The sequence below is a fragment of the Hydrogenophaga sp. genome, from assembly GCF_014773545.1.
GTDB lineage: Bacteria > Pseudomonadota > Gammaproteobacteria > Burkholderiales > Burkholderiaceae_C > Hydrogenophaga.
In genome coordinates this window covers 1-55175 of the sequence record NZ_SDDV01000002.1, presented here as the reverse complement: position 1 = coordinate 55175, position 55175 = coordinate 1, and the positions used below count along the sequence as shown (strand labels likewise).

Here is a 55175-nt window from a genome sequence, read left to right as displayed (position 1 = left end):
CAACGCCCTGCGGGCGGTTGTCGAGAATGATCTGTTGATTCGCGGGCATGCTGTGTCTGCGGGTTGAGGGCGACCGACAGCTCAGTCGGTCTTCAAGGTATTGAGCGCGTTGGTGAACGTGCCCACCGGCAGGCGTGGCACGAACTTGAAGGTGCCGGTGGCGTGGGCGCAAAGCTTGCCCGTGGCATCGAAGATGCTGCCTTCGGTGAAGGCCATGGTGGCGCTGCGGTGCAGCAGTTTTCCCTTCGCCTGCAGCGGCCCTTGGGCGGCGCGCATGAAGCTGGTCTTCATCTCGATGGTGACGCAGCCCATGGCCGGTTCCACCGAACGCGCCGCGTGCGCCATCACCACATCGAGCAGCGTCATGCTGGCGCCACCGTGCACCACGTTGAACGAGTTCTCGTGTTCGCGCCTGGGCGCGAAGGCGATCTCTGCCTCGCCGCCTTCGAACTTTTGCAGTTTAAAGCCGAGCAGCTCGACGAAAGGGATGTGGACAGAAAACTCCATGGGGCCTGTCAAAATATCCGTTCGTCCTGAGCCTGTCGAAGGACTTGCGAGGTGTTCGTGTACGAGGGCTTCGACAAGCTCAGCCCGAACGGGGTGGAATGCGCTCAACGAAAAGGACTCGTTCAGCCGCCAGTGATCGCGCTCACGCCACCATCCACCGCCAGCCACTGCCCCGTGATGTGTTTGCCCGCATCCGATGCGTACAGCACGGTGATGCCCTTCAGGTCTTCGACAAGACCTCGAACACACCCGCCGCGCCCATGCCGCCGCCAATGCACATGGTCACGCACACCCGCTTGGCGCCACGGCGCTGGCCTTCGATCAGCGCGTGGCCGGTCAGGCGCTGGCCCGACACGCCGTAGGGGTGGCCCACCGCAATCGCGCCGCCGTTGACGTTCAGCCGCTCGGGCGGAATGCCCAGCTTGTCGCGGCAGTACAGCACCTGCACCGCGAAGGCCTCGTTGAGTTCCCACAGGTCGATGTCGCTCACCTTCAGACCCAGGCGCGCGAGCACCTTGGGGATGGCGAACACCGGGCCGATGCCCATCTCATCCGGCTCACAACCGGCGACGGCAAAGCCCAGGAAACGGCCGAGCGGCTGCAGGCCACGCTTCTGCGCCAGGGTTTCGTCCATCAGCACGCAGGCACCTGCGCCGTCTGAAAACTGGCTGGCGTTACCGGCAGAAATGAGTCCGCCCGGCAGCGCCGAGCGCAGGCCGTGGATACCTTCAAATGTGGTGCCGGCGCGGATGCCTTCGTCGTTTTCGACCGTGACCTGTTGGGTCATCAGGCCCAGACCCAAGTCGACGACACCGGCGGTGACGGTGATGGGCGCGATCTCGGCCTTGAACAACCCGGCTTGCAGCGCGGCCGTGGCACGCTGCTGGCTGGCCGCGCCGTACTCGTCCATGGCGTCGCGGCTGATGTTGTAGCGCTTGGCCACCTGTTCGGCGGTCTGCAGCATGTTCCAGTAAATCTCGGGCTTGATCTTCTCCAGCGCCAGGTCCTTGAGCATGTGCACATTCATTTCCTGCTGCACGCAGGAGATGCTTTCCACGCCACCGGCCACGTACACCGAGCCCTCGCCCGCGATGATGCGTTGCGCGGCCAAGGCAATGGTCTGCAGGCCCGAGGAACAGAAACGGTTGACGGTCATGCCCGAGACCGTGATGGGCAGGCCGGCCTTGAGCGCGATCTGGCGCGCGATGTTGGCACCGGTCGCGCCCTCGGGGTTGGCGCAGCCCATGATCACGTCTTCGACTGCTGCGGCTTCGATACCGGCGCGCGCAACAGCGTGCTGCACGGCGTGGCCGCCGAGCGTGGCGCCGTGGGTCATGTTGAAAGCGCCCTTCCAGCTCTTGGCCAGGGGCGTGCGGGCGGTGGAGACGATGACGGCCTTGGTCATGAGGGTGTCCTTGTGGCTTTAGAAGGTTTCACCGGCGGCGGCCAGCTTGGCCAGCAAAGGCGCCGGCTCCCAGAACTTCGCATCGTCCAGCGGGTTCTTCGCGAAGCGCTTCATGGCCTGCACCACGTTGAACAGGCCCACTTCGTTGGCGTAGTTCAGCGGGCCGCCGCGGTGCACCGGGAAGCCGTAACCGAAGATGTAGACCACGTCGATGTCGCTGGCCTTGTTGGCGATGCCCTCTTCCAGAATGCGCGCGGCCTCGTTGACCAGCGAGAACACCAGGCGCTGCACGATTTCTTCGTCCGAAATCTTGCGCGGCGTGATGCCGGCAGCGGCGCGGTGGTCTTCAATCATCTGCACCACTTCCGCGTTCGGGATGGCGTCGCGCTTGCCCGGCAGGTAGTCGTACCAGCCGGCGCCGGTCTTCTGGCCGAAGCGGCCCTGCTCGCACAGCAGGTCGGCGGTCTTGCTGTACTTCATGTCCGGCTTTTCCTGGTAGCGGCGCTTGCGGATCGCCCAGCCGATGTCGTTGCCGGCCAGGTCGCCCATGCGGAACGGCCCCATGGCCATGCCGAACGTCTCCATCGCCTTGTCCACCTGCTCGGGCGTGCAGCCTTCGTCGAGCAAAAAGCCAGCCTGGCGGCCGTACTGCTCGATCATGCGGTTGCCAATGAAGCCGTCGCACACGCCAGACACCACCGCCGTCTTCCCGATCTTTTTGGCCACCGCCATCACCGTGGCCAGCACGTCCTGGGCGGTGGCGTCACCGCGCACCACTTCCAGCAGTTTCATCACGTTGGCCGGGCTGAAGAAGTGCAGGCCCACCACGTCCTGCGGGCGCTGGGTGAAGTTCGCAATTCTGTTCACGTCCAGCGTCGAGGTGTTGGATGCCAGGATGGCACCGGGCTTCATCACGCGGTCGAGTTCCTTGAACACCGCTTGCTTGACGCCGATCTCTTCGAACACGGCTTCGATCACCAGGTCGGCCGAGCCGATCTCGTCGTAGCTCAGCGTGGTGGACAGCAGGCCCATGCGCTGCTCGTACTTGTCTGCTTTGAGCTTGCCCTTCTTGACCTGGGCTTCGTAGTTCTTGCGGATGGTGGCCACGCCGCGCTCCAGCGCTTCCTGCTTCATCTCCAGCATCTTCACCGGGATGCCGGCGTTGAGGAAGTTCATGGCAATGCCGCCGCCCATGGTGCCGGCGCCGATCACGGCCACCGATTCGATGGCGCGTTTGGGCGTGCCTTCGGGCACGTCGGGGATTTTGCTGGCGGCACGCTCGGCGGTGAACAGGTGGCGCAGCGACTTGCTCTGCGGCGTCCACATCAGGTTAATGAAAATCTCGCGTTCGAAGGCCATGCCGTCAGCAAATTTCTTCTGGGTCGCGGCTTCCACCGCGTCCACGCACTTGGGCGGCGCCGGGAAGTTCTTGGCCATGCCTTTGACCATGTTGCGGGCGAACTGGAAGTAGGCGTCGCCGTCCTTGTGCTTGCACGGCAGGTTGCGCACCAGCGGGAAGGCGGAGCCGTCCGCGTGTTGGGCGGCCATCTCGCGGGCGAAGGCCAGGGCTTCTTCGGCCAGCGTTTCGATTGATCCGGCCAGCCTGTCGAACAGCTTCTGGCCCGGTAGCTGCGCCAGCAACTCGCTCTTGACCGGTTCGCCGCTGACGATCATGTTCAGCGCGGCTTCCACGCCCAGCACGCGCGGCAGGCGCTGCGTGCCGCCAGCGCCGGGGATCAGACCCAGCTTCACTTCAGGCAGTGCCACGCTGCAGCCCGGCGCGGCGATGCGGTAATGCGCGCCCAGCGCCAGCTCCAGGCCGCCGCCCATGCACACGCTGTGCAGCGCCGCGATCACCGGCTTGCTGCTGTTCTCCACGCGGCTGATGACCGACAGCAGGTGGGGCTCTTGAATGGCTTTGGGTGAACCGAACTCGCGGATGTCGGCGCCGCCCGAAAACGCCTTGCCAGCGCCGGTCAACACGATGGCCTTGACCGCCGCATCGTTCTCGGCCTGCTCCAGCCTCTGGACGATGGCCTGGCGGGTGGACAAGCCCAGGCCATTGACCGGCGGGTTGTTCAGCGTGATGACGGCCACATCGCCGTGAACCTGGTACCCAGCGGTCATGGAATCTCCTCTGTGGGGTGCGGGGAAAAACAAAAACGAACGGTCGTGCGATTCTAGGGAATTTGTGCGGTGCGGCAAGCGCCGCTTGTCAAAGACGCGGACGGGTTTGTGCGCTCAGCCTCTCAGCGCTGGCGCAGCGTGCGGCTGAGCAAAATCACCGGCAGCAGGCCGACCAAAACCAGCGTCAGCGCGGGCAGTGCGGCCTCGCCCAGACGCTCGTCGCGCGCGAGCTGAAACGTCACCACCGCCAGCGTGTCGCTGTTGAAAGGGCGCAGCACCAGGGTGACGGGCAGCTCTTTGAGCACGTCGACAAACACCAGCAGCGCGGCGGCGGCGCTCGAGCGCAGCAACAGCGGCCAATGCACGCGCCAGGCCAGCGCCAGGCCGGTGCTGCCCAACATGCGGGCCGATTCGTCCAGGCTGGGCGCAATGCGCGCATAACCGCTTTGCACTGACTGCAAAGCGACCGCCGTGAAGCGCACCAGGTAGGCCCAGATAATGCCGAGCGCGCTGGCCGTGATCCAATAACCGACCGCGCTTTGCGGGTGCAGTTGCTGCACCCAGCCGACCGGCAGCAAAATGCCGACCACGATCACCGCCCCCGGCACCGCGTAGCCCAGACTGGTGATTTGCACCGCGCTGCGGGTGACGCCGCCCGGTCGCACCCGCAGCGCAAACGACAGCAGCAGCGCCAGCGCGGTGGCCAGCACGGCGCTCAGGCCAGCCAGCCAGAAGCTGTTGCGCGACCAGAGCAAAAACCGGTCCCAGGGCAAGACATCCCAGCCGCCAATCAGCGGGCGCAGCATGAACAACACCGGCAGCACGAAACCGAACAGAATCGGCAAGCCGCACACCAGCACCGCCAGCGCGGCACGCCGGCCGCGCAATCGCACCGGCTGCGCATCGGCGCTGCCGCCGTGCAGGCCGCGCGCGGCGGCAAAGCGCATGCGCGCCTGGGCGCGCTGCTCCAGCCACAGCAGCAAGGCCACCGTGACCAGCAGCATGGTGGAGAGCTGGGCGGCGGCGGTGGGCATGTCCATCACCAGCCAGGCCTTGAGGATGCCGGTGCTGAAGGTGTGGATGCCGAAGTAACTCGAGACACCGTAGTCGGCCAAGGTTTCCATCAAGGCCAGCGCCACGCCGGCGGCCACCGCCGGGCGCGCCAGCGGCAGCGCCACTTCGACGATGCGCCGCCGCAGCGGCGCACCCAGCAACCGCGCCGCCTCCATCAGTTGCGCGCCGCGCTCGGCCAATGCGGTGCGCGCCAACAGATAAACGTAGGGGTAGAGGGTGAAGATGAACACCCAGGCCGCCCCGGGTGTGCTGCGGATTTCGGGCAACAAGCGGCCGCGCAGCTCGAAGGTCTCGCGCAGCCAGACCTGCAGCGGGCCACCGAACTGCAAAAAATCAGTGTAGGCAAAGGCCACCACGTAAGCCGGCATCGCCAGCGGCAGCAGCAGCGCCCACTCAAATACGCGCCGGCCAGGAAAGTCGAACAGCGTGACCGCGCTGGCGGTCACTATGCCGACCAGCGCCACCCCCAGCGCCACCGCCAGGCAGAGCAAGAAGGTGGTCAGCACGTAGCCTGGCAACACGGTTTGCGCCATGTGCAGCAGCACGTCGCGCGCGGCGGCGTCGAACTGCAACCAGGAGGCCCCCAGCGCCAGCAGCGGCAGCGTCAGCGCCAGTACCAGCAGAATAAAAAGGGCCAAGAATAAGCGGCGCAGCATGGGCAAAGCGATGGGAAGTGGAGCAGACAAGAGCGCCCCGACGGCGTCACGAATGAGAATTGTAGTCATCTACAATCACGCACCATGTTCCTGAACCTGTCCCAACTCAGCGTGCGCTACCCCGGCCAGACGCAGGCGGCGGTCAACGGCGTCAGCCTGGGCCTGAGCGCAGGGCAAATCGGCGTGCTGATCGGGCCTTCGGGCTGCGGCAAGACCACGCTGCTGCGCGCCGTCGCCGGGCTCGAGCGCGCCAGCGCCGGCAGCATCAAGCTCGACGGCGAGACCGTCGGCGACAGCCAGCACCACATACCGCCCGAGCAGCGCCGCATCGGCATGGTGTTCCAAGACTATGCCTTGTTCCCGCACCTGGACGTAGGGCGCAACGTGGCGTTTGGCCTGGCCCGGCTGCCGCGCGCCGCACGCGCCGCGCGCGTGGCCGAGGTGTTGGCGCTGGTCGGGCTCGAAGACATGCAGACGCGCTACGCGCACGAACTCTCGGGCGGACAGCAACAGCGCGTGGCGCTGGCGCGCGCGCTCGCGCCCAAGCCGCGCCTGCTGCTGCTGGATGAACCGTTTTCCAACCTCGACGTCGAACTGCGCGAGCGGCTGGCGCACGAGGTGCGCGCCATTTTAAAAAGCGCCGGTGCCACCGCGCTGTTCGTCACGCACGACCAACTGGAAGCCTTTGCCGTCGGCGACCTGATCGGCGTCATGCACGAGGGCCAGTTGCACCAATGGGACGAGGCGTACGCGCTCTACCACCGCCCGGCCACGCGCTTCGTGGCCGAATTCATCGGCCACAGCGTCTTCCTGCCGGCGCAGTTGCAACAGCAAGAACAAAAGGTGGTGGTGCAGACCCCGCTCGGCGCGCTGCAAGACATTGACGAATGCCCGCTGCCCAGCGCCTACGCAGACGGTCTGTGCGACGTGCTGCTGCGCGCCGACGACATCGTGCACGACGACTCGGCGCCCGTGCAGGCACAGATTGTGCGCAAGGCGTTTCGCGGCGCCGAATTCCTCTACACCCTGCGCCTGGGCAGCGGCGAAACGCTGGTCGCGCACGTGCCCTCGCACCACAACCACGAGCTGGGCGAGTGGATAGGCATACGTGTCGAAGTCGAGCACGTGGTCACGTTTGCGCGCGGCGCCAGCGCCAGTGCGGCGCCGGCGCCGGCGCCGCGTCTTGGGTCGTTCTCTCACAACCAAACGGGCATGACTTTGAAAGGCGCCCTAAAAAATGAAAGTCCTGCCCGTTCTCCCTCACCCCCAACCCCTCTCCCGCACGCGGGACAGGGGAGCGAAGTGAGTCGCGGCCCGACTTTCACGTTAATCAGCGCCTTCAGCGGGGCTTGACAAGCACGGAGGATGGCCCCTTCGGGCCGATTTCAGCAAGGAACGGGCAAGCGCAGCCTCAGCGACTAAACCGTGCCGCGACAACCGCCACGCGCTCACCAAACAAACGCGCGGTCTCCAAGTCGCCCGGCAACATTTCGTTGGCGCCGGCGTCTGACGGGCTCTGGGCCATGGCGCCGCTGAACGAGCCCAGGTAATTGATGTCGTTGCGCTGCGCGGCCTTGCTGTTGCTGGGCATCGTGCCGCTGCCAACCCACACGCCACTGTGCTGCATGGCCAGGGTGAACAGGTAATGCAGCGTGGACAGTTTGTCGCCGTTCATGGTGGCGCTGTTGGTGAAGCCGGCGAACAGCTTGTCTTTCCATTGCTGACTGAACCAGGGCTTGCTGCTGGCATCGGCAAACTTCTTGAACTGCCAGCTCACGCTGCCCATGTAGGTGGGCGAGCCCATGACGATGGCGTCGGCCGCGGCCAGCGCCTCCCAGCCGCCAGCGGGCAGGTTGCCATCGGCGTCGATCGCCAGCAACTCCGCGCCCGCGCCATCGGCCACCGATTGCGCCATGCGCTGGGTGTGACCGTAACCCGAGTGATACACCACAACTACTTTGACCATGAAAAACTCCTGTTGTAAAACGCCGAAGCGCGATAGAAAAAATGCTCAGGCAGCGAGATCGAAAACCAGCACCTCGGCGTCTTCGCCGTGGCGCAACTGAAGCAGCGCCTCACCCTCGAGCAAGGCGGCATCGCCGGCGTGCAAGGCCTGGCCGTTCACGTCCAGCGTGCCGCGCACCAGGTGCACGTAGGCCTTGCGCGCGGGGTCCAATGCCAGCTCGGCGGTTTCGCTGTCGTCCAGCAGACCAGCATACAGCGCCGCGTCGGCGTGCAGGCTCACCGAGCCTTGCGCGCCATCGGGCGCGGCCACCAGCTTGAGCCGACCGCGCTTGTCGGCTGCGGCAAATGTTCTCTGTTCGTAGCCGGGCTCGGTGCCCTTCAGCTTGGGCTCGATCCATATCTGCAGGAAGTGCGTGGTCTGGTCTGGCGCATGGTTGAACTCGCTGTGCGTCACGCCTGTGCCCGCGCTCATGCGCTGCACGTCACCGGGCGGAATGCCTTTCACGTTGCCCATGCTGTCCTTGTGCGCCAGGTTGCCCTGCAACACATAGCTGATGATTTCCATGTCGCGGTGACCGTGCGTGCCAAAGCCGGCGCCAGGCGCGATGCGGTCCTCGTTGATCACACGCAGATTGCCCCAGCCCATCCAGGCCGGGTCGAAGTAGCCCGCGAATGAAAACGAGTGCCAGCTCTTGATCCAGCCGTGGTCGGCGTAACCGCGTTCCTGGGAGCGTCGAATCTGCATCATGGTCGGTCCCCGTAAGGGTCAGCACACGTCGCTGGCCTGCCCTGCATTGTGGCCCGTGCGGGACCCAGGCAGGCACCAGCCATTTGATGGCATCATTCAATTCAATTGAATTGATGAATGCCTGACGAATCAAACTTAGAGTGACATCCCACATGGCCATCCCCAACCAGCGCGCCGCCCTCTCGCCCGAAAATCTGGGCCTGATCGAAGCTGTGGCGCGCCAAGGCAGCATGGCCGCAGCGGCGCGCGAGCTGGGCCTGGTGCCCAGTGCGCTGACCTACCGCGTGCGCCAGATCGAGGACGCGCTCGATGTGCTGCTGTTCGACCGCAGCGCGCGCCGTGCCCAGCTCACACCCGCCGGCGCCGAGCTGCTGCGTGCTGGCCAATACCTGCTGGACGAGATCGATGCCGTGGCCCAGCGCGTCAAGCGCGTGGCCACCGGCTGGGAGCCGCAGCTCAGCATCGCGGCCGACGCCACCATTGCCCGTTCCACCCTGTTCGAGCTGTGCGAGGCCTTTTACGCCACCGGCGCTCCCACGCGGCTCAAGCTGCGCGCCGAGACGCTATCCGGCACGCTCGAAGCGCTGAAAAGTGGCCAGGCTGATCTGGCGCTCGGTGTCGCGGCCGAGCTCTCGCTGGCCGAAATCCAGACCGAGCCGCTGGGCCAGCTGCGCTTCGTCTACGCCGTGGCACCACAGCACCCGCTGGCAGCGGCCAGCCACAGCCTGTGCGACGAAGAGCTGCGCGAGCACCGCGCCGTGGCCGTGGCCGACAGCTCACGCCGCGGCAACGGCCAGACGCACAACCTGCTGCCCGGGCAGGACGTGTTCACCGTGCCCACCATGCAGCACAAGCTGGAGGCGCAGTTGCGCGGCCTGGGCTGCGGCTTCCTGCCACTTCCCATGGCCCAGCCCTACATCAGCGCCGGGCGGCTGGTGGTCAAGGCGGTACAAAGGCACAACCCGCCGATCCGCCTGGCCTACGCCTGGCGCCGCCCGCGCTCAGAAGCCGAGACCGGCCAAGCCATGCGCTGGTGGCTCGACCAACTACAACACGCCAACACCCGCCGCGCCCTGCTGGAGAAGCATCACCTGAGCTGACACCTGCGCGCAGCGTCATTGTCCCCGGATGAGCCATGCAAAAAAACACCGCACCACTGCCAGCCTGGGAACGCGCGCCCCGCGCGCAAAAACAATAGGCGAGCTGCGGCCAAGCCAAGCCCCGTCGGCCAAGAACGGGCGCCGCTCAGGCCGCCACGTCGTGCAACTCGAAGCTGGTGCTGATGGTGGCGGTTTTGCCCAGCATGATGCTGGCAGAACAGTATTTTTCTTGGCTCAGGGCAATGGCGCGCTCGACCGCCTGGGCCGGGATGGCGCGGCCGCTGACGCGAAAGTGCAGATGGATTTGGGTGAAGACTTTCGGGTCGGTGGCGGCACGTTCGGCGCTGAGCTTGACGCTGCAGCCGCGCACATCGTGGCGACCGCGCTTGAGCACCAGCACCACGTCGTAGGCGCTGCAAGCGCCCGCGCCCGCCAGCACGGCCTCCATGGGGCGCGGCGCCAGATTGGCACCCCCTTGGTCGGGTTTGTCGGCGTGCGGCGCGCCGTCCATGTGCAGCACATGGCCGCTGCCGGTCTCAGCCATAAAGCCCATGTTCGAGCGGGTACCGGCAGCGCCAGTCCAGGAAACGGTGCATTCCATGCTAAATCCAGTGGTGTGAGCGACGCTCTAAGAATGACAAAGCGGCGCCATCTTTGAACTTTGCTCACAAAAAGAAGCAAAATAAAGTGCCCGCTATGTTGCAATGCAGCATGGCGGGCGCTACACTGGCGCCATCGCATTGTAGGTTGTCTCCTCTGCCCTCACGGGTGGATTCAAACCCGGTTCGGCACTGTCGAGCCGGGTTTTTTTTTGGCCACCCGCCTCGCTATCATCGGCAGCGAGGAAACACGATGCCTGACCGCCCTGCCCACACCGCCTTTTGCAGCGCCGCGCCGCCTGCTGCCCTCAGTCCAGCCGACTACCTGAAAAAAATTCTGAACGCCCGCGTCTATGACGTGGCGATCGAGTCGGCGCTGGAGCCGGCCAAAAACCTGAGCCAGCGGCTGGGCCACACGGTGCTGCTCAAACGCGAAGACCAGCAGCCGGTGTTCAGCTTCAAGCTGCGCGGGGCCTACAACAAAATGGCGCATCTGAGCGCTGCGCAACTGCAAAAAGGCGTGATCTGCGCCTCGGCCGGCAACCACGCGCAAGGCGTCGCGCTGGGCGCGCGCAAGCTAGGCACGCGCGCGATGGTGGTGATGCCGACCACCACGCCGCAGCTCAAGGTCGACGCGGTGCGCGCGCTCGGCGCCTCGGTGCTGCTGCACGGCGACAGCTACTCCGACGCCTACAGTCACGCCGTGGCCTTGCAACAAAGCCAAGACCTGTGCTTTGTGCACCCGTTCGACGACCCGGACGTGATTGCCGGCCAGGGAACGATTGCGATGGAAATTCTGCGCCAGGTGCAGAGCCTGAGCTCGGACCGTCTGGACGCGGTGTTCGTCGCCGTCGGCGGCGGCGGCCTGATTGCCGGCGTGGCCAATTACATCAAAGCGGTGCGCCCACAGATCAAGGTGATCGGGGTGCAAATGAACGACTCGAACGCCATGCAGCGCTCGGTCGACGCCGGCCGGCGCGTCACGCTGTCCGAAGTCGGTCTGTTCTCCGACGGCACGGCGGTGAAACTGGTGGGCGAGGAAACCTTTCGCATCGCGCGCGAACTGGTGGACGAATTCGTGCTGGTCGACACCGACGCGGTGTGCGCGGCGATCAAGGACATTTTTGTCGACACGCGCAGCATCGTCGAGCCCGCGGGCGCGCTGGCCGTGGCGGGTATCAAGCAATACGTGGAACGGCATCAGCCCCAGGGCCAGACCTACGCCGCCATCTTGTCCGGTGCCAACATGAACTTCGACCGCTTGCGCTTCGTGGCCGAACGAGCCGAACTCGGCGAAGAGCGCGAGGCCTTGTTTGCCGTCACGATTCCCGAGCAGCGCGGCAGCCTGCGCCGCTTTTGCGAGCTGCTGGGCCAACTGCCGGGCGAGCCGCGCAACGTCACCGAGTTCAGCTACCGCATTCACGACAGCACGCAAGCGCATGTATTCATGGGCCTGAGCACACACGGCAAGGGCGAATCCAGCCAACTGGCCGCCCTCTTGCGCCGGCACGGTTTCCAGACGCTGGAGCTGACGCACGACGAGCTGGCGCAAGACCATCTGCGCCACCTGGTGGGCGGGCATTCGCCGCTGGCGCACGACGAACGCCTGCTGCGCTTTGTGTTTCCCGAACGCCCGGGCGCGTTGCTGAAATTCCTCAGCCTGATGCGCCCGGGCTGGAACATCAGCCTGTTCCACTACCGCAACCAGGGCGCCGACTACGGACGCATTCTGGTCGGCCTGCAGGTGCCGCCACAGGACGGTCTGGCATTTGACGAATTCCTGAGCACACTGGGCTATCCTTTCATCGAAGAAAGCGACAACCCGGTGTATCGGCTGTTTCTCAAGAGCTAAGATCGCTTAGCCCAGATGCCGATCATGTCTGCCCAGCCAGGTATGGCCAGCGTCAAGCCCGCCGACAGCGCCCGCCCGCCGGCGGGCTTGACGCTGCCCAGGCTGCTGCCGACGACAGATGCCGGGCTCGGTGCAGCGCTGGCGCAACGTCTGGCGCTGCCCACGCAGCCAACCCAGGCGTTGGGCCGGCTGCAGACGCTGCTGCTGCAACTGGTGCGGATTCAAAGCACCAAGCCGCCGGCTTTCGACCGGCTGGCGCTGGATGCGCCACAACTGCTGGTGTTTGCCGCCGACCACGGCATTGCCGATGCAGGCGTATCGGCGTTTACGCAAGCCGACAGCTTGCAGCGCGTGCTGCACCTGCTGCGCGGCCAGGCGGCGGTGAATGCACTGGCCGCCCTGCACGGCTTTGATCTGACGCTGGTTGACGCCGGCTTGGCCGCGCAACTGAGCCGGCCGCACGACGCGCTGGCGCAGGTGTCGCTGTTGAGCCGGAAAATCGGCCACGGCAGCCGCAACATGCTGCTGAGTCCGGCCATGTCGCCGCAACAGGCCGTCGCCGCACTGCATGCCGGCATGGACGTGGTGCGCCACCTGCCGGGCCAGGTGCTGGCGCTGGGCAGCATCGGCGTCGGCGGCAGCTCGTGCGCTGCCTTGCTGCTGTCGCGGCTGTGTGGCGTGCCGCTGGCCGACGCCAGCAACGACTGCACCGACGCCCCGGCGGCTCACGCTTTGGCCGCCGAGGTGCAGCGCAAACACAAGCTCAAGCAACTGCTCAAAGTCGCGCGTCGGCACTACCACGCCGTCACAGCCTTCGATGCCCTGGCGGCCATGGGTGGCTTCGAAATCGCCATGATGGCCGGCGCCATGTTACAAGCCGGCGCCGAACGCCGCGTGGTGCTGGTCGACGGTTTTGTCGCCGGTGCGGCCGCGCTGGTCGCACACGGCCTGTGCCCGGCCGTGTGCGACTATCTGGTATTTGCCCAGCGCTCGGTCGCGCCGGGGCACCGCCTGCTGCTGCTGCACCTGCAGGCGCGACCGCTGCTGGATCTGGAGCTGCACCTGGGCCAGGGCGAAGGGGCGTTGCTGGCTTGGCCGCTGCTGCAAGCGGCGCAGCGGCTGCTGGCGCAGCAGACCCCGGCCGGATGATCCCGGCGCGCAAACCCTGAGCGAATGTCCTGATCCGGTCGCAGAAGAAGCATCAACCGTTCGCCCTGAGCTTGTCGAAGGGCTTCCTACGGCAAGCCTATCCTGAGCCTGCCGAAGTGGGGAAATTGGAATCTGACCCCGATTTCTGTGAAGTAGCAACCGTTCGCCCTGAGCCTGTCGAAGGGCCTGTCCTGAGCCTGTCGAAGGAAGCCTGTCGAAGGAAGCCTGTCGAAGGGCTCTGTCCGTACAGACGTACAGAACTCAAGACCGCGCAGGGCCGAATCACTCCGGCGCGGCCAGTTCGGGCAGGCGCAGCTCGACCGTGCTGGGTCCGTTCAGTGCTGGGCCCAGCCGCACCACGCGCGGCTGCACCGCCTGCAGCACCAGACCGCCTTCGAGCACGGCACCCACGCGGTAAGGGCGCGGCGGCTGGGCATCGACTGCTATCAGCGCTGCACCCCGGTCGCCGCCACTGGCCACCACGCCAAACAGCACATAACGCGCAGCCACCGCCTGCGCCAGCACGCCGGCGGTGGCCGGCGCAGGCGTTGCGGCAACACCCAGCACACGCGCCAGCTCGGCCACATCGACACTGAGCGCGGCCGGTGCGGGCGCCGGCTGCAGCGTCAGCGCCGGTTGGCCCCAGATCGACAACAACCAGTACCCGGCGCTCAGACCAGCGCCGAGCCAGAGCAGCGCCGCCGCCAAGGCAGGCGTCCAGCCTGCGCGCGCGCTACCCAGGGCGACCGCATGCGCCAGAGATGCCGACTTGTTCATCGCCCCATTATCTGAGATTGTCCGGCATCGGACCGGCGCAAGCCCGGTGCCGGGCCGAGCAGGCACGAGACGGCTGCCAGCGGCGCGGATTAAGATCAGGCCTGCCGCACCCGGGTCTGCCGGACCCGCCAACGTAGCCGCACGCCGGAGAAAACAATGCCACGCCCCGACCGCCCAGACCGCCCTGACACCTTGGCAGCCGCCCGCAGCGCCATGCGCGCGCGCGGCTTCACCCTGATCGAGCTGATGGTGGTGCTGGTCATCATCGGCGTGCTGGCCGCGCTGATCGTGCCCAACGTGCTCGACCGCGCCGACGACGCGCGCAGCACCGCCGCCCGCACCGACGTCAACAACATCCAACAGGCACTCAAGCTGTACCGGCTGGACAATCAACGTTTTCCCAGCGCCGAGCAAGGGCTGGCGGCGCTGGTCAGCCGGCCAACGGCCAACCCGGTGCCGCCGAACTGGCGCCGCTACCTGGAAAAGCTGCCCACCGATCCCTGGGGCCGCCCCTACCAGTATCTGAACCCAGGCCTGCACGGCGAGGTAGACGTGCTTTCGCTCGGCGCCGACGGTCAACCCGGCGGCGAAGGCCGCGACGCCGACATTGGCAGTTGGCAGTGAGTCTTCCATGCCCAGGCGCTCGCACGGCTTTACGCTGCTGGAACTGCTGCTGGTACTGAGCATCGTGGCGCTGGCAACGGCCGGCGCCACACTAAGCCTGCGCGACGCCAGCGCGACCCGGCTCGAACGCGAAGCGCTGCGCCTGAGCGCGCTGCTGGAGGCGGCGCGCGCGCAGTCACGCACCAGCGGCGCCCCGGTGATCTGGCGCGCCTTGCCGCAGGGGTTTGAATTCGTCGGCCTGCCGACCCGTGCGCAAGCGCCAGACGCGCTGCGCGGGCCGCGCACCTGGCTCGACCCCGATACCCGCGCCGAGGTGGTCCAGCCCACCGGCGCCCAGACCTTGCTGCTCGGGCCCGAGCCGCTGATCGGCGCCCAAAGCCTGGAGCTGCGCCTGGGCGAACGCCGCCTGCGCCTGGCCAGCGACGGCCTGGGGCCGTTTGCCGTCGTCAACACAGACGCGCCATGAACCGCTCGTCTGGCTTCACCCTGATCGAGGTACTGGTAGCGCTGGCGGTGGTGGCCATCACCCTGGCAACCGGTTTGCAGGCCATGGGCGCGCTCACCCGCGCCACCGAGCGCCAGAGCCAGCAGTGGCTGGCCCAGCTCTGCGCCGAAAACGAGCTCACCCGGCTGCGCCTGGCGCGCCAATTGCCCAGCGTGGGCGACAGCAGCAACACCTGCGAGCAGGCCGGGCGCACGCTCAGCGTCAGACTGTCGGTGCAAGCCACGCCGAACCCGAATTTCCGCCGCATCGACGCCCGGGTGCAGGCCCAGGTAGACGGCCAGGAGCTGGTGTTGCTAACCCTCTCGACCGTGCAAGGTCGCTACTGAGAGCGCCAAGCGTCTCGATTGCCATGCCAACGCGCCCCACCACCAAAGCCGCCCTGGGCTTCACACTGATCGAGTTGTTGGTGGCACTGGTGCTGATGTCGCTGCTGGCCTTGCTGAGCTGGCGCTCGATCGACGGCATGGTACGCAGCCAGCAACAGACCGAACAGCACGCCAACGACCTGCTGCGGCTGCAAGCGGCCCTGGGACAGTGGGCGGCCGACCTGGACGCGCTGATTGAAACCGGCGAGGTGCAAGCACTCGACTTCGACGGCCAATTGCTGCGCCTGACGCGCCGCGACAGCAGCGAATCCGCCCTGCACAGTCCCGGCCTGCGCGTGGTCGCCTGGCGCCAGCGCGGCGCGCGGGCCGGCCACGCTGGCCAATGGGTGCGCTGGCAGTCCGAGCCGATACGCCAGCGCGAGCAACTCGCCCACGCCTGGCAGCGCGCCGCGCACTGGAGCCAGGCCGGCGCAGCGGTGCCGGCCCCGAGCGGTGGCGACAGCAGCGTGGCGCTGATCGGCCTGCTGCAGTGGCAGTTGTTTTACCACCGGGGCGACAGTTGGACCCACCCGCTGTCGGCGGTCGGCCTGGACCCCGGCACAGCAGCGACCGACGTCCGCCGCCCTGGCCAGCGACCGGCCGCGCCGCCCGACGGCGTGCGGCTGTTGCTCGAGCTGCCCGCTGGCCAGCGCCTGAGCGGCTCGCTGGTGCGCGACTGGGTACGTCCGACGCTGGGAGCTGCGCCATGACGACGCCCTCCACGCGCCAGCGCGGCGCCGCCCTGCTGCTGGCCATGCTGGTGCTCACGCTGGTCGCCACCTTGGCCAGCGCCGCCCAATGGCAGCAGTGGCGCGCGGGCGAAATCGAAGCCGCCGACCGCCAGCGCGCCCAGGCCGGCTGGGTTCTGATCGGCGCGCTCGACTGGGCGCGCCTGATCCTGATCGAAGACGCACGCGGCAACCAGCGCGGCAACGCCGACCACCTGGGCGAGCCCTGGGCCATGCCGCTGGAAGAAGCCCGCTTGTCGAGCTTTCTGGCCGCCGACCGCAGCGCGCGCAGCGATGACACCCTGCAAGCCTTTTTGTCGGGTGAAATCAGCGACCAGCAAGCGCGCCTGAACTTCCTGAACCTGGTGCGCGTCAGCGGCAGCGGCGCCGCCGCCAAGGTCACCATTTCCGCCCTCGATCTGCAAGCCTTTACGCGGCTGTACGAGCAGCTCGATCTGCCGCAGACCGAACTCGACGCCGCAGTGGCCGAACTGCAGCGCAGCACCCAGCGCGGCCTGCAAGACCTGGTGCCCGGACCCGATGCCCTGGCGCCCGGAAAACTGGCGCACCTGAGCTGGCTGGGCATCAGCGCGACCAGCCTGGCCGCGCTGCAAGCGCACGTGACGCTGCTGCCCGAGCCCACCCGCCTCAACCTCAACACCGCCAGCGCAACGGCGCTCATGGCCAGCGCACCTGGCCTGGAGCAGGCGCAGGCGCAGCGCCTGATACAAGCGCGCGCACGCGAACCGTTCCTGAGCGTGGCCGACGCCAACCGGCTGCTGGGCACCCAGCCGCCGCCCTTTTCCGACCCACTGCACGGCACACGCAGCCAGTACTTTGAAGTGCGCGGCCGCCTGCGGCTGGACGATACGGTGATCGAAGAACGCTCGCTGGTGCGGCGCGACGGCCTGCAAGTGCGGGTGCTCTGGCGCGAACGGCTGGCTGGTTCGTGACTGGCCCAAACCCTGGCGCGAGGCAGCCAGCAGCGGGTTTGCAGCGGCGTCACGCGGGTTCAATAAAATGCCAGCCAAGCGGCGCCTGCCGCCACCACCACCCCAAGAGCCCCAAGCGTGCTGATTGTCGCCCCACCTGACTTCTGCCTGAGCAACGCACCCGTGTCTGGCGCCGTGCTCGACTGGGCGCGCTCGAACGACGCCCGGCAGGTACACGAACACGGCCAATGCGCCGCCGCTTTGCTGCCGCGCGACGACGAGGTGGTGCTGGTGCTGCCGCCGCGTGCACTGTCCTGGCACCGCCTGCATCTGCCCAAGGTGGCCCAGGCCAAGCTGCGCGCACTGCTCGAAGGCGCGCTCGAAGACCGCCTGCTGCAAGACTGCGGCGAACTGCACTTTGCACTCGAAACGGGCGCCAAAAGTGGCCAGCCGGTGTGGGTGGCGGCCTGCCGCAGCGACTGGTTGCGCGGCTGGCTGCAGGCCCTGGAAGCCGCCGGGCGGCCAGTCACACGCATCGTCCCGTCGATCTGGCCGCTCAAACCAGACGCCGACCCCCCCAGCCTGCACTGGGCGCACAGCGCCGACGCCACCGCCTGGCTGGCCAGCGCCAGCCCGCTGGGCGTGAGCTGCACGCCACTGCGCGCGCCCAGCGTGGCCACAGCGCGTGCGGCCGACCCCGGCCCAGCCCGCTGGCTGGCCGACCCGGCGCAAGCGGAGCTGGCCGAACAACTGCTGCCGCAGCGCTTCGAGCTGCTCACACGCCATGCCCGGCTGCTGCAATGCGCCCAGTCCGACTGGAACCTGGCGCAATTCAACTTCAGCCTTTCGGCCGCGGCGCGGCGCGGCCAGCGGTTGCGCCAAAACCTGCGGCACTGGCGCAACGCAGTGGCCTGGCGGCCCGCGCGCTGGGGCCTGGCCACACTGCTGGCGCTGCAACTGGTCGGACTCAACGCCGCCGCCTGGACCGAGCGCGCCAGCTTGCAAGCCAAGCAGCAGGCACTGCAACAAACGCTGCAAGACAGCTTTCCCCACGTCACGCTGGTGCTAGACGCGCCGCTGCAAATGCAGCGCGAACTGGCCCGGCTGCAACAAGCCGGCGGCCACCTGGCGGCAGACGACCTCGAAACCCTGCTAAGCGCGCTGGCGCGGGCCATGCCGGTTGAGCTGACGCCGCCCAGCACCATAGACTACGAAAATGGCGTAGGCCGTTTTGGCGGCTGGCAAGCCCATGCGCCAGCATTGGACGCGCTCGTGGCCACGCTGCAACAAAACGGCTGGGACGCCCGCCTCGACGGTCAGCAACTCTTGTTGCGTCCCGATCAGCCACCCCCACCTTGAGCGGCTGCGAGAAGCGAATCTTTCCCACCCACCCCCCCCAGCCCAGCCCACCCGGGGCACTGGTGAATACAGCCCATGTCTGACAGCACATCCTTCTCTGACCTGCGCACAGCGCTGACAGCAGCACTGACCCGACTGGCCCCGCGCGAGCGGCGCGCCGTACTCGCAGCCGCCGCGCTGCTGGGCCTGGCCCTGCTGTGGTGGCTGGCACTCGCGCCCGCCCTGAGCACGCTGCGCGCAGCACCCGAGCGCCACGCCCGGCTCGACGTCCAGCTCAGCCAGATGAGCACCATGGCCGCCGCTGCCGCCGCCCTGCGCGCGCAGCCGCCGCTGCAAGCGCCAGACCGCAACGCCGTGCTGCAAGCACTCGAACAAGCCAGCGCAGCGCTGGGCGCGAGCGCCCAGCTCAGCGTGCTGGGCGAGCGCGCCAGCGTGACGCTGACCAACGCCTCGCCCCAGGCACTGGCCGAATGGCTGCTGCAGGTGCGCGTCAACGCCCGGCTGCTGCCGCTGCAAGCCCAGCTCAGCCGCAGCGGCGAGCCGCCCGCCTGGAGCGGCACCCTGGTGCTGAGCGGCCCCGGCCTGCGCGGTGCTGACTGACCCGAATGCAAACCTGCTTATTGCCCCGGCGTGCCGCCTGGCTCGGCGCCACGCTGGGCCTGTTGCTGGCGCTGCTGCTGTTTGCACCGGCGCGCTGGCTGGCGCTGGCCCTGAGCAGCGCCAGCGCCAATCAGGTGCAATTGGTCAACGCGCGCGGCACGGTCTGGTCTGGCCAGGCCGACTTGCTGCTCACCGGCGGCGCGGCCAGCCGCAGCCAGACCGCGCTGCCACAAGGCCTGCGCTGGCAACTCAGGCCACGCTGGCTGGCGCGCACGCCTGCGCTGGGGCTGCGTCTGCACGCACCCTGCTGCACCCACACGCCGATGGACTTGAGCCTGCGGCCGCACTGGGGCGGCGTCGAACTGCGCCTGGGCGCCACCAGCAGCCGCTGGCCGGCCGAACTGCTCAGCGGCCTGGGCACGCCCTGGAACACCTTGCGCATCGAGGGCTGGCTGACACTGCAAACCGATGGCTTGACGCTGCGCTGGGACCAGGGCCGGCCCCAGTTGCAAGGCGCGCTGGCGCTGCAGGCAATCGACCTGAGTTCGCGCCTGTCCACCCTGCGCCCGCTCGGCAGCTACCGGCTGGACTTGCGCGCCGCCGCCGACGGCCACACCGCCACGCTGGCGCTGCACACCTTGCGCGGCGAGCTGGACCTGCAAGGCTCGGGCCAATGGGTCGGCGGCCGGCTGCGTTTTACCGGCGCCGCGCAGGCCGCCCCGGGCCGACAGGCCGCGTTGGAAAACCTGCTCAACATCATGGGACGGCGCGAAGGTGCGCGCTCGGTCCTGACCATCGGCTGACGACAGCGCCTGCCACCGCACTCACACTGGGAAAGCACGACCTATGAATTGGAAACTCCCCCGCCACCGCGCAGTGGCGCTGACCCTGGGCGCTGCGCTGGCCTTTGCCCTTGCACCGGTACAGATGGCCTGGGCCCAGAGCCGCAGCGGCGAACCGGTGCTGCTCAACTTCGTCGGCGCCAACATCGAGGCCGTGGCGCGCACCATGGCCACCATCAGCGGGCGCAACGTGGTGGTCGACCCGCGCGTCCAGGGCAACATCAACCTCTTGACCGAGCGGCCGGTCTCGCCCGCGGCCGCGCTCAACCTGTTCGCCGCCACGCTGCGGCTGCAAGGTTTTGCCCTGGTCGAGACCGCTGGCCTGTACAAAATCGTCCCCGAGGCCGACGCCAAGCTGCAAGGCCAGGTGGTTCGAATCGACGACGGCGCCGCGCAGCCGCCGTCAAACCAAATCGTGACGCAGATTTTCCGCCTCAACCACGAGGCCGCCAACCATCTGGTGCCCATCCTGCGTCCGCTGATCAGCCCCAACAACACCATCAACGTCAACCCCGGCAACAACTCGCTGGTCATCACCGACTATGCCGGCAATCTGCAGCGCCTCGGGCGCATCATCAGCGCGCTCGACGTGGCCGGCGCCACCGACGTGGAAGTGATTGCGCTGCAATACGCGGTGGCCAGCGACCTGGCGGCGCTGCTGGTTCGCCTGATCGAACCCGGCGCCGGTGGCGGCGCAGCGGCTGCGGCCGACCAATCGTTTCGCACCACCTTGCTGGCCGAGCCGCGCAGCAACAGCCTGGTGCTGCGCGCGGCCAACCCGGCGCGGCTGGCGCTGGTGCGCTCACTGGTGGCGCGGCTGGACCGGCCCAGCTCGGAACACATGAGCGGCAACATCCACGTGGTCTACCTGAAAAACGCCAACGCGGTGGCGCTGGCGGCCACGCTGCGCGCCGCGCTGGCGGCCGATACGGGTGCGGGTGCTGGCGCGCCAGCGCCGGGCGGCGGCATAGCGCGTGCTGGGGCCGCCGCAGCCAGCCCGGCCACGGCGCCGCTGACCGCCAGCGCCGCGCCCTCCACCGGCGGCCAGATTCAGGCCGACCCGGCCACCAACGCGCTCATCATCAGCGCGCCCGAGCCGCAGTTTCGCCAACTGCGCGCCGTCATCGATCAGCTTGACTCGCGCCGCGCCCAAGTCTTCGTGGAGAGCCTGATCGTCGAGGTCAACGCCGACAAAGCGGCCGAGATCGGCCTGCAATGGCAGTTGGGCGGCAAAGACGGCAATCTGATCGGCCTGCTCGGGACCAACTTTGGCGCCGGCGGGGCCAACATCTTCAACCTGGCGCTGCAGGCCGGCGCCACCCCGACGCTGCCGCCGCCAGGCCTCAACATCGGCATCGCCCGCAGCAACAACGACGGCCCGGTGCTGGGCGTGCTGGCGCGCTTTTTGCAGCAAAGCGGCCAGGCCAACATCTTGTCCACCCCCAACCTGCTCACGCTGGACAACGAAGAAGCGCGCATCGTGATCGGCCAGAACGTGCCCTTCATCACCGGCCAGTTCACCCATCCCGGCGCCCGCGACGGCGCCGTCAGCCCGTTTCAGACCATAGAGCGCAAAGACGTCGGTCTGACGCTGCGCGTGCGGCCGCAGATCAGCGAAAACGGCAGCATCAAAATGACCGTGTTCCAGGAAGTCAGCAGCGTGCAGGCGACATCGCCGGACGGACCGATCACCAACAAGCGCGTCATCGAAACGACGGTGCTGGTCGACGACGGCGCCATCGTCGTGCTCGGCGGCTTGCTGCAAGACGAATTCCAGGGCCAGCAAGACAAAGTGCCCGGCCTGGGCGACCTGCCGCTGCTGGGCAGCCTGTTCAGAAGCGAAAACCGCAACCACAACAAAACCAACCTCATGGTGTTCTTGCGCCCAGTGGTGCTGCGCGACAGCCGCGCCACCAGCAGCCTGACGCTGGACCGCTACGACATCATGCGCGCGCTGCAACAAGACGCGCAGCCGCAGCCCAGCCGCCTGCATGGCATAGACGCCGCGCCCGTGCTGCCACCGCCCGTGCCCGCACCAGCCCAACCGGCGCCTGCGCCCACGCCTTGAACGGCCAGCCCATCGTGAGATACCCCCTGCCCTACGCGTTCGCGCGCGAACATCTCTGGCTGCTGCAAGACGACGGGCAGGCCCTGACCCTGCTGGGCAGCAGCACGCCGGCGGCCGACGCTGCCGAACAAACGCGCCGCCTGTCGGCGCTGTCTGAGCTGATGCGCTGCCACGAGGTGCTTGAGCTGCAATGGGAGCCCGCCGACGCCCTGGCCCAGCGCATCAGCACCGCCTACGCGCAGGGCGAGTCGAGTGCGGCCGCGGTGGTTAGCGAAGTGCAGAGCGACGCCGACCTCAGCCGCATGATGCAGGAGCTGCCGGCCATCGAAGACTTGCTGGAGGCCGCCGACGACGCGCCCATCATCCGCATGCTCAACGCCTTGCTCACGCAGGCCGCGCGCGACGGCGCCAGCGACATCCACATCGAACCCTACGAGCGCCATTCCAGCGTGCGCTTTCGCGTCGACGGCACGCTGCGCGAGGTGGTGCAGCCCAACCGCGCGCTGCACGCCGCGCTGATCTCGCGCCTGAAAATCATGGCCGAGCTCGACATTTCCGAGAAACGCCTGCCGCAGGACGGCCGCATCAGCCTGCGCATCGGCACCCGCGCGGTCGACGTGCGCGTCTCCACCCTGCCCAGCGCGCACGGCGAGCGCGCCGTGCTGCGCCTGCTCGACAAAAGCGAGAGCAAGCTCAACCTGGAAGCCGTGGGCATGCAGGGCGACGTGCTGAGCCGCTTCAAACACCTGCTGACGCAGCCGCACGGCATCATCCTGGTGACCGGCCCCACCGGCTCGGGCAAAACCACCACGCTCTACGCCGGTCTGCAGCGGCTGGACGCCGCCACGCTCAACATCATGACGGTGGAAGACCCGATCGAGTACGAGCTGCCCGGCGTGGGCCAGACCCAGGTCAACGCCAAGATCGACCTCGACTTCGCCAAGGCGCTGCGCGCCATCCTGCGGCAAGACCCGGACGTGATCATGATCGGCGAGATCCGCGACTTCGAGACCGCGCAGATCGCCATCCAGGCCTCGCTCACCGGCCACCTGGTGCTGGCCACGCTGCACACCAACGACGCGCCCAGCGCCGTAACCCGCCTGACCGACATGGGCGTGGAGCCGTTTTTGCTCTCATCGAGCCTGCTCGGCGTGCTGGCACAGCGCCTGGTGCGCAAGCTCTGCCTGCACTGCCGCCGCCAAGACGAACGCGGCCACTGGCACCCGGTGGGCTGCGCGCACTGCAACCAGACCGGCTACAAGGGCCGCACCGGCATTTACGAACTGCTGGTGACCGACGACAAGATCCGCGCCCTGATCCACAACCGCGCGGCCGAGAGCGAGCTCCTCGTGGCGGCGCAAGCGGCCGGCCTGCGCTCGATGCGCGAAGACGGGCAGCACCTGATCGACGCGGGCGTCACCTCGGTGCAAGAGGTGATGAGCGTGACGCGGGATTGATGCCTATTGATCCGGCCTGGCGAAGTCTTGAGTACCGTTCGGCCTGAGCCTGGCCTGTCCTGAGCTGGTCGAAGGGTCGAAGGACGGGCTCAGGGCGAACGGTTGATACTTCACCGGGCCGGATCAATAAAGGCGTTCAAACCCGTGGGTTAATCAGACAAACGGGCTTGCGCTCCTTTTGGCTTGCGCGATACCCGTATCACATCAACCTCAGGAAATAGTGCCATGGCCCTCTCGATCCGGCTGCCTGTCGACGTGGAAGCCAGGTTGAAGCACCTGGCCGCGATGACCGGGCGCAGCAAAAGCTTTTACATCACCGAGGCGATTTGTGAACACCTCGACGACCTCGAAGATTTGTACCTGGCAGAGCGTGAGCTTGAAGCGATGCGCGCGGGAAAGTCCGAAACCGTGCCGCTGGAAGAAGTGATGAAACGCCATGGCATGGCAGGTTGAACTGTCGAGCCTGGCGCGCAAGAACCTGGATGAACTGGATCCGCAACATGCCCGCCGCATCCTGGCGTTCCTGCATGAACGTGTTTGCGCACTGGACGACCCCCGCAGCATTGGCGAAGCCCTCAAGGGTTCGCGCCTGGGGGTTTTCTGGAACTACCGCGTGGGGGATTGCCGGGTTATCACGAGCATCGAGGACGGCGCTTTGCGCATCCTTGTTGTCAGCATCGGCAACCGCCGCGAGGTGCACCGATGAGCAGCAGAGCGAACGGCAAGGCGCGCCACGCGCCCCCGCCTGCGAACGCAAAAAAACCCGCCGAGGCGGGTTTTTTTGTGCGGCCGCAAGGCTGCGGCTGCGGCTGATCAGTTCACCGAAGAAGCCAGCATCACAGAATTGAAGAACGTGCCGTCCCCTAAATTATCGCGACCGCTTCTCACCAGGTGGAACTGGGTCCGGCCATCGATCACGATGGAATACAGACCCGCTTTGGAGCTGCTGCCGTCTGCTTCGGCCAAACCCTCGGGGCTGAATAAGGCGTTGACCATTGCTGCAGGCATGGTCTCTGAGTTGATCGTACCGGGGTTGAATGTGGCCGTACCATTTTCGTTGAACCTGATGAAATCAGTGGATTTAACTCTCCCACGGTAACACTCGGAAATTCGAACGGTAACGCCACTCAGAGCAGCCACCGGGTTGGGCACCAGGGTCATGTTGTGCGACACGCCCACCTGACTCGCGTTAGTGGCCGTAGCGCAGACCAGGATCGCATTGCCCTGGGCCCGCAGCGCACCAGCGAACCCGGCGGGCCAGGTCACGCTGGCCCAGTTGTTGGTGGTGGAAATGGGGAAGGGGTTGGCCGTGTCCGCATGCAGCGTCAGCGTGCCCTGGGGGGCGTTGGCAACCACGGTGGCGGCCACAGTGCGGGTGCTGCCATCGGCGGATGTCACCAGGTAGTTCAGGTTGCCGGTTTGTGTGAAGCCGGTGGAGGGGTTTGTGGCGGGCGCTGCCACTGCGGGCTGAGCGGGCGCTGCGGGCGGAGCATCACCGCCACCACCCCCGCAGGCGCTCAGGGTGGCGACCAGGGCGCAGGCACCCAACAGATGGGCCCAGCGGCGCATCGTCTTGTTCTCGTGAAACAGCATGAAAAACACTCCTTGCATGGTTTGAAGAAAGAAATAAAAAGCATGGTTTGTCACAAAACCTTGGCAATTGTCGGGGGGGGGCAAGCTTGTCAAGCGTGCGTGAGGGCAGCGGGCCAGCGCGCAGACCCTGGTGCTGTCGGGTGGCTACAACACAAGCACCACGAACCGCGCCCGAACGGGGCCCTGGCCCATCCACTACCATCGCGCCATGCCCGCCTATTCCTTCGAAGCCCTGGACGCGCAGGGCGCCACGCACAAAGGCCTGATCGACGCCGACACCGCCAAGGCCGCGCGCAGCCAGTTGCGCGCGCGCGCGCTGGTGCCGATTGCGCTGGAGCCGGCAGTGAACGCGCCGGGTGCGGGCGGCGCCAGCGGGCTCAACATCACGCTCTGGGGTGGCCGGGTGTTCAACGCCACCGGCCTGGCGGTGTGGACGCGCCAGCTCGCCGGCCTGGTGGCTGCGGGCTTGCCGCTGGAGCGTGCGCTCTCGGCCCTGGCCGACGAGGCCGAAGACGAAAAGCAGCAGCGCCTGGTGGCCTCGCTGCGCTCGGAGGTGAACGCCGGCGCGCCGTTTGCCCGCGCCCTGAGCACACACCCGAGCGAGTTCGCGCCGATCTACACCGCCGTCATCGCCGCCGGCGAACAGAGCGGCCAGCTCGGTGTGGTGCTCGAGCGCCTGGCCGACGACCTGGAAGAACGCGAGGCGCTGAAGAACAAACTCATTGGCGCCTCCCTGTACCCGGCCATCGTCACCCTGGTCGCCATCGTGATCGTGGTGTTCCTGGTCAGCTACGTGGTGCCGCAGGTGGCCGCCGTGTTCGCCGGCAGCGAACGCGCGCTGCCGCTGCTGACGCAACTGATGCTGGGCCTGAGCAGCTTCGTGCGCAGCCACGGCTGGCTGCTGCTGGGGCTGCTGGCGCTGGGCAGCGGCGCGCTGGTGCTGGCGCGGCGCAACGCAGCGCTGCGCCTGACGATGGACGCCGCCTGGCTGCGCCTGCCGCTGGTGGGCCGGCTGGCGCGCGGCTACAACGCGGCGCGTTTTGCGGCCACGCTGGCCATGCTGGCCGCGGCCGGTGTGCCGATCCTGCGCGCGCTGCAGACCGCCGCCGAAACCCTGAGCAACCAGGCCATGCGCGCCGACGCGCTGGACGCGCTGGTGCTGGTGCGCGAAGGCGCGCCGCTGGCTTCGGCCCTGGCGAGCAAGAAGCGTTTTCCGCCGCTGGTCAGCATGTTCGCGCGCCTGGGCGAACAAACCGGCCAACTGCCGGCCATGCTGGGCCGCGCGGCCGCGCAACTGAGCGCCGAGGTGCAGCGCCGCGCCATGCACCTGGCCACCATTCTGGAGCCGCTGCTGATCGTGGCCATGGGCGCGGTGGTGATGCTGATCGTGCTGGCGGTGCTGCTGCCGATCATTCAGCTCAATCAACTCACGACTTGAATGGCTGCCACGCTAGACGGTCAACTGGTGGTGGCGATTTCGTCGCGCGCGCTGTTCGACTTCGAGGAGGAAAACCGCGTCTTCGAGCGCAGCGACGACCGCGCCTACATGCAACTGCAACTGCAGCGGCTGGAGCAGCCGGCTCGCCCGGGGGTGGCGTTTTCGCTGGTGAAGAAGCTGCTGGCTTTCAACGACGCGCACGCGCAGCGGGTCGAGGTGGTGATTCTGTCGCGCAACGACCCGGTCTCTGGCATGCGGGTATTTCGCTCGGCGCAGCACTACGGCTTGCCGATCCAGCGCGGCAGCTTCACGCGCGGGCGCCCGCCCTGGCGCTACCTGCGCCCGCTGCGCGCCAACCTGTTTTTGTCCACCCACCTGGCCGACGTGCGCGCCGCGCTCGCTGCCGACGTGCCGGCTGCGCAGGTCTACCCGCAGTCGGTACACGCCAGCGACGCGCACCCGCACGAGGTGCGCATTGCCTTTGACGGCGACGCGGTGCTGTTTTCCGACGAGGCCGAGCGCGTGTTTCAGACCGAGGGCCTGTCGGCCTTTCAACGGCACGAAACCAGCAAGGCCGCGCTGCCGCTGCCCGGTGGGCCGTTCAAGCCGCTGCTGCACGCGCTGCATCGTTTGCAAAACGAGGGCACGACGCAGATGCGCATTCGCACCGCGCTGGTAACGGCGCGCAGCGCGCCGGCGCACGAACGCGCGATCCGCACGCTGATGAACTGGGACATCGAGGTCGACGAAGCGATGTTTCTGGGCGGCTTGCCCAAGGGCGAATTTCTGCGCGAGTTCGAGCCCGATTTTTTCTTCGACGACCAGACCGGCCACATCGAAGCGGCCGCGTTGCACGTGCCCGCCGGCCACGTGGTGGCCGGGGTGTCGAACGAGCCGCCGGCATAAGGGCGGCAAGCCACCCGACCCCGGCGTCGGCCTCAGGCGCCGGCGCCACCCGCCGCATAAGCGGCCCAGCCGCGCGCGCGCAGCTCGCAGGCCGGGCAAGCGCCGCAGCCGTAGCCCCAGGCATGGCGCTGTCCGCGCTCACCGAGGTAGCAACTGTGGCTGTGCTCTTGAATCAGCTCGACCAGTGCAGCGCCTCCGCCGGCCACGCCGCTGGCGTCGCCGAGTTGCTCGGCCAGGCGCCAGGTGTCGGCCTTGTCGATCCACATCAGCGGCGTTTCGATCAAAAAACGCCGGTCCATGCCGAGCGTGAGGGCGACTTGCAAGGCCTTCATGCTGTCGTCGCGGCAATCCGGGTAGCCGGAATAATCGGTTTCGCACACGCCGGTGACGATCACCTGGATGCCGCGCCGGTAAGCCAGCGCGGCGGCCAGGGTGAGAAACAAGAGGTTGCGCCCGGGCACAAAGGTATTGGGCAGGCCGCTGGCTTCGACCTGAAACGCCGTCTCGCGCGTGAGCGAGGTTTCGCTGATTGTGCCCAGCACGGCCAGGTCGAGCACATGGTCTTGGCCCAGTCGCGCCGACCAGGCCGCAAAGTGCTGGCGCAGCGCGCGCAGCACCTCCAGCCGCGCCTGCAATTCGATGCGGTGGCGCTGGCCGTAATCAAAGGCCAGCGTTTCCACCCGTGGGTAACGCGCCAGCGCGTGTGCCAGGCAGGTGGTGGAGTCTTGTCCACCAGAAAACAGCACCAGCGCGCTGCTGTGCTGTGGGGTGCGGGTTGCGGCAGCGGTCATGGCCGCCATGTTAGCGCGCCCCGGGTGCTCAGAGCAGGCGCTGCGAGCGCGGGCTGGCGTAGTCGCGGCTGGTCGCGAGCATGCGCAGCAGCGCCCGGTTGCCGTGTTCGAGGCCGATGCCGAGTTGCTCGCAAACCTCGGGCAGGCGGTAGGCTTGCTCGGGATCGCCCTGCAAGCGCGCCACTTCGAGCAAGCGGCCATACGGCCCGCTGTTGCGCAGCAAGGCATCGAATACGCGGCTCGACAGGGGCAGTTGGTCGAGCAGTTCGGCCAGCGGCCGGCACAGCAAGCGGTCGAGTTGGGAAAACAAGGCGGTGAGGAAGACTTCGGCGCGCAAGTTGTCTTCCGAACCGGGCTCGAGCAGGTGCTGCGCCAGGCGCGCGCGCATGACCATGGCGTAGCGCACCGGGTGCAGGTCGGGGTTGGCCTCGCTGCCGGGCAATTGATCCTGCAGCCAGCGCTCGAGTGCGCTAAAGCCCAGCATCATGAGCGCATGGCGCAGCGATCCGACCTCATGGCGCAGACCGTAAGCGGCCGAGTTGACCAGCAGCAACAGGCGGTAGGCCAGCACCGGGTCTTGCCGCACCAGCCGCTCCAGGTGTTCGAGCGAGCTCTCGGCCTCGATCGCCTGGCGAATCTGCGCGATCACATCCGCAGCGCAACCCATCGTCTGCTGGCGGTGCGCGTGCAGCACGTCATTTTCTGGCCAGCCCAGCAAGCCCCAGGCAGCGGCCCGATCCAGACAATGTGCCGCCAGCGCCTGCGTCGATACGCCCGCCAGCAGGTGCCCGGCCAGCCAGGCCGGGTGCGGCGGCGGCGCGCCGACTGCGGCGGCGTGCAACAACTCATCTGCGTCTTGCGGCCGCAATTGCAGCAGACCGCGTGCCGGCACCGGCAAGCTGTCTTCACTGCCTGCATGGGCCAAGTCGGTCTGGCGCAGCAAGCGGTGGCCGCTGCGTGCAGCCAGCGCCAGCCGGGCCTGGGTGTCGGGATTTTGAAACAGCGCGTGCGGCACCTCGAGCCAGGTGTTGTGCACCGGCGCGCAGGCCAGCGCCTGCTGCAACAGCGCTGGCGCATCCAGCGCGACGATCAGTACCGGCGCGGCGGCCGGCCAGTCGTTCCCCAGCAATTCCAGCAGGTGGCTGGCATTGATGGCCGCCTGCGGCAGCGTCTGCACCCGCAGCCGCACGGCGGCAAGCTGACGCGCCGCGCTCCAGACCGGCTGGTAACTCAGCAGCACGCTGGCGAGTACGCTGTGGTTCATGTGTTTTTCCTCCCCTGGGCGTCTGCCCCTCAGCCAATATGCTGGAACAGCGACAGGCGTTGCACCTGGGCGTAGGACTTGAGCGCGGCGTCGAGGCCGATTTGCTGGCGCTGGAAGTCCGAGATGCCCTGCACCATGTCCAGGTCTTCCAGCCTGGCCTGCTCGGTTTGGTGCGCAACCGATCGATCGCTCAGCAGCGCTTGCAAGCTATCGGCACGATTGAGCCAGTCGCCGGCCTGGCTGCGTGCCTGCAGCACGCGGTCGAGGCCGGCGTCGAGCTCGGTCAGGGCGCGCGCCAATTCGTGGCTCAGGCGCGCGCCCTGGGCTGGCCCCGTGTAGCGCAGCGCATCCATGGTGTTTTGCAGCACCTGAAAGATGTCGGTCGGCCCGCCCACCGGGGCGATCTCGATGCGGTCGCCAGCGGCCGGGTTGCCGTGCAACTGGAACGCCATGCCGTCAAACTCGACCGTGCTGCCAGCGCGGAACGGCATATCGGTCTGGCCCGCCACCGGGCTGGCGGTGCTGGTGTTGCGCACGCTGTACTGCATGACGCCACCGACCTCGGCAAAACTCAGGCTGTAGTGCTGGCCGCTGAGGGCGCTGGGGTTGCTGACCCGGCCAATGTCGGTGCGCGCGCCGCCGCTGTTGCCGGCTGCCTGGCTGATGGTGAAGCTGCCGTTGCCCTGCGGCAGACGCATCCAGATCGCTTGGCCGTCGAGCGCCTGCGGCAAGCTGTGCTTGCCAGCGGCCGCCTGTCCGGGCAGGCCATCGAAACGCACGCCGCTGGCACTCGGTCCGAACACCTCGACAAAGGGCGTGGACGAGCCGCCCAGGCCGCCAAACAGGGTGCGCCCGGCGCTGTCTTGCCGGTTCGCCAGTGCCAGCATCTGCTCGCGCAGGCCGCTCAGACTGAGCGCCAGGTCTGCGCGCGCGCGCTCGCCCAGCGTCGGGTTGCCAGCCGAAAGCATCAGCTCGCGCGCCTGCTGGATCAGATCGCCCGACTCGCCCAGCGCGCTCTCGGCCTGCGCCAGACTGGTGCGCGAGGCCTCGAGCGCGCGCAGATCGGCCTGCACGCGCGCGATGCGGTTTTGCGCCGTCTCGGCCAACACGGCGGCCACCGGGTCGTCGCTGGCGCGCTGCACGCGCTTGCCGCTGGAGATGCGTTCTTGCTGCGCGACCAGTTCGGTCTGGCGCTGCATCAGGTGGGCAATGGTCTGGTCGTAGCTGTTGGCGGTGGCAACTCTCATGATGCGATTCCTGGCTGGACTTAGCGTATGGTTTGCAGCAAGGTGTCAAACGTGCTTTGTGCGATTTGCAAAAATTTGGCCGATGCCTGATAGGCCTGCTGAAATTGCAGCAAACGGGCGGCTTCTTCGTCCAGGTTGACGCCGGCAACGGCGGCGCGCGCGTTTTCGCTGCTGCGCGCGATCTGGGCCGAAAAGCCGCTGGCGAACTGCGCGCTCTGCACCTGGGTGCCCAGCACCGAAAGCAAGCTGCTGTAGCCGTCGGACAGGGCCACGCCGTCAAAACTGGCGCGCTCGCGCAGCGCCAGCACGGCGTCGGCGTTGCCGGCATTTTGCTTCGTGCTGCCGACCGGGCTGGCGGCCAGGGTGAAACTGTCGCCCGCGTTGGGACTGCCGCGCAGCGTCAGGCTCCAGCCGTTGAACAACAAGGGCTGGCCCGGCGTGAAGTTGTAGCTGGGCGGCGGGCCGGGGTTGTCGGGCGCCGGGTTGTTTGGCCCCAGGCCCGTGGCGCTGAAGCTGCCGTCGGCCAAGAAAGTCAGCGTGACCGGGTCGGTCAAATGGGGCGACGGCGCTACCGCGTACAAGCGCTCGACCGCCAGCCCGTCGCGGTTGGCGCCAGCGGGCGTGATGTGTACCGGACTGGCAGCGGCCAGTTGCTCGGGCGCACCCAGGGCGACTTGCAGATTGCGCGCCACCTCGACGTACGGCCGGACCAAGAAACGGTCGCCGACGACGGCAGTCCCGGTCGGCGACTCGAAGCGCAACCCGTCGAAATCGGCCGGCAGGCCGGCAAACGACTGGCTGCTGCCGTCGGACAAGCGGGTCAGGCGCACGCCAGCGGCTTCAAAATGGAGCTGGTAGTCCGAGGCCTGAAGCGCGCTGGGGTTGCCGACGCTGGCGCTGATCTGCGCGCTGCCGCCGTTGCCCGCCGCCGCCATGCCCTGCACCGCTGGCGCCGGCACGAAGAAATCGACTCCGGCGCCGCCGCGCACATCCAGGCCCAGCCGGTGCTGGGTATTGACCTGGCTGCTGAGCGCCAGCGCCATGCGGCCCAACTGGTTTTGCATCTGCGGCACGTCTTGCCCCAAAAAACCGAGCAGGCCGCCGAGCTGGCCGCCGATGGCGTCATCGCCCAATTCCAGCGCACTGCCGGCCTGGACGAAGGAGATGCGCAGGCGCGAACTGTCGCTGCCGTCGCGGGTGGTGGCCAGGCTGCTGGCGCTCTGGCCCAGCACCAGCGGCTGGCTGCCCGCCACGAACACGCTCAGGCTGCCGTCGTCAGCCGCCACGGTGCTGATTTGCACCTGCTGGCTGAGCTGGCCGAGCAGGTGCTCGCGCTGGTCGAGCAGGTCGTTCGGCGCACCGCTGTTGCCCTGGTTTTCGATCAGCCGCTGGTTCACCCGGGCGATGTCCTGCGCCAGCCGGTTGACCGTCTGAACCGTGTTTTGCATGTGCTGCTGACTGCTGTGCGCCAGTTGGTCGATGCCGGATGCGCTCTCGCGCAACCGGCCCGCCAGTTCGTGGCCGCGCCCGAGCGCGACCACGCGCGCGGACAGGTTGGCCGGCGCGGCAGCCACGTCAGCCCAGGCGTTGAGCATGCCATTGAGTGACGCGCCCAGGCCCTGGCTGCCGGTGGGAAAGAGCTGCTCGAGCTGCTGCAGCCGCTGCAGGCGCTCGGCGTCGGCCGCCGCCACCGAGCGCGCCAATTGCGCTTCGCGCGTCAGATGGCTGTCGTGGGCGCGCGTGACGCTGCCGATCTCGACCCCCTTGCCAAAGAAATTGCCACCCTGCATGTGATGGCCTGCGCTCTGCAATTGCACCGACTGGCGCGAATAGCCCGCCGTGTTGGCGTTGGCGATGTTGTGACCAATGACTTGCAGCGTGCTCAAGTTGACGTTGAGCGCGCGTGCGCCGATGTTGAGGGCGGTTGACATGTTCTAGCGTCCAGAGTGCATGCGCGCGTGTTGCAGGGCCCGACTCATGAGGCCATACCGCGCTTGAGGTTGAGCACCAGGTTGATCGAGCGGCTGAGTTTTTCCGCGTAACGCGGGTCGGTGGCGTAACCGGCCTGCTGCACGCTGTGGGAAAACCCTTGCACCGACCCCAGTTGCTCCATCACCCGCTCGTAGCGCGGGCTGTTGCCGATCAGGCGCGCGTAGTCGCGAAACGACTCGGCATAGGAATCGTAGGCGCGAAAACGATCGACTACCTTGCGCGGCTGACCGTCGATGTATTCGGTGGTGACGATCTCGGCCACCGCGCCGCGCCAGCCTCCGGTGGCCTTGATGCCGAACAGATTGAACGAGGGCGAGCCGTCGGCATGACGGATTTGGCTGCGGCCCCAGCCGGTTTCGTGTCCGGCCTTGCCTATCATGAAGCTGGCCGGAATGCCAGACTCGCGCGCCACGGCAGCGGCCACCTGACTGTGCTGCGCCACGAAACTGGCCTGGCGTGCACCGGCGCTGCCGGCGCGCGCGACCGTGCTGACATCGAAACTCGGGATGACGGCGCCCAGCGCCGCCTGCTGGGCCGCAGGCGCTGCCTCGGGCTGAATCTGGCGACTCAATTGGCGCACGATGGCGTCCGACAGGCCGCCGGGCAGGCCCGAGAGTTGCAGCGCGAACTGCTGGTCCAGCAAGTCGGTGCCGAGTTCGCTGCCGGCGCCGTCCATCAGGCCGGATTTTTGTGTCGCCTCGCGCATGCTTTTGATGATCTCGCGCATGAACAGCGACTCGAACTGGCGCGCCGCCTCTTTCAGCGTGGCCTTGTCGGTGCCGCCCGCCGCGCCGCTGCCAAAGCGCAGCGCGTTGAGCGAGTTCGGGTCGGCCGCCAGGCCGCGGGTTGACAGTGCAGCTAGGTTCATGGTCGTGCTCAGCTCAGATGATCTCCAGCTCGGCCGTCATGGCGCCCGAGGCCTTGATCGCTTGCAAAATGACCAGCAAGTCCTGCGGCGTGGCACCGAGCGAATTGAGCGCCCGCACCACTTCGGACAACTGGGCGGCGGCAGGCAGTTGCACCATCGCGCCGCCTTCCTGCCCGACTTGGATGTGGGCTTGTTCAACCACCACGGTTTCGCCGGGTGAAAACGGTGGCGGCTGAACGACGATCGGGCGCGCGGTGATGACCACCGTCAGGTTGCCGTGCGCCACCGCCACCGGGCCGAGCGCGACCGCTTGGTTGAGCACAATGGAGCCGGTGCGCGCGTTGACGATCACGCGCGCCACCGGCACGCTGGCTTCGAGCCGGATGTCTTCTACCGCGGCCAGAAAACCCACGCGCGCGTTCGGGTCGGCCGGTGCGCGCAGGCGCACGACGCGGCCATCGACGGCACTGGCCGTGCCCGCGCCCAATTGGCGGTTGATGGCTTCGGTGACGCGGCTGGCGGTCTGGAAGTCGGCCGCGTTGAGCCCGAGGTCTATCGTCTGGCCCAGCGCAAAGGCGTTCGGCACCGCGCGTTCGACCTGCGCGCCGCCAGGAATGCGGCCCACACTCAGGTGGTTGATCTGCACCCGGCCACCGGCGGCCGCCGCGCCAGCGCCGCCCACCAGCAAGCTGCCCTGGGCCAGCGCGTAAATTTCACCGTCGGCCCCGCGCAGCGGCGTCTTGATCAAGGTGCCGCCGCGCAGCGACTTGGCGTTGCCGATCGAAGAGACGGTAATGTCGATGTGCTGCCCCGGCTGCGCAAAGGCCGGCAGTTGCGCCGTCACCAGCACCGCCGCTACGTTTTTGAGCTGCATGCTGGCGCCGGCGGGCAGCGTCAGACCGTACTGCTGCAAAAAATTGTTCATGCTCTGCGCGGTGTAGGGCATTTGGGTGCTCTGGTCGCCGCTGCCGTCCAAGCCCACCACCAGCCCATAGCCAATCAACTGGTTGCTGCGCACGCCCTGCACGGCGGCAATGTCCTTGATGCGAATGGTCTGCGCGGCGGCCGTCTGCACCAGGCCCGACAGCAGAAGCAGCAACAGCCAGACTGCTGCCAGGGCCCGGCGTGCGCCGAGTGGTCCACCAGATGTGGGTTTCGGGTTCATTGCAGTCATGGCAGTCATGGCGTTCATGCTACGGCGCCTCAGAACGGCAGCACACTCAAAAAGAAGCGCGCCAACCAGCCCATGGCGAGCGCTTCGCCCTGGGCGCCGCGCCCGCGCGACTCGACGCGCGCTTGGGCGACCTGGGTCGATGACACCACGTTGCCGGGACGGATCTGGCGCGGATCGACGGTGCCGGAAAAACGCAGCACATCGACGTTCTGGTTGACACCAATCTGCTTTTCGCCGGCCACCACCAGATGGCCGTTGGGCAGCACTTCGAGCACGGTGGCGGTGATCGAGCCCTCGAAGCGGTTGACGCTCTCGGTTCTGCCCTGGCCTTCAAAGCTGTTGGACGAATCGGCGCCAATGTCGAGCCGGCCGAGCAAGGGTGCGCGCAAAAACGGCAGCCCCGCCACGCTGGCCTCTGCGTTGGCGCTGCGCTCGATCGAGGCCGACGAGCTCTGGCGCGCGTTGATGCGCTCGGTGATCTGGATCGTCAGGCTATCGCCCGGCAAGCGCGCGCGCGGGTCTTCAAACGCGGGTCGAAAGCTTGCCGCATGAAACAGGCTGCCGTTGGCCGGCGCGGCCGCTGGCGCGGCGGCAAATTGCACCGGCGTAACCGGCAGCACATCGACCTGGGGCGTGCGCTGCAAGGTCTCGCAGCCGCTTAGCAGCCAGGCCAGCGGCAGCAGCAGAACAAGGCGAAGGTGTTGTGGTTTCATGCGTGTCTCCCGGCTCGTGCGATGGGTCGCGCGGCGCTCAGGCCGTCGATCAAAGCTGCGCCAGGCGCTGCAGCATCTGGTCGGAGGTCTGGATCGCCTTTGAATTCATCTCGTAGGCGCGCTGGGTCTGGATCATGGTCACCAGCTCCTGCACCACGTTGACGTTGGACGTTTCCACAAAGCCCTGCATCAGATTGCCCATGCCGGCGCTGCCGGGTGCGCCATTGACCGGCGCGCCCGATGCCAGGCTCTCGGCAAACAGGTTCTGGCCGCGCGGCTCCAGGCCGGCCGGGTTGATGAAGTTGGCCAGCTCGATATTGCCCACCACCGAGGGCGCTGCATTGCCCGGCAGCTTGACCGAGACCACGCCGTCGGTCGAGACGGTGATGCTTTGCGCCTCGGCCGGGATGGTGATGCCCGCCGTCAGCGGGTAGCCGCTGGAGGTGACCATGCGGCCCTGCGCGTCGAGTTGCAGGCTGCCGTCGCGCGTGTAGCCGGTGCTGCCGTCGGGCATGGTGACGGGCAAGAAGCCGCTGCCGTTGATCGCCAGATCGAGGTGATTGCCCGACTGCTGCAAGCTGCCCTGGGCAAACGAGCGCGAGGTCGCCACCGTGCGCACGCCCAGACCCAGTTGCAGCCCGGTGGGCAGCTCGCTTTGCTCGGCGCTGTTGGCGCCCACCTGGCGCAGGTTCTGGTACATCAGGTCTTCGAACACCGCGTGCGCGCGCTTGAAGCCGTTGGTCGAGGTGTTGGCCAGGTTGTTGGCGATCACGTCCAACTGGGTCTGCTGGGCCTGCATGCCGGTTTTGGAAATCCACAGTGAATTGATCATGGCGTGCTCCGAAAAAAAGGGGGAATCAAGAGCCCAGTCCGAGCAACTGGCTGGCGGTTCTGTCATTGGTTTCGGCGTTTTGCAGCAGCCGCATTTGCGCCTCGAACTGGCGCGCCACGGCAATCATGCCGATCATGGCCTCGATCGGATTGACGTTGCTGCCCTCGAGGGCGCCGCTTTGCAGCCGAGCCGTCGCATCGGTCGGCAAGGGTTCAGCTTGCGGGCCGCGAAACAGGCCGTCGCCGCCGCGCTGCAAGCGGTTGTCGGCGTCGGGCGTGACGAGCTTGATGCGCCCGATCAATTCGGGCGGCTGGCCCGCCACGCTCGCGCTGACGGTGCCGTCTTCGGCAATCTCGATCTGCGCGCCCACCGGCGCCACCAGCGGCCCGGCGTCGCTCAGCACCGGCAAACCCACGGCGTTGACCAGCGTGCCGTCGGCGTTGACCTCGAGCGCGCCAGCACGGCTGTAGGCTTCGGTGCCGTCCAGCCCTTGCACGGCCAAAAAGGCACCCCCGCGCGCGGCCACATCCAGCTTGCGCCCGGTGTGGCTGATCGGGCCGGCCGCGTCCGAATGCCCGGCCGTGGCTTCGAGCGCAAACACGCGCGTGCTGGCGCCGTCGCCGCGCATGGGGACGGCGCGAAAGGTCGATAGTTCGGCGCGAAACCCCGGCGTGGAGGCGTTGGCCAGGTTGTTCGCCAGCAACTGCTGGCGGTGCTGCGCTGCGCTGGCGCCGGTCATGGCGGTGTAGATCAGGCGGTCCATGGCAGGCTCCCAGAGGTTTTTGCGCGTTCGGTGCGAAACGCCATCAGCGCATGTTCAGCAGCGTGCTGAGCACCTGATCCTGGGTTCGGATCGACTGCGCGTTGGCCTGGTAGGCGCGCTGCGCGACCATCATGTTGACCAATTCGCTGGTGATGTCAACGTTCGAGTCTTCCAGCGCCCCTGAGCGCAGAACGCCCAATTTGCCCTCGCCGGGCGCGCCGTGCATGGGTTCGCCGGTGGCGTGCGTGGCGGCCCAGTTGCCGTTGCCGGTTGGCTGCAGGCCTTGTACGTTGCGGAAATTGACCAGCGCGATCTGGCCGGCGGCGCGGGTCTGGCCGTTTGAATAGCTGGCCGTGATGATGCCGCCCTCGTTGATCTTCAGGCCGGTGAATTCGCCCGGACGGTAGCCGTCTTGCTGCAGGTTGTTGACGGCAAAAGCGACACCGAACTGCGTCACACGGCCCAGATCGAGCGTGACCGGAAAAGTCAGCGCCGGGTTGTTGGGCGAGCTCAGCGTCAGCGGCGGCACCACCGAGGCCGGGCTGAGGGTGCCGTCGGTGTTGAACTCCAGCACAAAGGGGGTGGATGCGCCCGGGCTGCTGCCGTTGACGCTGGTGTACACGTTCCAGCGGTTGAGGCCGATTTTCTCGAACGCCAGCCCGACCGGAATTTCCAGCCCCTGCGGGTCGTATGCAATCACCGAGGTGCCGTACTTGGTCAGCGGCGTCGGTGGCACCGCGCTGGCGGCCACTGGCGCGCGCGCATCGAGGTTGAATTCGGCCTCGATGCGGCTGGTCTGGCGCGCCGGGATCGGCCCGCCAGTGGGCAAGCCCAGCGGCTGGGTGGTGAAGCTCAGCCGCGTGCCCTGCTCGTCGGTTGGGTAGCCCATGAGTTGGCCGCCCAGGTTGGTGACCACCTGCCCCTCGTTGTTGAGCTTGAACAGGCCCGAGCGGCTGTAGGCCATGGCGCCGTTGGGCATGGTCAGCTCAAAAAAACCGTTGCCGTTGATGGCCACATCGAGCTCGTTGCCGGTGACGGTGATGTTGCCCTGGGTGAACATCTGCGTGGTGGCGGCAACGGTGACGCCGATGCCGACGTTGGTGCCGCCGGAGGCGTTGATCGAACTGGCGTAAAGCTCGGCGAATTCGGCCCGCGAGGCCTTCATGCCGACGGTATTGGCGTTGGCAATGTTGTGGCCGATCACGTCGAGGTTGCGGCTGGCGCTGTTGAGGCCGGAGAGGCCTTGCTGGAAGCTCATGGAGTGGTCCTTTCTGGAGGGGGAAGATGCGAAACGGCGGCGCTACATGAAGGCGCGCACCTGGTGCTGCAACAGGCTGCGCCCGTCTTGCAACTGCAAACTGACGGCGCCGTCTGCAAGGCTGACCGCCGTCACCGCCAGCCGCATCAGCGGCAGGGCTTGGACCGGCTGGCCGCCACTGCTGGCGCGCACCTGAAAACCCGCCACGCGGGCGGGGTCGACGCCGGCGGCGTTCCAGTCGAAGGCGTGCGAACCGGCCGTGCGCGCGCCCAGGTCGAGGCTGTCGATCAGCGCGCCGTTATGACCTACGATGTCAACCACCACCTGGCTGGCGGGCTGGTTCAGCGCCAGCGCGCCGCGGCCCACAGCAGCGTCAAAACTGAGCTGATTGCCGTCCACCAACGCCTGGCGCCCGATCAGCGCCGCACCCTGCATCGCCTGCATGGCGCTGTACTGCTGCGCCATGCCTTTGAGGGTGGTGTTGAGCTCCTGGATGCCGCTGACGGTGTTGATCTGCGCCATCTGGGTCGTCATCTGGGCGTTGTCCATCGGGTTGAGCGGGTCTTGGTTGTTGATCTGCGCCACCAGCAGCTTGAGAAAACGGTCTTGCGACGCCTGCGGATCGGTCACATTTTTGGACGCCGACGCCGCCGTCGAGCTGCCCACGGCGCTGCCGAGCTGGCTGATATCACGGGCCTGGGTGAGCATGATGCGCGTCTTTCAAACAGTTGAACCAAGGGGGCCACGGAGCAGCAGGCGAGGTCATTGCCCCATCTGCAGCGTTCTGAGGAGCAGCGATTTGGCGGTGTTCATGACCTCTACGTTGTTCTGGAAAGCGCGCGAGGCCGACATCATGTTGACCATTTCCTCCACCGGGTTCACGTTGGAGTGCGTCACATAGCCTTGCGTGTCGGCGCTGGGGTGCGCCGGGTTGTGTACGCGCCGGCCCGGCAGCTCACTCTCCGTGATGCTTTGCACCTGCACGCCCGCCTTGCCGGCCCCACCCATGGGAACGGTCTGGAACAACACCTGGCGCGCCCGGTACGGCTGGCCGTCCGGGCCGGCCACGGCGTCGGCGTTGGCCAGATTGCTGGCGACCACGTTGAGGCGCTGCGACTGCGCACTGACTGCGCTGCCCGAAACACTGAAAATGGCAAACATAGACATGACGGACTCCCTGGGCTGGCTTTACTGGCCTTGAATGGCACTGAGCATGGTGCGCACGTGCCCGTTGATGAAACGCAGCGTCGACTCGTAGCGAATGGTGTTATCGATGAAGTTGGCGCGCTCGCGGTCCAGATCGACCGAGTTGCCGTCCAGACTGGGTTGCGTCTGCTGCGTGTAGACCATCTCGACGGCGCCGCGCTGGGCCACAGCCAGCGGCATGTGCCGCGTGTGGGTCGTGCTCGCGCCCATGCGCGTTGCGCCGCCGCTGGCGTTTTGCAGCGCCTGCGCAAAATCAAAGTCGCGCGCAATGAAACCCGGCGTATCGGCGTTGGCGATGTTGCTCGCAATCACCTGCTGGCGCTGCGAACGCAGCAGCAGGGACTGCGCATGAAAGTCCAGCCGGGCGGTCATCTTTTCAAGCATGTTCACCTCAGAGCGTGGGGCCGGGGGCGGCGCCAGCGGCAAGCTGGCGCCGGGGTTTGGGCAAGTATGAGAAAACTAAAGGCGCTGCAATACCCCGAACAAACGCCGCTTTGACCGTCATTTCGCCCCTTTGTCAGCCCCGCAGCGTCTTACAGTGGTGGCCTGATCCTGTCTGCCCAGCGCTTGCACCCCGTCCGCCATGACCCATCCTCCACACCGCCGCCCTGCGACCCGCCAGCCCTGGCTGCGCTGCGCACGGGCTTGGCTGTGTGTTCTGGCCGCACTGGGCGGGGCCGGTTTGGTGCAGGCGCAAGCTCAGCCCCAGGCCGATTCCGCCGCCGGACTGGAACAACTGGCGCGCGATTTTTTGCAACCCTCGCTCGACGCCTCGCTCAGCCGTTCCGGTGCAACCGCGTTGCGCCCCGAGGTGCTGATCGGCAGCCTCGATCGGCGCTTGCGGCTGGCACCTTGCGCACGCATAGAGCCGCATCTGCCGCCCGGCATGCGCCTATGGGGACGCAGCCGCATTGGCCTGCGCTGCGTAGACGGGCCCACACGCTGGAACGTGTTCTTACCCGTGACGGTCAGAGCCTGGGGGCCAGCCTGGGTGCTCAAGCGCCCGGTGGCAGCGGGTGAGACCTTGACACAAGACGCCGCCGAACTGAGCGAAATCGACTGGGCGGAACAAAACGCCCAGGTACTGGCCAACCCGGCGCTGTGGGTAGGCCAGCGCGCCGCGTTTGCACTGCAACCCGGCATGGCGCTGCGCCAGCACATGGTGCGCCCGCAGCAGGTGTTTGCGGCCGGTGCGCAGGTGCGGGTGAGCCAGTCCGGCAGCGGCTTTGAGGTAACGGTGATCGGCCAGACGCTCGGCGTCGGCCACGTCGGCCAGCCCGTCAGGGTGCGTCTGCCCAACGGGAGCGTCGTCAGCGGCGTGGTGCGCGACGGCCAAAGCGTCGAGCTGTCGCTATGAACCAGACCGTGCCACCAGCCAGCGCCAGCGCTGCTTGACCAGCCTTCTTTAAAAAGCCCTAAAGTATCGACCTGTGCCACCGATGTTCTTTCCACAAGACCCCGACATCGGGGTTTGGAGAGTGATATGAAAGTCGAATCCACGCCCGATTCCTATATTGGTTCAGTCGCTGGCGGTCCTCATAAAGCGGCGACTGCAGCGCCTGCTGTGGCGGCGGCGGTCGGCGCGGGAGCAGCGGCGCCCGCCGGATCGGCCAAACCACAGGCGGGCGTCACGCTGACCCTCTCGCCCGCGAGTCAGGCGCTGTCGGCCGGAGCGGGCGGCGAGGTCTTCAACGCCGGGAAAGTCCAGGCCATGCAAGTCGCCATCGCCAACGGCAGCTTCCAGGTCAACCCGCAGGCCATCGCCGACAAAATGCTTGCCAACGCGGCCGAAATGCTGAGCGCTGCACGCCAATGAAACCCCGCACGAGCAATCCCTTGGCCACGCCCCCAACGGCACCCCACGCCTGTGCAGGCTGGCTGCATGCGGTGCAAGGCGGTCTTGACGCGCTCGAACAGGCCTTGCTGCAAGGCGACGCGTTGGCAGTGGAAAAAGCCAGCATGGCGCTGCACCTGAGCTTGCAGCAGCACCCCGAAGCCACCGCGCGCGCGCTGCCCGGCAGCACCCTGCGCGCCGAGATCGAGGCGGCCGCGCGCCGCTTCGCGCAACTGCGCCAGGCGCTGCTGCGCGCCAGCGCCCAGAGCCAACGCGCCGTGGCCAGCTTGTTGCCGCAGCCGCTTGCGTCCACCTACGGCCGCGCGCCCGGTGCAGCCAACGGCGGCGCCGGGCGCACCTACCTGTCGGCCTGATCCCGTTAGGGATGCGGCCCGATGAAGTTCTGGTTTTCGTTCGGGTGCAAGCTGCCTAGTGTGGTGTTGTTTACCTTGTGCGTGTAGCATCAACGTCGGTCGTGACACGAGTCGCCATGTAGAGATGAACTGCCATCCCACCTGCCAGATACACGTTGACGGGGCTGCGTAGTGAAAGTCGCTCTTCAAGTTGCTTAAAAAGCTCTCTCAGGCCCTCTTATTGCGGCCAACTGGAACACGTTGGCCTCGCGCTGATCTTGGGCTGTCGGCTCAACTCCCCGTGCGGCAACGATGCACCGGGTCAGCAGCGCGGCTTCACGTTCTCGGGCAGTCATAGAGCCTCCGTTCACAACATACTGTTACGATTCCAGATGGGTGCCATCCTGCCTTGAAACATAACGCTACGAAACTCACACGTAAGCTCAGCGCGGCACACTCCGTCAACTGGACGAGACTCAGAGGGTTTCGGGTTCCTGCATCCACACCGGGATGTCGCGCTGGCCGTGCAGCACGCGCCAGACATCAATTTGCTCTGGACGCTCGACGTAAAAAACGAGGTGGGGATAGTGTGCCAGCGGCCAGAAACGCAGGCCGGGCAAGTTGAGTTCGTGGGCGTAACGCGGCGAGCCCGTTGCAGGATGGCGAGCGATGTGGCCGTAAGCCTTCTCCAGCGCGTCGATGAAACCGAGAGCCACGGCTTCGCCCGCCTCGCTCAGGTAGTAGGCAATCGCGTCGTCGATGTCCCGGTTGGCCAGCTCACGCGGAACGACAGGCTTGGCCGTCACCCGCGAGCGCTGCCTACCTTGGCCGCCTTGCGCACCCGATCACGCAGCCCTTCAAAGTAGGCTGGATCGGCCGGAGCAGTCGGGGCCGACGCTGCGCCCGCGAGCAGGAGGCCACGCAGGTGCAGGCGATCCTGATCCTTGCGGATCAGCTCACGCACGTACTCGCTGCTGGTGCCGTAGCTGCCTTGGTTGACCTGCTCATCCACGAAGGACTTGAGCGTGTCGGGTAGGGATATGTTCATTGTGCCCATGGCTCAAGCTTAGTCCGTTTGGCAAAATTTGGCAAGATTCATGTACCGAGGATGATGTCACGGATGCAGGAAAATGGATATGCCCTAACGGGCATGACTTTGAAAGGCGCCCCAAAAAATGAAAGTCATGCCCGTTCTCCCTCACCCCCAACCCCTCTCCCGCACGCGGGAGAGGGGAGCGAAGTGAGTCGCGGCCCGACTTTCACGTTAATGCTCACTGACACGCCATAAGACAAAAAACCTCGTAAGTCATTGACCAGAAAGAAAAGAGGCCTCAAAGCGATATGCCTTGAGGCCTCGTAAAAAGAGTAATTGGTAGGCCGTGTTGGACTTGAACCAACGACCAAAGGATTCAAGTTTGCGTGAGTTTCCCCACTCCTTGGACTATTTCATCACCCACAGCCGCGCTGTTGGGGTGCCGGGCGCTCGGGGGACGTTTATCGGAATGGCTCCTCACGTCCTAGTCTCTGCACCTTCCCGCCTACCGGTCTTGCGACCTGCCTTCGGCGGGCTTGGCTCAAGATTGCCTTGGCTTGCGCTTTAGGGTTCCTTGAGTTCACCCGGTTTTTCCGACGGGGATTTCGCCCCGTGGTCACCTTGCTTGATGAGTCCTCTGCTCTGACCAACTGAGCTAACGGCCCCACACAGGGTGTATTGTAGGCGCATGAGCGATAAGCAGGCGCCGCTGGCGCTATCTGCCGTGGCTGAGCGCGTTGCTGACCAGCCGGGCGGTGATGTTGACGATCTGGATCATGCGCTCGTAGGGCATGCGCTGCGGCCCGATCACGCCCAGCGTACCGACCACCTGACCATCGACCTCGTACGGCGCCGTCACCACCGACAAGTCCTCGTGCGGCAGCACCTGGCTTTCACCGCCTATGTAGATGCGCACGCCGTCGGCCTGGGCCGATACATCGAGCAGACGGATCAACTGTGCCTTTTGCTCAAACAAATCGAAAAGCCGCCGCAACTGACCCATGTCGTTGGAGAACTCATTGATCGACAACAGGTTGCGCTCGCCCGCGAGCACCACCTCGTCCTGCTCGGCATTCGCCTGGGCACCGATCTCGACCGCCGCCTGCATCAGCGCGGCAATTTCACCGCGCAAACTATCGAGTTCGGTTTTGAGCCGCGCGCGCACCTCCTCTATCGTCAGGCCGGCGTAGTGAGCATTCAGGAAATTGGTCGCTTCCAGCAACTGGGTCTGGGTGAAACTGACCTGGGTGTGGATGATGCGGTTTTGCACGTCGCCGTCTGGCGAGACCAGAATCACCAGCACCCGGTGTTGCGACAAGCGCAAAAACTCAATGTGCCGAAACACCGACGCGCGCCGCGGCGTCACCACCACCCCGACGAAATGCGACAGATTCGACAGCATCTGGGCGGCGTTGCTGATAACGCGCTGCGGTTGGCCAACCTCTATGCCAGCAGCGCCCATATCGCTCCAGTCGCCCAAGCGATCGCGCTGCACGGTCAACATGCTGTCGACGAACAAGCGGTAGCCGCGCGCGGTGGGCACGCGCCCGGCCGAGGTGTGCGGGCTGGCAATCAGGCCCAACTCCTCCAGATCGCTCATCACATTGCGAATCGTGGCGGCGGAAAGCTCCAGCCCCGTGGCGCGCGCCAGCGTGCGCGAACCCACCGGCTGACCGTCGGCGATGTAACGCTCGATCAGGGCTTTGAGCAGCAGTTTGGCGCGGTCATCCAACATGGGTGCATTTTATTGCTTCGGCCTGGCGAAGTATCAAGCATCAAGCGTTCGTCCTGAGCTTGCCCTTCGACCCTTCGACCCTTCGACCCTTCGACAGGCTCAGGACAGGCCAAGCTCAGGACAGGCCAAGCTCAGGACAGGCTTCACCGGGCCGGATCGATTGATAAAAGCCGCCGGCGGCGGCGCTGCCGCCCGCAGCCGCGCCGGGCGAGGACCGTCCCAGCCAGCCCCTGGGGCGGGCTGTGTTGTAATTTGCCCATGACCCTGCCACACCCTGAATCGTCTGCAGCGCCCGGCGACTCCGGCCTGCTGCACTTTGCGCACGTGGCCGTCATTGGCAAGTACCAGGCAGCAGGCGCTCAGCAGGCGGTGGACGAAATTGCCCACTTTCTGCAACAACAGGGCTGCGCGGTCTCGCTGGAGCAGGAAACCGCGGCCAATACCGGGCTGACGCAGTACCCGGCGCTGAACGTGAACGCCATGGCCAGCGCCTGCGACCTGGCGCTGGTGGTCGGTGGCGACGGCACCATGCTCGGCATCGGCCGCCAACTGGCGCAAGGCGGTCTGCCCCTGGTTGGCATCAACCAGGGTCGGCTGGGCTTCATCACCGACATCGCGCTGGGCGAATACCGCGCCAAGCTGGGCCCGATTCTGCACGGGCACTACGAAGAAGAAGCGCGCGACCTGATGGCCGCCAGCGTCTGGCGCGACGACCGCGTCGTGTTCCAGGCCACCGCCCTCAACGACGTGGTGGTCAATCGGGGCGGCGCCGCCCACATGATCGAGCTGCGCGTCGAAGTCGACGGCCATTTCGTCGCCAACCAGCGCGCCGACGGCCTGATCATCGCCTCACCGACCGGATCGACCGCCTACGCCCTGTCGGCCGGCGGCCCACTGCTACACCCGGCCATCGGCGGCTGGGTGATGGTGCCGATCGCACCGCACACCCTGTCGAATCGCCCCATCGTGCTGCCATCGACCTGCGAAGTCTCGGTGACCATCGTCGCCGGCCACGACGCCAGCGCCAACTTCGACATGCAGTCGCTCACCAGCTTGCTGCACGGCGACCGCATCGTGGTACGCCGCTCCGCACACACGCTGCGCCTGCTGCACCCGGTGGGCTGGAGCTATTACGACACGCTGCGCAAAAAACTGCACTGGAACGAAGGCGCCTGATAGCCCCGGCCGCCTCGGCGTCCGCGCACGAGGCCAAATCCGATGGAACCCCAGCCCTTGGCACTCAATCGAAGGGAGTGCTAACATTGACCACAGGGGTCAACCAAGGAGGGTTTCGCTTATGTCCACATCGCTTGCACGCATGCCCGGCGCCTGGGCCGGCCATTCACTCACCCTGCCGCCGCTGGGCAGCCTGGACGCCTACATCACGGCCGTCAACCGGTTTCCGCTGCTGAGCTTCGAAGAGGAGCAGCACGCCGCGCGCCGCCTGCGCGAGCACAACGATCTGGAAGCCGCCGGGCAGTTGGTGCTCTCGCACCTGCGGCTGGTGGTGTCGGTCGCGCGCCAGTACCTGGGCTACGGCCTGCCGCACGGCGACCTGATTCAAGAGGGCAACGTCGGCCTGATGAAAGCCGTCAAGCGCTTCGACCCGGATCAGGGCGTGCGCCTGGTGAGCTACGCGCTGCACTGGATCAAGGCCGAAATTCACGACTACATTTTGAAAAATTCGCGCCTGGTCAAGCTTGCCACCACCAAGGGGCAGCGCAAGCTGTTCTTCAATCTGCGCTCGATGAAGCAGGCTTTTCGTGCCAGCGCCGCCGACGGCCAAACCCAGCGCGAAGCGCTGTCTGAGGCCCAGGTGAGTCAGGTGGCCAGCGAGCTGCGGGTCAGCGCGCAAGAAGTGCGCGAGATGGAGACCCGGCTCGCCGGTGGCGACGTCGCGCTAGACCCCGGCCCCGGCGACGATGGCGAGGACGGCTTCGGCCCGATCGCCTACCTGGCCGACAACCGCTTTGAGCCCACCGCGGTGCTCGAGGCGGCGCAGCGTGACACCTTGGCCAGCACGGGCGTAGCGCGCGCCCTCGAGCAGCTCGATGCGCGCTCGCGCCGCATCGTCAACGAACGCTGGCTCAAGGTCAACGATGAAGGCACGGGCGGCATGACGCTGCAGCAACTGGCGCACGAGTACGGCATCAGCGCCGAGCGGGTGCGCCAGATCGAGCAGGCAGCGCTGAAAAAAATGCGCGCCACGCTGGGCGCTGCGGCCTGAGCGGTTTAAGCCTGCTCGCGGCGCAGCGCGGGAAACAAAATCACGTCGCGGATGCTCGGGCTGTCGCTCAGCAGCATCATCAGGCGGTCGATGCCAATGCCGCAGCCACCCGCTGGCGGCATGCCGTATTCGAGCGCGCGGATGAAGTCGGCGTCGAAGTACATCGCCTCCTCGTCGCCGCCGTCCTTGGCGCTGGCCTGGGCCTGAAACCGCGCCGCCTGGTCTTGGGCGTCGTTCAACTCCGAAAAAGCGTTGCCGAATTCGCGTCCGGTGATGTAGAGCTCAAAGCGCTCGCTGACCTCGGGGCGTTCGTCGTTGGCGCGCGCCAGCGGTGAAATTTCGGTCGGGTGCTCCATGATGAAGGTCGGGTTCCAGAGCTGGTGCTCGACCGTTTCTTCAAAGTACAGCACCTGCAGGCCAGCCAGGCTGCGCTGGCTGAGCTGGTGCCGGCTTTCCGACAGGCCGAGTCGCAGCAACTCGGCGCGCAGCCAGTCGGCGTCCTGCACGCGCTGCCCGGCGTCGGTGTAGCGGCCAATCGCCTGCACCAGCGTCAGGCGCTCGAACGGCGCGTACACGTCCACCGGCCGACCCTGGTAGTGCAGCGGTGCTGCGCCGTGCACTTGCTGCACCAGGTGGCGAATCAGTTGCTCGTTGAAGTCCATCAAGTCGCGGTAATTCCAGTACGCCGCGTAGAACTCCATCATGGTGAACTCGGGGTTGTGGCGAACGCTGATGCCCTCGTTGCGGAAGTTGCGGTTGATCTCGAACACCCGCTCAAAGCCGCCCACCAACAAGCGCTTGAGGTAGAGCTCGGGCGCGACGCGCAAAAACATCTCCTGATCGAGCGCGTTGTGGTGGGTCTTGAACGGCTTGGCATTGGCACCGCCCGGAATCGGCTGCAGCATGGGCGTCTCCACCTCCAAAAAGCCGTGGCCGAGCATGAATTCGCGCATGCAAGCCAGCGCCTGGCTGCGCAGCACAAAGCGCCGGCGCGTCGCCTCATCGGTCATCAAATCGACGTAGCGCTGGCGGTATTTGATCTCCTGATCGTGCACACCGTGAAACTTGTCGGGCAGCGGGCGCAGGCTCTTGGTCAGCAGCCGCAGACGGTCGGCGTGCAGAGTCAGCTCGCCGGTGCGGGTCTTGAACAACACGCCTTCGGCGGCCACGAAGTCGCCCAAATCCCAGTGCTTGAAGGCCACGTGCGCGGCCTCGCCCACGCTGTCGTTGTTCAGGTAAATCTGAATCCGCCCGCCGTTGGGGCCCAGCGAACCGTCTTGCAGGGTGGCAAAACTGGCCTTGCCCATGACGCGCTTGAGCATCATGCGCCCGGCCACGCTGGCGCGCTGCGGCGCGGCTTGCAGCTCTTCCTTGCTGGCCTGGCCGTGCCGCGCCAGCAGCGAACTGGCGTTGTCGCTCGGCTTGAAGTCGTTCGGAAACGCCACCCCCTCGCCGCGCTGCTGCGCCAGGCGCAGCGCAGCGAGCTTGTCGCGCCGCTCGGCCATCAATTGGTTGTCGTCGTGCGCGGCGTGGCTTTCAAGCGCGCTGGGGTGTGGGCTGGCTTGGGACATAAAAGATGCGGGTGGGGCCGGCGAAGAAAACCGGGCAAGACAAAAGCGCGCAGGCCGACGCAAACGCTGCGCCGAACCGGGCATTTTAAGGTCTGAAGCAGGGCTGGGCGCCCGACCTGGGCCCACGCCGCAGGCATCTGCGCCTAAACTTCCACCTCATGAACGACCCCATGAACGCCACCCCTTCCCTTGCGCCCCGGCCGCAAGTTGAAATTGCGCTCGGTGCGCGCAGCTACGGCATCCACATCGGCGCTGGCCTGCTGGAGAGTCCGGCCAGTTACGCCGGTCTGCCGCGCGCCGCCGCCGCCCTGATCGTCAGCAACACCACGGTCGGCCCGCTGTACGCGCAGCGGCTGGCAGCGGCGCTGGCGCCGCACTACCCGCAGCTACACACGCTGGCGCTGCCCGACGGCGAAGCCTACAAAAACTGGGACACGCTGAACCTGATTTTCAGCACCCTGCTCGAACGCGGCTGCGACCGCCAGACCGTGCTGTTTGCGCTCGGCGGCGGCGTGGTGGGCGACCTGAGCGGCTTTGCCGCCGCCTGCTACATGCGCGGCGTGCCCTTCGTGCAAATTCCCACCACGCTGCTGGCGCAGGTTGATTCCTCGGTCGGCGGCAAGACCGGCATCAACCACCCGCTGGGAAAAAACATGATTGGTGCGTTCTACCAACCGCAGCGCGTCATTTGCGACCTCGACAGCCTGCGCACGCTGCCGGCACGCGAACTCAGCGCCGGGCTGGCCGAAGTCATCAAGTACGGGCCGATTGCCGACATGGCGTTTTTCGACTGGGTCGAGACCCACCTGGACGCGCTGCTGGCACGCGCGCCGCAGGCGCTGGCGCACGCGGTGCAGCGCAGTTGCGAAATCAAGGCGGCGGTGGTGGGGCAAGACGAGCGCGAATCCGGCCTGCGCGCCATCTTGAACTTTGGCCACACCTTCGGCCACGCCATCGAAGCCGGCCTGGGCTACGGCCGCTGGCTGCACGGCGAAGCGGTGGGTTGCGGCATGGTGCTGGCTGCGCGCCTGTCGCAACTGCAAGGCGGCGTCGATGAGTCTTTCGTGCAGCGCCTGATAGCCTTGATTGCCCGCGCCGGCCTGCCCACCGTGGCGCCGCTGCTCGACGCAAACGACAACCTGGGGCGCTATCTGGCGCTGATGCGGGTCGATAAAAAGGCCGAGGCCGGGGCGATCAAGTTCGTCCTGCTCGACCGCCCCGGCAGCGCGCAACTGTGCCGCGTGCCCGACGAACTGCTGGCGCGCGCCCTGGCGCTGCACGGCGCGCGCGCATGAACGGCCCGGGCGCCCTGGCGCCCTACGCCTGCGACCCGGCGCACAGCCGCGGCCGGCGCTACCCCGAGCCCGACGCCCCCACCCGCACCGCCTACCAGCGCGACCGCGACCGCGTGATCCACAGCACCGCGTTTCGCCGCCTGGTCTACAAAACCCAGGTATTCCTGAACCACGAAGGCGATTTGTTTCGCACCCGGCTGACGCACTCGCTCGAAGTGGCCCAGCTCGGGCGCAGCATGGCGCGTTCACTGCGGCTCAACGAAGACCTGGTAGAAGCCATTGCGCTGGCGCACGACCTCGGACACACCCCGTTTGGCCACGCCGGGCAAGACGAACTCAACGCCTGCATGACGGCGCACGCCGCCCGCGCCGCGCCCGGGCAGCACGACGGCTGGGGCTTTGAGCACAACCTGCAAAGCCTGCGCGTGGTCGACGAACTGGAAGAGCGCTACCCGGCGTTCGACGGCCTGAACCTGTGCTTTGAAACCCGCGAAGGCATTTTGAAGCACTGCTCGCGCGCCAACGCGCAACGGCTGCACAGCCAGCGCCCGAACGACGTGGCGGCGCGTTTTTTGCACAACGGCGCGCCCTCGCTGGAGGCGCAATTGTGCAATCTGGCAGACGAAATCGCCTACAACGCGCACGACATCGACGACGGCGTGCGCTCTGGCCTGCTAAGCTTGGAACAACTGCGTGTCGTGCCGCTGCTCGACGAGCACCGGGCGCAGGCGCTGGCCGCACACCCCGCGCTGGGCGGGCGCCGGCTGCTGTTCGAGACCATACGGCTCATGCTGTGCCAGCAAGTCTACGACGTGATAGACACCAGCCGCGCGCGCCTGCAAGCCGCCGCCCCGGCCGACCTGGCCGCCGTGCGCGCCAGCGCGCCGCTGCTGGGGTTCTCCCCCGCCATGCGGACGCGCTCGCAAGAACTCAAGACCTTTTTGCACCAGCACCTGTACCGCCACCCGCAGGTCATGCAAACCACCGAACGCGCGCGCTCAGTGGTGCGCGACTTGTTTGCGCGCTACCTGAACCAGCCCGGCGAACTGCCGCCGCCCAGCCAGCGCCAGCCGCACGCACGCAGCGTAGCCGACTACATAGCCGGCATGACCGACCGCTTTGCCATCCGCGAACACCAGCGCTTGTTCGGCTCGCACCCGTTTGCCTGACGCGTGCCGCAACTCTGAGCGCCCTATTGCTTCGGCCCAGTGAAGTAGCAACCGTTCGCCCTGATCTCCGTTCGCCCTGAGCTTGTCGAAGGGCCTGTCCTGAGCCTGTCGAAGGGCCTGTCCTGAGCTTGTCGAAGGAAGCCTGTCGAAGGGCTTCCTACGGCAAACCTATCCTGAGCCTGCCGAAGTGTTCAAATTGGAATCTGACCCCGATTTCACCCTGAGCCAGGGGCTTTCGGTTGTGCGCCCGTTGCAGCGCGTTCCACCCAGCGTTGCAACAACATCTGGCGCTCGGGCGCGATGGGCAAAGCACCGAGGCGCTGAATCAACGTCAGGGTCAGGACGATGCCGTGTTGCAGCAACGTTTGCACAAAGTTACGGTCTTTGTCCCGGCCCGCCACGAGCTTGGCGGCCGCCAGGTCGTGCGGCTCCAGGCAGTAGCCGATCTTCAAGTCGGTGTTGGCGTTCTGGATCTTGACCAGACGGGTTTCCCACCCTGCGGGAAGGATGGCCGTTTCAGGCCCGACGCCTTGCGCATAGTAGCCAAAACGGTCTTCAAAGGGGGACAGCTCGCCGATGGCACCGTCGATGAGATCGGCCAGATCGGGCCGGTGCAGCGGGTACAGGTCGGCCTCCATGGATTGCAGCAGGGCGGCGGGCGCGTCGGGTACGGTGCCCAATATAGACTGGCTGCCGATAACCACGATCTCATGCTGATCGGTGATGGCCGCCGCTGCGCGGATCAGGTGCTCCAGTTCGCTGCGCCTCATGCGCTGCCCTGGCTTTGATTCCAGGCCTTGAGAAAAGCAAACCGCTCCCTGGGCGTGAGCACAGCGGTGAACGGTGAAGACTGGCGCAAAGCGGCCGCGTGCTCGGAGTCGTCCAGCGCCACGGCGAGAGTGGCTTCAAGCCCCCGGTCCATCAAGCGCTCCCATTCCATCAAATAGGGCTGCGACGCGGGACTGACGGTAGAGCGCCAGCGGCGCAGCGTGGCTCGGGCCCGCGCAAAGAGTGCACGGTCGCGGCGAAGCTTGGCTGCAATCTCTCGGTGCAAGGCCAGGCTTCTGGCGTCTAAGTGCTGGTGGGTGCGCATGCTGTGGGTCACTCGTCCTTGCCCAATGTACACGGCGTGCCACGGCGCTGCAACTCTCTTTCGCTCCGAGCTTTGGAAATTGGAATCTGACCCCGATTTCTCTTGATGCGGTACGTGGCCATGTAAAATGAAAAGTTGTCACAATACGCGATGAAAAGCCGAACCCCGATTCAGGCCATGAAACTCTGGCACGGCTCTCATCCTCATCCGTTCCACAAGCGTCCTTATGATCGTCCGGGATGTGATACATACGGCCACACAGCCTTGAGAAGCAAGCATGACCCAACGCAAAGGCATCATCCTCGCCGGCGGCTCCGGCACCCGGCTCTACCCGGTGACCAAGGCCGTCTCCAAGCAACTGCTGCCGGTTTACGACAAGCCGATGATCTACTACCCGCTCAGCACCCTGATGCTGGCGGGCATGCGCGACATCCTCATCATCTCCACCCCGCAAGACACGCCCCGCTTCGAGCAACTGCTGGGCGACGGCAGCGACTGGGGTCTTAACCTGCGCTACGCCGTGCAACCCAGCCCGGACGGGCTGGCGCAGGCCTTCATCATCGGCAAAGACTTTATTGGCAACGCGCCCAGCGCCCTGGTGCTGGGCGACAACATCTTCCACGGCCATGACTTGCACACCCTGCTTGAGCAAGGCATGCAGCGCGAACACGGTGCAACGGTTTTTGCCTACCATGTGCAAGACCCCGAGCGTTACGGCGTGGTTGCCTTCGACACCCGAGGCCGCGCCACCAGCCTGGAAGAAAAGCCCGCCAGCCCCAAAAGCAACTACGCCGTCACCGGCCTGTATTTCTACGACCACCAGGTCGTCGATCTGGCCAAGAACCTCAAGCCCTCGGCGCGGGGTGAATTGGAGATCACCGACCTGAACCGCATCTACCTCGAGCGCGAGCAACTCAAGGTGGAAATCATGGGCCGCGGCTATGCCTGGCTCGACACCGGCACGCACGAGAGCCTGATGGAAGCCAGCAATTTCATCCAGATCATCGAGCACCGCCAGGGTCTGAAAATCGCCTGCCCAGAAGAAGTTGCCTACCGCAAAGGCTTCATCAGCGCCGAGCAACTGGCGAAACTGGCGCAACCGCTGGCCAAAAACGGCTATGGGCAATACCTGTTGCGCCTGCTTAAAGAGAGTGTGCAAGCGTGAAAGCCACCCCCACCGCCCTTGCCGACGTGCTCCTCATCGAACCCAAAGTGTTCGGCGACGAGCGCGGCTTCTTCTTTGAAAGCTTCAACCGCCGCCAATTCACCGAGCTGATCGGGCGCGACGTGGACTTTGTGCAGGACAACCACTCGCGTTCGGCCAAAAACGTGCTGCGCGGCCTGCATTACCAAATCCAGCAACCGCAAGGCAAGTTGGTGCGCGTGGTACAGGGCGAGGTGTTCGACGTCGCGGTCGATCTGCGCAAAAGCTCCCCCACCTTCGGGCAATGGGTCGGCGCAATGCTGTCGGCGCAAAACAAGCACCAGTTATGGGTGCCGGCAGGCTTTGCGCACGGCTTCGTCGTGCTCAGCGATACGGCCGAGTTTCTCTACAAAACCACCGACTACTACGCGCCGGAGCACGAGCGCTGCATCGCCTGGGACGACCCCGCCATCGGCATCCAATGGCCCATGGCCGGCGAACCCGCGCTGTCCACCAAAGACCGGCAAGGCAAACCCCTTGCCGAAGCGGAGCACTTTGCATGACCCCCACCAATCACGCCCCGCCAAGCACTTACCAGGGAACCAACCCCCACGCCACCCAGCCTAGCTCGCTGCTTGCCATGGCGCGCAGTGTGTGGCGCAATCGCGCGCTCATCGCGCAGATGACGCGGCGCGATGTGGTGGGCCGCTACAAAGGCTCCATCATGGGGCTGGCCTGGTCGTTTTTAACCCCTGTGTTCATGCTGGCGGTCTTCACCTTTGTTTTTTCCGTCATATTCCAGGCCCGCTGGGGGGTGGGCGGCGAACAAAGCAAAACCCAGTTTGCCGTGATCCTCTTTGCCGGCTTAATCGTACACGGCCTGTTTGCCGAGGTGCTCAACCGCGCACCCGGGCTGATCCTTGGCAACGTCAACTACGTCAAGAAGGTCGTCTTTCCGCTGGAAATACTGCCAGTGGTCAGCCTGGCCGCGGCATTGTTTCACAGCCTGGTCAGCCTGACCGTGCTGTTGCTCGCCTTTGTCGCCGTCAATGGCTACCTGCACTGGACGGTTATCTACACCCCATTGATATTCCTGCCGCTGCTTATTCTGACGCTGGGGCTGGCCTGGTTTTTGGCCTCGCTGGGCGTGTTCCTGCGCGACGTCGGGCAAACCATCGGCGTAATCACCATGGCGATGCTGTTCCTGTCTCCCGTTTTTTTCCCCATGTCAGCCATTCCCGAACAATTCCATGGCTTGTTTCTGGCCAACCCGCTCACCCTTATCATCGAGCAGGCACGGGAAGTACTCATTTGGGGAAACCAACCGAACTGGACCGCCCTGGGCCTCTACACCCTGGCGGCCACCGCCGTGGCCTGGGCCGGCTACGCCTGGTTCCAGAAGACCAGAAAAGGGTTTGCCGATGTGCTCTAAACCCACACGCCACTCCCCTTCGCCCCCGCCGACACTCGCCGTGGAAGATGCCGCGCTCATTGTCGTGGCGCAGCATGGCGAACTGATGGATCGTGTCGTGACGATTATCGATCAGGCTCGTACCAATGTGTTGCGGGCGGTGAACAGCAACATGGTCATCGCCTACTGGTTGATCGGGCGAGAGATTGTTCAGGCGCTGCAAGGCGGCGAGGAACGCGCCGATTACGGGAGCCGGTTGCTTGCCGAACTGTCCGAGTCGCTGAAGCGGCGTTACGGGCGGGGCTTCTCCGCCACCAACCTGAAATATTTTCGACTGTTTTTCCAAGCCTACGCGAACCGCAGCCCCGAGATTCGTCACGAGCCTCGTGACGAATTGAGCGATCTTGACCAGGCCAGCGTGCTGGCAGACATTTCTGCCGGTCTGGCGGCGCGCGCCCGTGTTTTACCCCATCACCGCGATCCCCGAAGAACTCCGCCCCTGGATCATGGCCAACCCGCTCACCTTCATCATCGAGCAGGCGCGAGAAGTGCTCACTGGGGGGCGTGCGCCATATGGTAGCTTTGCGTAGGTATGGACGAACGGATTGATCGAGTTTCGAGGGGCGCCCAAAACCGGGGATTACTACCGGACATGATGAACCCACAAAACAGCGTGAAAGCTCACGTCCTTTGTAACGTGAAAGTCGGACCGCGACTCACTTCGCTCCCCTCTCCCGTGCGCGGGAGAGGGGTTGGGGGTGAGGGAGAACGGGCAGGACTTTCATTTTTTGGGGCGGCTTTCAAAGTCATGCCCGTTAGCCTGAGA

Annotated in this window: 57 protein-coding genes and 3 pseudogenes (1 of these 60 running past the window's edge); 30 read left to right on the top strand and 30 right to left on the bottom strand. The window is 66.3% G+C overall.

Features of this window, described 5'->3' with window-relative positions:
• The 6 genes and pseudogenes from EST26_RS01870 to EST26_RS01845 all read right to left on the bottom strand — a co-directional run.
• Positions 1-49, bottom strand: partial view of an NADP-dependent oxidoreductase gene (locus EST26_RS01870; protein WP_291064935.1) — the start only. It extends 965 nt beyond the left edge of the window; 49 of the gene's 1014 nt are visible here — the first part of the coding sequence; the start codon lies at positions 47-49; the stop codon falls past the left edge of the window.
• Between the two features lie 32 nt (positions 50-81).
• Positions 82-507, bottom strand: coding sequence for a PaaI family thioesterase (locus tag EST26_RS01865; protein WP_291064932.1), 426 nt, complete (start codon positions 505-507; stop codon positions 82-84).
• 122 nt (positions 508-629) lie between these two features.
• A pseudogene (locus EST26_RS01860) lies at positions 630-737 on the bottom strand (gluconate 5-dehydrogenase); the annotation flags it as partial.
• Positions 728-1912, bottom strand: a complete 1185-nt coding sequence (locus EST26_RS01855) for an acetyl-CoA C-acyltransferase (RefSeq protein WP_291064930.1) — start codon at positions 1910-1912, stop codon at positions 728-730. The pseudogene EST26_RS01860 and the gene EST26_RS01855, both read right to left, overlap by 10 nt.
• Before the next feature lie 18 nt (positions 1913-1930).
• Positions 1931-4039: a 3-hydroxyacyl-CoA dehydrogenase NAD-binding domain-containing protein gene (locus EST26_RS01850; protein ID WP_291064929.1), complete on the bottom strand. Its 2109-nt coding sequence runs from the start codon at positions 4037-4039 to the stop codon at positions 1931-1933.
• Between the two features lie 122 nt (positions 4040-4161).
• A complete protein-coding gene (locus EST26_RS01845) occupies positions 4162-5769 on the bottom strand; it encodes an iron ABC transporter permease (RefSeq protein WP_291065254.1) in 1608 nt (535 codons plus the stop codon).
• Between the two features lie 84 nt (positions 5770-5853).
• Between EST26_RS01845 and EST26_RS01840 the strand changes: the two are divergent.
• Positions 5854-6906: pseudogene (locus EST26_RS01840) on the top strand (ABC transporter ATP-binding protein); the annotation flags it as partial.
• 274 nt (positions 6907-7180) lie between these two features.
• Here EST26_RS01840 and EST26_RS01835 read toward each other — a convergent pair.
• Positions 7181-7735: a flavodoxin family protein gene (locus tag EST26_RS01835; RefSeq protein WP_291064926.1), complete on the bottom strand. Its 555-nt coding sequence runs from the start codon at positions 7733-7735 to the stop codon at positions 7181-7183.
• Positions 7736-7780: 45 nt separating this feature from the next.
• Positions 7781-8482 (bottom strand): pirin family protein, encoded by a 702-nt coding sequence (locus EST26_RS01830; protein WP_291064924.1) that lies wholly within the window; start codon positions 8480-8482, stop codon positions 7781-7783.
• Positions 8483-8634: 152 nt separating this feature from the next.
• Here EST26_RS01830 and EST26_RS01825 point away from each other — a divergent pair, with 152 nt between their 5' ends.
• The gene (locus EST26_RS01825; RefSeq protein WP_291064922.1) at positions 8635-9582 is read left to right on the top strand and encodes a LysR family transcriptional regulator; all 948 of its coding nucleotides are present in this window, start codon (positions 8635-8637) and stop codon (positions 9580-9582) included.
• Between the two features lie 145 nt (positions 9583-9727).
• Here the strand turns inward: EST26_RS01825 and EST26_RS01820 are convergent, their stop codons facing one another.
• The gene (locus EST26_RS01820; protein WP_291064920.1) at positions 9728-10183 is read right to left on the bottom strand and encodes an OsmC family protein; all 456 of its coding nucleotides are present in this window, start codon (positions 10181-10183) and stop codon (positions 9728-9730) included.
• Positions 10184-10434: 251 nt separating this feature from the next.
• On the opposite strand from EST26_RS01820, the gene ilvA reads away from it, so the two are divergent.
• Positions 10435-12033 (top strand): threonine ammonia-lyase, biosynthetic, encoded by a 1599-nt coding sequence (gene ilvA, locus EST26_RS01815; RefSeq protein WP_291064918.1) that lies wholly within the window; start codon positions 10435-10437, stop codon positions 12031-12033.
• 24 nt (positions 12034-12057) lie between these two features.
• Positions 12058-13182, top strand: coding sequence for a nicotinate-nucleotide--dimethylbenzimidazole phosphoribosyltransferase (locus EST26_RS01810; protein WP_291064916.1), 1125 nt, complete (start codon positions 12058-12060; stop codon positions 13180-13182).
• Positions 13183-13464: 282 nt separating this feature from the next.
• Here the strand turns inward: EST26_RS01810 and EST26_RS01805 are convergent, their stop codons facing one another.
• A complete protein-coding gene (locus EST26_RS01805; protein WP_291064914.1) occupies positions 13465-13959 on the bottom strand; it encodes a type II secretion system protein N in 495 nt (164 codons plus the stop codon).
• Between the two features lie 213 nt (positions 13960-14172).
• Here EST26_RS01805 and gspG point away from each other — a divergent pair, with 213 nt between their 5' ends.
• From gspG to EST26_RS01745, 12 genes are all read left to right on the top strand, one after another.
• A complete protein-coding gene (gene gspG / locus EST26_RS01800; protein WP_291065252.1) occupies positions 14173-14583 on the top strand; it encodes a type II secretion system major pseudopilin GspG in 411 nt (136 codons plus the stop codon).
• 7 nt (positions 14584-14590) lie between these two features.
• Entirely contained in the window at positions 14591-15049 is a 459-nt protein-coding gene (locus EST26_RS01795; protein WP_291064912.1) for a prepilin-type N-terminal cleavage/methylation domain-containing protein, read from the top strand.
• Complete coding sequence (gspI, locus tag EST26_RS01790; protein WP_291064910.1) at positions 15046-15414, top strand: type II secretion system minor pseudopilin GspI; 369 nt, start codon at positions 15046-15048, stop codon at positions 15412-15414. Before EST26_RS01795 ends, gspI begins: the two co-directional genes overlap by 4 nt.
• A gap of 23 nt (positions 15415-15437) precedes the next feature.
• Complete coding sequence (locus EST26_RS01785) at positions 15438-16163, top strand: prepilin-type N-terminal cleavage/methylation domain-containing protein (protein ID WP_291064909.1); 726 nt, start codon at positions 15438-15440, stop codon at positions 16161-16163.
• Positions 16160-17134: a type II secretion system minor pseudopilin GspK gene (gspK, locus tag EST26_RS01780; RefSeq protein ID WP_291064907.1), complete on the top strand. Its 975-nt coding sequence runs from the start codon at positions 16160-16162 to the stop codon at positions 17132-17134. Before EST26_RS01785 ends, gspK begins: the two co-directional genes overlap by 4 nt.
• Before the next feature lie 117 nt (positions 17135-17251).
• The gene (gene gspL, locus EST26_RS01775; protein WP_291064905.1) at positions 17252-18472 is read left to right on the top strand and encodes a type II secretion system protein GspL; all 1221 of its coding nucleotides are present in this window, start codon (positions 17252-17254) and stop codon (positions 18470-18472) included.
• Between the two features lie 75 nt (positions 18473-18547).
• Entirely contained in the window at positions 18548-19072 is a 525-nt protein-coding gene (gene gspM / locus EST26_RS01770; protein WP_291064903.1) for a type II secretion system protein GspM, read from the top strand.
• Between the two features lie 5 nt (positions 19073-19077).
• The gene (gene gspN, locus EST26_RS01765) at positions 19078-19875 is read left to right on the top strand and encodes a type II secretion system protein N (protein ID WP_291064902.1); all 798 of its coding nucleotides are present in this window, start codon (positions 19078-19080) and stop codon (positions 19873-19875) included.
• Between the two features lie 43 nt (positions 19876-19918).
• Positions 19919-21982, top strand: a complete 2064-nt coding sequence (gene gspD, locus EST26_RS01760) for a type II secretion system secretin GspD (protein WP_291064901.1) — start codon at positions 19919-19921, stop codon at positions 21980-21982.
• Positions 21983-21996: 14 nt separating this feature from the next.
• Positions 21997-23439 carry a type II secretion system ATPase GspE gene (gene gspE / locus EST26_RS01755; protein ID WP_291064899.1) on the top strand — a complete coding sequence of 481 codons (1443 nt, stop codon included), beginning with the start codon at positions 21997-21999 and terminating at the stop codon, positions 23437-23439.
• Positions 23440-23664: 225 nt separating this feature from the next.
• Entirely contained in the window at positions 23665-23892 is a 228-nt protein-coding gene (locus EST26_RS01750) for a DUF6290 family protein (RefSeq protein ID WP_291064898.1), read from the top strand.
• Entirely contained in the window at positions 23876-24145 is a 270-nt protein-coding gene (locus tag EST26_RS01745) for a type II toxin-antitoxin system RelE/ParE family toxin (protein ID WP_291064896.1), read from the top strand. Before EST26_RS01750 ends, EST26_RS01745 begins: the two co-directional genes overlap by 17 nt.
• Positions 24146-24252: 107 nt before the next feature.
• On the opposite strand, the gene EST26_RS01740 is transcribed toward EST26_RS01745, so the two are convergent.
• Entirely contained in the window at positions 24253-25032 is a 780-nt protein-coding gene (locus tag EST26_RS01740) for a hypothetical protein (protein WP_291064894.1), read from the bottom strand.
• Positions 25033-25240: 208 nt separating this feature from the next.
• Here EST26_RS01740 and gspF point away from each other — a divergent pair, with 208 nt between their 5' ends.
• Complete coding sequence (gene gspF / locus EST26_RS01735; RefSeq protein ID WP_291064892.1) at positions 25241-26470, top strand: type II secretion system inner membrane protein GspF; 1230 nt, start codon at positions 25241-25243, stop codon at positions 26468-26470.
• A complete protein-coding gene (locus EST26_RS01730) occupies positions 26471-27376 on the top strand; it encodes a 5'-nucleotidase (RefSeq protein WP_291064891.1) in 906 nt (301 codons plus the stop codon).
• Positions 27377-27408: 32 nt separating this feature from the next.
• Here EST26_RS01730 and queC read toward each other — a convergent pair whose 3' ends face one another.
• From queC to flgB, 13 genes are read right to left on the bottom strand one after another with little or no spacing between them, the layout of a single operon-like run.
• Positions 27409-28167 (bottom strand): 7-cyano-7-deazaguanine synthase QueC, encoded by a 759-nt coding sequence (gene queC, locus EST26_RS01725; protein WP_291064889.1) that lies wholly within the window; start codon positions 28165-28167, stop codon positions 27409-27411.
• A 28-nt stretch (positions 28168-28195) separates the two neighbouring features.
• Positions 28196-29431 carry an HDOD domain-containing protein gene (locus tag EST26_RS01720; RefSeq protein ID WP_291064887.1) on the bottom strand — a complete coding sequence of 412 codons (1236 nt, stop codon included), beginning with the start codon at positions 29429-29431 and terminating at the stop codon, positions 28196-28198.
• 29 nt (positions 29432-29460) lie between these two features.
• Positions 29461-30678 carry a flagellar hook-associated protein FlgL gene (flgL, locus tag EST26_RS01715; RefSeq protein ID WP_291064886.1) on the bottom strand — a complete coding sequence of 406 codons (1218 nt, stop codon included), beginning with the start codon at positions 30676-30678 and terminating at the stop codon, positions 29461-29463.
• A 20-nt stretch (positions 30679-30698) separates the two neighbouring features.
• On the bottom strand, positions 30699-32609 hold the full coding sequence (gene flgK / locus EST26_RS01710) for a flagellar hook-associated protein FlgK (RefSeq protein WP_291064884.1): 1911 nt from the start codon (positions 32607-32609) through the stop codon (positions 30699-30701).
• A 44-nt stretch (positions 32610-32653) separates the two neighbouring features.
• Positions 32654-33538, bottom strand: a complete 885-nt coding sequence (flgJ, locus tag EST26_RS01705; RefSeq protein ID WP_291064882.1) for a flagellar assembly peptidoglycan hydrolase FlgJ — start codon at positions 33536-33538, stop codon at positions 32654-32656.
• Between the two features lie 13 nt (positions 33539-33551).
• Positions 33552-34703, bottom strand: a complete 1152-nt coding sequence (locus tag EST26_RS01700) for a flagellar basal body P-ring protein FlgI (protein ID WP_291064880.1) — start codon at positions 34701-34703, stop codon at positions 33552-33554.
• A gap of 38 nt (positions 34704-34741) precedes the next feature.
• The gene (locus tag EST26_RS01695; RefSeq protein ID WP_291064879.1) at positions 34742-35425 is read right to left on the bottom strand and encodes a flagellar basal body L-ring protein FlgH; all 684 of its coding nucleotides are present in this window, start codon (positions 35423-35425) and stop codon (positions 34742-34744) included.
• Positions 35426-35474: 49 nt separating this feature from the next.
• A complete protein-coding gene (flgG, locus tag EST26_RS01690) occupies positions 35475-36257 on the bottom strand; it encodes a flagellar basal-body rod protein FlgG (RefSeq protein WP_291064877.1) in 783 nt (260 codons plus the stop codon).
• Positions 36258-36282: 25 nt separating this feature from the next.
• A complete protein-coding gene (flgF, locus tag EST26_RS01685) occupies positions 36283-37020 on the bottom strand; it encodes a flagellar basal-body rod protein FlgF (protein ID WP_291064875.1) in 738 nt (245 codons plus the stop codon).
• 43 nt (positions 37021-37063) lie between these two features.
• The gene (gene flgE / locus EST26_RS01680; RefSeq protein ID WP_291064874.1) at positions 37064-38278 is read right to left on the bottom strand and encodes a flagellar hook protein FlgE; all 1215 of its coding nucleotides are present in this window, start codon (positions 38276-38278) and stop codon (positions 37064-37066) included.
• Between the two features lie 42 nt (positions 38279-38320).
• Positions 38321-38986 (bottom strand): flagellar hook capping FlgD N-terminal domain-containing protein, encoded by a 666-nt coding sequence (locus EST26_RS01675; protein ID WP_291064872.1) that lies wholly within the window; start codon positions 38984-38986, stop codon positions 38321-38323.
• A 54-nt stretch (positions 38987-39040) separates the two neighbouring features.
• Positions 39041-39445, bottom strand: coding sequence for a flagellar basal body rod protein FlgC (flgC, locus tag EST26_RS01670; protein WP_291064871.1), 405 nt, complete (start codon positions 39443-39445; stop codon positions 39041-39043).
• Positions 39446-39466: 21 nt separating this feature from the next.
• The gene (flgB, locus tag EST26_RS01665; protein WP_291064869.1) at positions 39467-39868 is read right to left on the bottom strand and encodes a flagellar basal body rod protein FlgB; all 402 of its coding nucleotides are present in this window, start codon (positions 39866-39868) and stop codon (positions 39467-39469) included.
• A 199-nt stretch (positions 39869-40067) separates the two neighbouring features.
• Between flgB and flgA the strand changes: the two genes are divergently transcribed.
• The 3 genes from flgA (at position 40068) to EST26_RS01650 (ending at position 41692) form a co-directional block, all read left to right on the top strand.
• Positions 40068-40841: a flagellar basal body P-ring formation chaperone FlgA gene (flgA, locus tag EST26_RS01660; RefSeq protein WP_291064867.1), complete on the top strand. Its 774-nt coding sequence runs from the start codon at positions 40068-40070 to the stop codon at positions 40839-40841.
• Between the two features lie 126 nt (positions 40842-40967).
• On the top strand, positions 40968-41300 hold the full coding sequence (gene flgM, locus EST26_RS01655; RefSeq protein ID WP_291064865.1) for a flagellar biosynthesis anti-sigma factor FlgM: 333 nt from the start codon (positions 40968-40970) through the stop codon (positions 41298-41300).
• 20 nt (positions 41301-41320) lie between these two features.
• Positions 41321-41692: a hypothetical protein gene (locus EST26_RS01650; RefSeq protein ID WP_291064863.1), complete on the top strand. Its 372-nt coding sequence runs from the start codon at positions 41321-41323 to the stop codon at positions 41690-41692.
• Between the two features lie 455 nt (positions 41693-42147).
• Here EST26_RS01650 and EST26_RS01645 read toward each other — a convergent pair whose 3' ends face one another.
• The 3 genes from EST26_RS01645 to hrcA all read right to left on the bottom strand — a co-directional run bounded on the left by EST26_RS01645 (position 42148) and on the right by hrcA (position 44439).
• On the bottom strand, positions 42148-42477 hold the full coding sequence (locus EST26_RS01645; protein WP_291064861.1) for a type II toxin-antitoxin system RelE/ParE family toxin: 330 nt from the start codon (positions 42475-42477) through the stop codon (positions 42148-42150).
• Entirely contained in the window at positions 42474-42728 is a 255-nt protein-coding gene (locus tag EST26_RS01640) for a type II toxin-antitoxin system ParD family antitoxin (RefSeq protein WP_291064859.1), read from the bottom strand. Before EST26_RS01640 ends, EST26_RS01645 begins: the two co-directional genes overlap by 4 nt.
• 691 nt (positions 42729-43419) lie before the next feature.
• Positions 43420-44439 carry a heat-inducible transcriptional repressor HrcA gene (gene hrcA / locus EST26_RS01635; protein WP_291064857.1) on the bottom strand — a complete coding sequence of 340 codons (1020 nt, stop codon included), beginning with the start codon at positions 44437-44439 and terminating at the stop codon, positions 43420-43422.
• A 258-nt stretch (positions 44440-44697) separates the two neighbouring features.
• Between hrcA and EST26_RS01630 the strand changes: the two genes are divergently transcribed.
• Together EST26_RS01630 and rpoH are read left to right on the top strand one after the other, a co-directional pair.
• Positions 44698-45615: an NAD kinase gene (locus EST26_RS01630; protein ID WP_291064855.1), complete on the top strand. Its 918-nt coding sequence runs from the start codon at positions 44698-44700 to the stop codon at positions 45613-45615.
• A 121-nt stretch (positions 45616-45736) separates the two neighbouring features.
• The gene (gene rpoH, locus EST26_RS01625; protein ID WP_291064853.1) at positions 45737-46666 is read left to right on the top strand and encodes an RNA polymerase sigma factor RpoH; all 930 of its coding nucleotides are present in this window, start codon (positions 45737-45739) and stop codon (positions 46664-46666) included.
• A 5-nt stretch (positions 46667-46671) separates the two neighbouring features.
• Here the strand turns inward: rpoH and lysS are convergent, their stop codons facing one another.
• Positions 46672-48237: a lysine--tRNA ligase gene (gene lysS, locus EST26_RS01620; RefSeq protein ID WP_291064851.1), complete on the bottom strand. Its 1566-nt coding sequence runs from the start codon at positions 48235-48237 to the stop codon at positions 46672-46674.
• A gap of 170 nt (positions 48238-48407) precedes the next feature.
• Here lysS and aroB point away from each other — a divergent pair, with 170 nt between their 5' ends.
• Together aroB and EST26_RS01610 are read left to right on the top strand one after the other, a co-directional pair.
• Positions 48408-49532: a 3-dehydroquinate synthase gene (gene aroB, locus EST26_RS01615; RefSeq protein WP_291064850.1), complete on the top strand. Its 1125-nt coding sequence runs from the start codon at positions 48408-48410 to the stop codon at positions 49530-49532.
• On the top strand, positions 49529-50701 hold the full coding sequence (locus EST26_RS01610) for a deoxyguanosinetriphosphate triphosphohydrolase (protein ID WP_291064848.1): 1173 nt from the start codon (positions 49529-49531) through the stop codon (positions 50699-50701). Before aroB ends, EST26_RS01610 begins: the two co-directional genes overlap by 4 nt.
• Positions 50702-50916: 215 nt before the next feature.
• On the opposite strand, the gene EST26_RS01605 is transcribed toward EST26_RS01610, so the two are convergent.
• Positions 50917-51471: a DUF6036 family nucleotidyltransferase gene (locus EST26_RS01605; protein WP_291064847.1), complete on the bottom strand. Its 555-nt coding sequence runs from the start codon at positions 51469-51471 to the stop codon at positions 50917-50919.
• On the bottom strand, positions 51468-51794 hold the full coding sequence (locus EST26_RS01600; protein WP_291064846.1) for a hypothetical protein: 327 nt from the start codon (positions 51792-51794) through the stop codon (positions 51468-51470). The genes EST26_RS01605 and EST26_RS01600 overlap by 4 nt, the downstream gene beginning before the upstream one ends.
• Before the next feature lie 102 nt (positions 51795-51896).
• Between EST26_RS01600 and EST26_RS01595 the strand changes: the two are divergent.
• The 5 genes and pseudogenes from EST26_RS01595 to EST26_RS01575 form a co-directional block, all read left to right on the top strand.
• Positions 51897-52043: pseudogene (locus EST26_RS01595) on the top strand (IS481 family transposase); the annotation flags it as partial.
• Positions 52044-52071: 28 nt separating this feature from the next.
• Positions 52072-52959 carry a glucose-1-phosphate thymidylyltransferase RfbA gene (gene rfbA, locus EST26_RS01590; RefSeq protein WP_291064845.1) on the top strand — a complete coding sequence of 296 codons (888 nt, stop codon included), beginning with the start codon at positions 52072-52074 and terminating at the stop codon, positions 52957-52959.
• Positions 52956-53501: a dTDP-4-dehydrorhamnose 3,5-epimerase gene (gene rfbC, locus EST26_RS01585; protein WP_291064843.1), complete on the top strand. Its 546-nt coding sequence runs from the start codon at positions 52956-52958 to the stop codon at positions 53499-53501. Before rfbA ends, rfbC begins: the two co-directional genes overlap by 4 nt.
• Entirely contained in the window at positions 53498-54370 is an 873-nt protein-coding gene (locus EST26_RS01580; RefSeq protein WP_291064841.1) for an ABC transporter permease, read from the top strand. The genes rfbC and EST26_RS01580 overlap by 4 nt, the downstream gene beginning before the upstream one ends.
• Before the next feature lie 40 nt (positions 54371-54410).
• The gene (locus tag EST26_RS01575; protein ID WP_291064839.1) at positions 54411-54929 is read left to right on the top strand and encodes a DUF1016 N-terminal domain-containing protein; all 519 of its coding nucleotides are present in this window, start codon (positions 54411-54413) and stop codon (positions 54927-54929) included.
• Positions 54930-55175 lie beyond the last annotated feature (246 nt).

Bases quoted from the DNA above. Each gene is read 5' to 3' on its own strand.
- EST26_RS01865 (WP_291064932.1), bottom strand. From the start codon at position 507: ATGGAGTTTTCTGTCCACATCCCTTTCGTCGAGCTGCTCGGCTTTAAA.
- EST26_RS01855 (WP_291064930.1), bottom strand. From the start codon at position 1,912: ATGACCAAGGCCGTCATCGTCTCCACCGCCCGCACGCCCCTGGCCAAG.
- EST26_RS01850 (WP_291064929.1), bottom strand. From the start codon at position 4,039: ATGACCGCTGGGTACCAGGTTCACGGCGATGTGGCCGTCATCACGCTG.
- EST26_RS01845 (WP_291065254.1), bottom strand. From the start codon at position 5,769: ATGCTGCGCCGCTTATTCTTGGCCCTTTTTATTCTGCTGGTACTGGCG.
- EST26_RS01835 (WP_291064926.1), bottom strand. From the start codon at position 7,735: ATGGTCAAAGTAGTTGTGGTGTATCACTCGGGTTACGGTCACACCCAG.
- EST26_RS01830 (WP_291064924.1), bottom strand. From the start codon at position 8,482: ATGATGCAGATTCGACGCTCCCAGGAACGCGGTTACGCCGACCACGGC.
- EST26_RS01825 (WP_291064922.1), top strand. From the start codon at position 8,635: ATGGCCATCCCCAACCAGCGCGCCGCCCTCTCGCCCGAAAATCTGGGC.
- EST26_RS01820 (WP_291064920.1), bottom strand. From the start codon at position 10,183: ATGGAATGCACCGTTTCCTGGACTGGCGCTGCCGGTACCCGCTCGAAC.
- ilvA (WP_291064918.1), top strand. From the start codon at position 10,435: ATGCCTGACCGCCCTGCCCACACCGCCTTTTGCAGCGCCGCGCCGCCT.
- EST26_RS01810 (WP_291064916.1), top strand. From the start codon at position 12,058: ATGTCTGCCCAGCCAGGTATGGCCAGCGTCAAGCCCGCCGACAGCGCC.
- EST26_RS01805 (WP_291064914.1), bottom strand. From the start codon at position 13,959: ATGAACAAGTCGGCATCTCTGGCGCATGCGGTCGCCCTGGGTAGCGCG.
- gspG (WP_291065252.1), top strand. From the start codon at position 14,173: ATGCGCGCGCGCGGCTTCACCCTGATCGAGCTGATGGTGGTGCTGGTC.
- EST26_RS01795 (WP_291064912.1), top strand. From the start codon at position 14,591: ATGCCCAGGCGCTCGCACGGCTTTACGCTGCTGGAACTGCTGCTGGTA.
- gspI (WP_291064910.1), top strand. From the start codon at position 15,046: ATGAACCGCTCGTCTGGCTTCACCCTGATCGAGGTACTGGTAGCGCTG.
- EST26_RS01785 (WP_291064909.1), top strand. From the start codon at position 15,438: ATGCCAACGCGCCCCACCACCAAAGCCGCCCTGGGCTTCACACTGATC.
- gspK (WP_291064907.1), top strand. From the start codon at position 16,160: ATGACGACGCCCTCCACGCGCCAGCGCGGCGCCGCCCTGCTGCTGGCC.
- gspM (WP_291064903.1), top strand. From the start codon at position 18,548: ATGTCTGACAGCACATCCTTCTCTGACCTGCGCACAGCGCTGACAGCA.
- gspN (WP_291064902.1), top strand. From the start codon at position 19,078: ATGCAAACCTGCTTATTGCCCCGGCGTGCCGCCTGGCTCGGCGCCACG.
- gspD (WP_291064901.1), top strand. From the start codon at position 19,919: ATGAATTGGAAACTCCCCCGCCACCGCGCAGTGGCGCTGACCCTGGGC.
- EST26_RS01750 (WP_291064898.1), top strand. From the start codon at position 23,665: ATGGCCCTCTCGATCCGGCTGCCTGTCGACGTGGAAGCCAGGTTGAAG.
- EST26_RS01745 (WP_291064896.1), top strand. From the start codon at position 23,876: ATGGCATGGCAGGTTGAACTGTCGAGCCTGGCGCGCAAGAACCTGGAT.
- EST26_RS01740 (WP_291064894.1), bottom strand. From the start codon at position 25,032: ATGCTGTTTCACGAGAACAAGACGATGCGCCGCTGGGCCCATCTGTTG.
- gspF (WP_291064892.1), top strand. From the start codon at position 25,241: ATGCCCGCCTATTCCTTCGAAGCCCTGGACGCGCAGGGCGCCACGCAC.
- EST26_RS01730 (WP_291064891.1), top strand. From the start codon at position 26,471: ATGGCTGCCACGCTAGACGGTCAACTGGTGGTGGCGATTTCGTCGCGC.
- queC (WP_291064889.1), bottom strand. From the start codon at position 28,167: ATGACCGCTGCCGCAACCCGCACCCCACAGCACAGCAGCGCGCTGGTG.
- EST26_RS01720 (WP_291064887.1), bottom strand. From the start codon at position 29,431: ATGAACCACAGCGTACTCGCCAGCGTGCTGCTGAGTTACCAGCCGGTC.
- flgL (WP_291064886.1), bottom strand. From the start codon at position 30,678: ATGAGAGTTGCCACCGCCAACAGCTACGACCAGACCATTGCCCACCTG.
- flgK (WP_291064884.1), bottom strand. From the start codon at position 32,609: ATGTCAACCGCCCTCAACATCGGCGCACGCGCGCTCAACGTCAACTTG.
- flgJ (WP_291064882.1), bottom strand. From the start codon at position 33,538: ATGAACCTAGCTGCACTGTCAACCCGCGGCCTGGCGGCCGACCCGAAC.
- EST26_RS01700 (WP_291064880.1), bottom strand. From the start codon at position 34,703: ATGAACCCGAAACCCACATCTGGTGGACCACTCGGCGCACGCCGGGCC.
- EST26_RS01695 (WP_291064879.1), bottom strand. From the start codon at position 35,425: ATGAAACCACAACACCTTCGCCTTGTTCTGCTGCTGCCGCTGGCCTGG.
- flgG (WP_291064877.1), bottom strand. From the start codon at position 36,257: ATGATCAATTCACTGTGGATTTCCAAAACCGGCATGCAGGCCCAGCAG.
- flgF (WP_291064875.1), bottom strand. From the start codon at position 37,020: ATGGACCGCCTGATCTACACCGCCATGACCGGCGCCAGCGCAGCGCAG.
- flgE (WP_291064874.1), bottom strand. From the start codon at position 38,278: ATGAGCTTCCAGCAAGGCCTCTCCGGCCTCAACAGCGCCAGCCGCAAC.
- EST26_RS01675 (WP_291064872.1), bottom strand. From the start codon at position 38,986: ATGCTCACCCAGGCCCGTGATATCAGCCAGCTCGGCAGCGCCGTGGGC.
- flgC (WP_291064871.1), bottom strand. From the start codon at position 39,445: ATGTCTATGTTTGCCATTTTCAGTGTTTCGGGCAGCGCAGTCAGTGCG.
- flgB (WP_291064869.1), bottom strand. From the start codon at position 39,868: ATGCTTGAAAAGATGACCGCCCGGCTGGACTTTCATGCGCAGTCCCTG.
- flgA (WP_291064867.1), top strand. From the start codon at position 40,068: ATGACCCATCCTCCACACCGCCGCCCTGCGACCCGCCAGCCCTGGCTG.
- flgM (WP_291064865.1), top strand. From the start codon at position 40,968: ATGAAAGTCGAATCCACGCCCGATTCCTATATTGGTTCAGTCGCTGGC.
- EST26_RS01640 (WP_291064859.1), bottom strand. From the start codon at position 42,728: ATGGGCACAATGAACATATCCCTACCCGACACGCTCAAGTCCTTCGTG.
- hrcA (WP_291064857.1), bottom strand. From the start codon at position 44,439: ATGTTGGATGACCGCGCCAAACTGCTGCTCAAAGCCCTGATCGAGCGT.
- EST26_RS01630 (WP_291064855.1), top strand. From the start codon at position 44,698: ATGACCCTGCCACACCCTGAATCGTCTGCAGCGCCCGGCGACTCCGGC.
- rpoH (WP_291064853.1), top strand. From the start codon at position 45,737: ATGTCCACATCGCTTGCACGCATGCCCGGCGCCTGGGCCGGCCATTCA.
- lysS (WP_291064851.1), bottom strand. From the start codon at position 48,237: ATGTCCCAAGCCAGCCCACACCCCAGCGCGCTTGAAAGCCACGCCGCG.
- aroB (WP_291064850.1), top strand. From the start codon at position 48,408: ATGAACGCCACCCCTTCCCTTGCGCCCCGGCCGCAAGTTGAAATTGCG.
- EST26_RS01610 (WP_291064848.1), top strand. From the start codon at position 49,529: ATGAACGGCCCGGGCGCCCTGGCGCCCTACGCCTGCGACCCGGCGCAC.
- EST26_RS01605 (WP_291064847.1), bottom strand. From the start codon at position 51,471: ATGAGGCGCAGCGAACTGGAGCACCTGATCCGCGCAGCGGCGGCCATC.
- EST26_RS01600 (WP_291064846.1), bottom strand. From the start codon at position 51,794: ATGCGCACCCACCAGCACTTAGACGCCAGAAGCCTGGCCTTGCACCGA.
- rfbA (WP_291064845.1), top strand. From the start codon at position 52,072: ATGACCCAACGCAAAGGCATCATCCTCGCCGGCGGCTCCGGCACCCGG.
- EST26_RS01580 (WP_291064841.1), top strand. From the start codon at position 53,498: ATGACCCCCACCAATCACGCCCCGCCAAGCACTTACCAGGGAACCAAC.